This window comes from Rathayibacter oskolensis (assembly GCF_900177245.1).
Classification (GTDB): Bacteria; Actinomycetota; Actinomycetes; order Actinomycetales; family Microbacteriaceae; genus Rathayibacter; species Rathayibacter oskolensis.
In genome coordinates this window covers 280,450-336,519 of the sequence record NZ_FXBM01000003.1, presented here as the reverse complement: position 1 = coordinate 336,519, position 56,070 = coordinate 280,450, and the positions used below count along the sequence as shown (strand labels likewise).

The following is a 56,070-nucleotide window of genomic DNA, read 5'->3' as shown; positions in this document are numbered from 1 at the left end:
ATTCCGTCGTCGAGATCTTCGTGGTGGCGATCGACGTATCCGGCCATTCCGGGGACGGTGAAGGCGATCTGGCCGTGCTCGGGCGCGTACACCAATCCCTTGCTGATGAGCGCCGCGCGGTAGGGCCCGAGGCTGGTGGTCTGGATACCCATGCGCTGCGCGATGAGCGCAGTGGGGGAGGGGCCCTCTCCGTCGGCGGCCATGGCGTGCAGCATCCGTCGCTCTGAGCGCGTCGCGCGTTGCCATCGTGAGCGGAAGAAGCCGGCGTCGAGCTGTTCGGTTCCGTACTGCACCGCTGCCGTGGCGTCAGCCAGGGTGACGAGGCGGTTGGAGAGGTTCCATGCGGCTTGCCCGTATTCCTGGATGAAGTAGGGGTAGCCGCCGGCGGCTTCGAGAAGGATCTCGAGCGCGTCGGGGGCGAATTCGGCGCCGAGCCGTTCGGCGGGCTCGCGGAGTGCGTGCGCGGCGTCGTCGTGGCTGAACTTACCGATCTGTCGATAGTTGAAGAGGCGTTCGGCGTAGGAGCGCGTCTCGGTCAGGACTCGTGGGAGATTCGGGAGGCCGGCGGCGATGATGTAGAACGGCCACTCCCGCTGGTTCGCGGCGTGCTGCGCGGCGATGAGCGCGCCCATCGTTTCCGCATCGAGGTCCTGCATCTCGTCGACGAACACACCGAACGCGCGGCGACGCTCCCCCAGAGCGGTGGAGACGTCTTCGACGAGCTCGAGGAGATCGACCTCAGCGTCGCCCGAGTCGGCGCGCCCTGTGTTGAGCGCGACTCCGAGCTCGATCCCGGTAGCACCGACCTTCGCGTTGAACGAGGAGATCGTTCCGAGCGCGTCACGCATCAGCGCCGTCGGCTTCGTGCGGGTGAGCTTGCGAGCGGAGACGACGAGTTCTCGAGCGAGCGCACGTCGCACGGCTCGCGCGCCCCCTTCGTCCCGGCGCGCCTCGAGGCGCACCGTGAGCCACTCGAACGACTCCGCCATGCGGTGCATCTCGTTCAGCAGCACCGTCTTGCCGACCCCTCGAAGGCCCGTGAGCACGATGCCGCGGTCGCTCATCCCGTACGTGACACGAGCGCGAAGGGTGTCGAACGCTTGGAGCTCGCCGGTCCTACCGACGAGTTCGGGCGGCCGCCGACCGGATCCAGGACTGTAGGGGTTCTGCTCGGGCAACATCTAGCCAATGATAGTCACGTCTAGACAAAAGCTAATTTTTGCCAATCGATGGCAATTTCTGCGCCGACAACTGCTGCGGCCGCTTGCGACGCGGGATGCGCCTCGCTCTACCCTTACCCAGAACCGTCAGCGGCCAGCACCGTCAGAGAGCCCACGGCGGCCTGCAGGGCGGGCCGGTTGATGCTGTAGTAGCGACGCTTCACTTCGGTGTGCGATCGAGGAGGTGAGAAACGCACGTACTGGCATGTCTTCGATTCGTCCCGCAGCTTTGAGAAGCCCTGGTGGAAAACGGAATCGTCGGTGGCGACTTCGACCACTGGATGTCGGTCCAGAGCGGTGGCATCGAAGTTGCTCGATGCAAGTTCGTCCTCGATGCGCGCCCGACTTCGAATCGCCTCCTCGGAACACTGCCGCACGGCCAACTGGACATCCTCGCGGTCGAGGTCGCCGTGTCGGCTCGAGGTCGCGGTGTCGGCCGCGGCGTATTGACCGCGATCAACGAGCTGTACCCGCTGCCTCGCTTGACGGCTCTCAATGATGACGAGCGGTCACGAGGCTTCTGGGATGCTGTGGGATGGGTTCGCCATGAGCCACCCCACCCTCTTCTTCGCTCCGAACGGGTCACCTACTCCCAGATGTAGCGGGTAGAGGCGTCGAAATGGACCAGACATTAGGCCCAGCTCAGCTCGTCGCTGACGTTTCGCGCGGTGTCAGTAGACGGTGTCGCCCCAGCCGGGGGCGGCGACCGGGTCGGCGTTCGGCGCCCAGGCGGTCGCCGACAGCTGGAGGGTGCCGGGGACGTCGGCGTTCAGCGTGTAGGTGAGCTCCGGGGTCGAGCGTGAGGCCTCGAGGACTCCGGTCCAGGTGAACACGTAGCCGACGGATCCGTCCGGGTCGGCGGTGGCCGTCGTGAGACTCCAGCCCGCTCCGGCGAGGGTGACGGGACGGGCGCCGACGTGTGCCGAGGCGGGGTAGTGCACACGGACTGAGAGCGTGGGAACCGGGGCGCTGACGCTCGAGGAGTCGGTCCCGGTCCAGTAGCGGTTCTGGATCTGGATGCGGGTGTCGATCCCGGTCCGGTGGCCCGCCCCGTCCCAGTGCGCGTTGCTCTGCCAGGTGTCGAAGACGAGGGTCGAGGTGGCGCGGCTCGTCGGCGGCGCCGAGGGCTCGGAGGCGGCGGCGGCCGGCGCGGCCAGTGCGATCCCGATCACGGGAGCGCTCCAGACCGCAGCGCGGACGAGCGAGCGACGGTCGGTGGACGTGGTGCTCGAGGGCGCGGCGGAGTGCTTCGGCGTGCGCGAAGGCGCGCCGAAGGCACCCCCAGGGGGGTGGTGGGCATGAGGACTCCAGGGTGAGCGGGTGTTGTCGGGGGGGTGCCGCCGATCCGCGACCGGGAGTTTCGGGTTCTCGGTCGCGGTGCGCGAGAGTTTCGGGTTCTCGACGCGGGGCGGTGGTCTCGGTTCGGAGGGGAGTTTCGGGTTCCCTCCCGGCAGAGGCGAGCACCAGTGGGCGCAGGTCAGCTGTGCGGCTCGGGGGCCGACCTCATGTATGCGCCTACATGGACAGGGCGACCCTAGTGCGCGATCCGTCGTGAAGACGGAAGTGTGCAGAGGAATGAGGTGACTTCGCCCTCATCGAGGGTCATCAGCCCCGAGATCGGTCGCGATCGCGACGAAATCCGCACCAGATCGCGCCACGGTCGTGGTGCGTCTGCGGCGGGCGGTGTCGGCCGCTGACGAGTCACGAGAGACCGGTCAGACACGCTCGGCAGTGGCGTCTGTCGCTTTCCGTCTCCACTTCGGCGCGCCACACTGGCGGTATGACGCCACTCGAGCCGGACGCGGTGGAGGGCCGCCTGCGCAGCGCGGTCGATGCCGGCGACTGGGCTGCGGTCTACGCGCTCCTCGACGAGGCGTGGATCGAGCTGTTCCAGAGCGCTCCGGCGGCTCTGCTCGCAGCGCTGGAGGCGATGCCCGATGCGGTCATCGCCCGCGAGCCCAAGCTCAGGCTCGCTCGGGAGTACATCTCCCGCAATCTCAACGGAGAGGACCACTCGACCGCCTACCGGCACAGTGTCGCCGACATCGTCCCCCTCGACGTGGTCGACAGGATGGCGATCCTCACCGGACAGATCGCGGCGGCCCGGTCGGACGGCCGAGGCGCGGAGTCGGTGCGACTGGTCGCGACCGCGCACGCGCTCCTCGCGGTGCAGGGCATCGAGCGGGGCCCGGAGCTGGCGGGCGCTCTGCCCGAGTTCCACTACCAGTGGGGACTCACCCTCGAGCGGGCGGGCGAGCTGGAGGCGGCGCTGGCCGACTACATGGAGAGCTTCGACTGGGCGATCTCGATCGGACATCGCATGATGCAGGCCACGTCCGCCGGCGCGATCGCCTACCTGCACGCTCTGCACGGCCGCATCGCCATGGCCCGGACCTGGCTCGAGAAGCAGCCTCCGGTCGAGCCTGGCGAGTGGTGGGAGTCGTCGATCGCCGTGCAGGCGCGACTGGCAGGCGCACTGGCCGGCGCCTCCGAGTTCGGACCGTCGTCGCGACCCGACCCGCTGGAGGGGGTCTCGCCGAACGATGCGCGCCAGCACTGGGGGGCGTACTTCTACGTGCGGGCGGTCTCGGTCCCGGATCTGAGAGGAGCGCACCTGCTGGGCTTCGAGCTCGACTCCTTCCTCGTCGGCCTGCCGAAGGGACAGCGGCTCGACTCGGTGGCTGCCGAGTACCTCGACCTCGCACGGCTGATCATCACCGCCCGCGCCCAGAAGCCGCACGCACTCGAGAACAGCGACCGCCCGAACGAGACCGCGTCGGTGCTGCGCCAACTCGCTGCCGCGACCCGAGGGGTCCGCCTGGCGAGGGCCGGGATGAACCGCCAGGCACTGAAGCTCACGGCGCCGCTCCTGCGCGTCGATGGCTCACGCCCGCGGGTCCTCGTCCTCGCTCTGATCGCCACGGCCATCGCGACGCACGACGCGGACCTGCAGCGCTCCACCCTCGCCGCGGCGGCAGCGATCGCACGCACGCACCGCTACTACTCGGCGTTCGCCGTCCTGCCGCCCGCGCTGAGGAGGGAGGCGGCCACCCTCCTCGACGCCGTGGGTGCCGGCGACGCGGCGGTGCGCCTCAGGACGCAGACCGACGAGCCCGCAACGGTCCGCTTCCTCACCCTGACGAAACGCGAGCGCGCGGTCATCGAGCAGACGGTCGCGGGAGCGAGCGTCGCCGAGATCGCGGGCACCTCGTTCGTCTCCGTGAACACGGTCAAGACCCAGCTCCGCAGCGCCTTCCGCAAACTCGAGGTGTCGTCCCGCTCAGAACTGATGGCGGCCTACTTCCCACTACCGCCCAGCTGACGGCACTCCCCCGCGATGTCGAGACCCTCTCGTCCTGCTCCGCGCAGAACCCTCAGACGATGCGGAGGGAGATCTCGCCCACGCCGTCGACTCCCGCCTCGATGCGGTCGCCGCGCTCGATCGGGCCGACGCCCGCCGGGGTGCCCGTGAAGACGAGATCGCCCGGCTGGAGGGCCACGGACCTCGAGAGGGCCGAGACGATCTCGGGGATCGACCAGATCATGTCGCCGAGGTCGCCGGTCTGGCGCCGCTCGCCGTCGACGTCGAGCCAGACAGCGCCGTGCTCGAGCACGTCGTCGCGTCGGAGGATCGCACCGACGGGAGCGGACCGGTCGAAGGACTTGCCCCACTCCCACGGTCGGCCGTGCTTCTTCGCCTCGGCCTGCAGGTCGCGCCGCGTGAGGTCGATGCCCACGGCGTAGCCGAAGACGGTGCCGGCTGCCTCCTCGACCGAGACGTCGACGGCCGCGGTGCCGATGGCGACGACGAGTTCGATCTCGTGGTGCAGATCCGCCGTCAGCGGCGGATAGGGGAGGTCGCCCTCGGCTGCGACGACCGCGTCGGCGGGCTTCATGAAGAAGAACGGAGCCTCGCGCCGAGGGTCCCCGCCCATCTCGCGCGTGTGCTCGGCGTAGTTGCGGCCCACGCAGAACACGCGCCGGACGGGCCACAGGTCACTCGACCCGGCGAGGGCCACGGTCGTCTGAGCGGGCGGGGGAACGGCGTAGTCCATCACGGTCTCCTTCTCTCGGTGGAACGGCCTCGTCGAGGCCTGATCAGGCGACCGGGCGCCACAGGGCCGCCGCGACGGCTCCCGCGGCGGACGACAGCGCGAGCACGGCGGCGGCGATCACGAACCCGGTCGGATCCGCGACCGCTCCTCCCGAGAGCGCTGCCGCGCCCGAGAAGGCGGTGACGATGCCGAACACGACGGCTGTGCTCAGCATCAGCGACCCGTTGTGCAGCACCGAGCGGAAGCCGTTCGCGACGGCCCGCCGATCGGCGGCGACGCCCTGCATCACGCGCCGGGTGATCGACGCCATGACGAATCCCTCGCCGAGCCCGATGACGATCAGCCCCGGGACGATCCACCCCGGGTCCGCGCCGACGGCGAACTCGACCGCGAGCGCCGCGAGCCCCAGGGCGACGAGGACCCCGCCGGTGACGGTGAGCGCGCGAGCGGGCACCCAGCGCCCCACCCAGCCGGCGCTCGGCGCCCCGATCATCATCGCCGCGCCCATCGGCACGGCCATGGCACCGGCCTCGAGCGCACTCGCTCCGCGCAGCGCCTGGAGGTAGAGCGCGACGAGCACGATGACCGAGCCGAAGGCGAACGAGATGCACAGGCTCGCGAGATACACCAGCGCGCGCGAGCCGCCGACGACCGCCGGATCCAGCAGCGGCTCGCGCTCGCCGCGTCGCGCCAGGCGGGACTGCGTGGAGGCGAAGACGACCACCGCGAGGACGGCGCCGCCGAGCAGGAGCCAGCTCGCCGGCGCGGTCGGCTCGGCCGCGAGCCACTCCCCCGCCAGCAGCAGGCCGCCGATCCCCGCGAGCGAGAGGACCGCGCCCACGAGGTCGAACCGGAAGCTGCGGAACGGCGGGGCGTGCACGTGCGCCAGAGCGCGCCAGCCGACTCCGATGGCCAGAGCGGCTAGCGGCAGCGTCGCCACGAAGACCGCCCGCCAGTCGAAGTACTCGAGCAGCAGCCCGCCCAGCAGCGGGCCCGCCAGGGTCGAGAGGCCGCCGATCGTCACGTTGATCCCGAGCACGAGGGGCAGCTGCGCGACCGGGATGACGTCGCTGAGGACGGCGGTGGAGTTGGCCACGGCGCTCGCCGCGGCGAGACCCTGCAGCGCCCGGGCCGCGATCAGCACGCTGTCGGATGTCGCGACGCAGCAGACGATCGACCCGACCAGGAAGGCGATCACTCCGCCGAGGTAGAACCAGCGGCGCCCGAGCAGGTCGGACAGCTTGGCGAAGACGAGGATGGCCGCGGAGTTGCCGAGCAGGAAGGCGAGGATCATCCACGCGGCCGATTCCGCGCCGCCGGTGAGCGTCGCGCTCATCGAGGGGATCGCGACGCTGAGCGCCGAGGCGGAGCCGAACACCATGAAGCCCGAGACCGAGGTCGTGGTCAGGACCGCCGCCCGCACACCGGAGCTCGGAACGACCGGCGCCTCGAGGGTCGCGCTCACGCGGCGGCCTCGCCGTCGCGGCGGCCGTCGCGCGGGACGATCGAGATCGACCCGGTCTGCGGCAGCGCGCTGGTCCGCCACGGCCCGCCTCGCGCCAGCGCGCAGACGAGTGCGAGCAGGGCGCCCGCGGCGAGCACCAGCATCGCCACGGTGAAGCCGGTCTCGACCGCCGGGCTCGCATCGGGCTCGGCGTAGCTGTCGATGCCCGAGGCGCTGATGACGAGGAGGGAGACGCTCGTCCCCAGCGTCGCCGCGCTGTTGTAGAGCATCGAGCGCACGGCGTTGGCCACGGTGCGCCGGGCCGGCTGCACCCCGTACATGATCGCGGCGGTGTTGGGCGTCGTGAAGACGCCGATCCCGACGCCGACGAGGACGAGCCAGATGCTGACGGGGAGCACGTCGGCCCCGCGGGAGAAGAAGGCGAGACCCGCGAGGCCGAGCACCAGGAGCCCCCCGCCGACCGCGGCGAGGGTGCGCACGGTGAGCACGCCGGAGAGGCGCCCGGCCAGCGGAGTCGCCAGGACCATCGCGAGGGCCATGACCATGATCACGATGCCGGCCTCGGCCGCCGAGCGACCGCCGACGATCTGCTGGTGCAGCACGACCAGCAGCGTGACGCCCGCCCGAGCGAAGGAGTTGAAGAACGCGGCGCCGTAGGCCAGCGCCCTCTTGCGATCGCTCACCAGGGCCACGTCGACCAGCGGATGCCGGACGCGCCGCTCCACGACGACGAACAGGGTGATCAGCACCGCACCCAGGCTGAGGCACGCCCACACCCACGGGTCGCCGGGCCCCGACGCCGACACGCGGTTGACGCCGTACAGCACGGCGGCCAGGCCCGCGGCCGAGAGGACGGCGCCGGCGAAGTCGAAGCGCTCACCGCGGGTCCCGGCGCGGGTGGACGGCAGGAACCGGATGCCGAGCACGAGGGCCGCGATGCCGAACGGCACGTTCACGAGGAACACCGACTGCCAGCCGAACGTCGAGACCAGCGCACCGCCGACGGCAGGGCCGAGCGTGTTCGCGACGGCGGCGGCCGTGAGATTGAGGCTGAGGCCGTAGGCCAGGCGCTTCGCCGGGAAGGCGTCGGCCACCAGGGCGGAGGTGTTGGCGACGATGGTCGCCGCCGAGACGCCCTGCAGTGCGCGGACGGCGATGAAGGTGCCGGGGTCGGGCGCGATCACCGCGAGAGCGCTCAGCACCATGAAGGCGGCCATTCCCCACAGGTAGATGCGCTTGCGGCCGATCATGTCCGAGATCCGGCCGAAGACCAGGATCGACGCCGTGTTGGCCAGCAGGAAGGCGAGCAGGAACCAGTCCGCGAGGGCGGCCGGCGCCCCGAAGTCCTCCGAGAGCGCCGGCAGCGCCACGTTCACCGAGGTGGCGTTGATCAGGATGAGCATCAGTCCGAGGCTGGTCACAGCCAGGACCGAGTAGGCGGAGCGCATCGTCGCGCGCTCGTCGGCGGGCTCGACCGCACGTGTAGAGGACGTGGTGGTTCAACTCCTTCTCGTGGGTCTCTCGAGGTGCCGCGGAGGGGACCGGCGCGCGGCCGGTCCCCTCCGCTCACTCGGTCGCCTCGATGTTCCCGAAGTCGATCGCGTTCTCGGAGCGGTAGGCGAAGCCGGACACCGCGGTGCGGAACACCTGCGACGGCTGGATGGAGCAGACGAAGATCTCGGGCGCGGAGTCGATCAGGACCGTCTGCGCCTGGATCCAGAGCTCTCCCGCCTCGTCGCTCAGAGGATCCGGCAGCGCCTGCGCGGCGTCGACGTAGCCCCAGAAGGTCGAGGCCGAGGCGTCCTCCCACCGCGACGGGTTCGAGGTGTCGTTGCCGGGCTTGAAGAAGATCGTGCAGGAGTAGGTCGGCGTCTGCACCTGGCAGCGGTTGCGGTAGATGATCGCCTGGCCCGTCGCCTGCCCGCGGGCCGTGCCGAAGTCGGCGGCCGGCATCTGGTTGATCTCGATGTCGAAGCCGGCGTCCTTGGCGTAGGACTGGATCAGCACGCTCGCGTCGACGAGGTCGGTGGTCGCCGTCGAGACCGAGAGCGTGTACGCGACACCGTCGACGCCCGCCTCCTCGAGCAGCGCGAGCGCCTTCTCGGGGTCGTACTCGTAGGTCGGCAGGGAGTCGACCGAGTAGCCCTTCGTGGACGGGTTGATGTTGCCGATCGTGGCCGTCGCGCGGCCCGAGTAGATCTGCTCCATGATCTCGTCGTAGGGGATCGCGAAGGCCATCGCCTGGCGGACGAGCTCGTTGTCGAACGGGGCCTTGTTGGTGACCAGGGTGAGGTCGACGTACTCGATGGGGTTCTCGGCCGACGGCACGACGACACCCTGGGCGTTCGCCAGCCGGGCCTGATCGGTCGGGCGGCAGCCCTCCGCCATGTCGACGTCGCCGGTGGAGACGAGGGTGGCGCGCGTGCCGGCGTCGCCCACGACCCGGAGGGTCACCTTGGCGATCGAGGGCTCGCCGTAGGCGTAGCCGCTGTTCGCGGTGAGGATCATCTCCTGGTCGGGCGTCTGGGAGGTGACGTGGTACGGGCCGTGGCCCCAGCCGCCGTTGGTCTTCGCCCAGTTCACGGCGTACGGGTCCTCCGCCGTGGTGTTCGCGGTGAGAGCGACGGAGTCGTAGATGTGGCCCTGCAGGTTGGCGAGCAGTCCGAGGAAGGTCAGACCGAAGCCGGCGCTGGTGAGAGTGAAGGCGACGGTCGAGTCGTCGACCTTCGTGATCGCCTCCGGACCCGCGAACCCCGCGAGCCAGACTCCCTTGGAGTAGGTCGCGACGTTCCACTTGCGCTCGAAGGAGTAGAGCACGTCGTCGGCGGTGAGGGGATTGCCCAGCGGCGACACCACGTCGGGGCGCAGGCGGAAGGTGTAGGTGAGGCCGTCGCCCGAGACCTCGTACGACTCGGCGAGGTAGCCCACGTACTCGTTGAAGTCCTGGATGACGGTGCCCTCGGTGTCGCCGTCGATGTAGGGATTGCGCACGAGGCCGGCCTGCAGGTTGGCGTTCATCTCGAACGACTCGAGGGTCAGACCGCCGCCGCCGACCACTCCGTCGAGAGTGGGCGCGAGGGCGGGGACGGCGACGACGAGCTCGGTCTTTGCGGCGCCGGTGGCCTGCGTCGCGGCGGTGGAGGAGCCGGTGCAGGCGGCGAGGGCGAGGGCGGCGAGGCCGGAGACGCCTCCGGCGAGCACGGTGCGCCGGCCGATCGCGGCCGAGAAGAGGTCAGCGCCCCTGGCCGAGAAGACGGCGCCGGAGGCGGGAGCGGGGCGGGAGGTCGAGGTGGGGTTCACGGTGTTTCCTCTGATTCGGGCACAGCAGGAGGAGGGTTCGACGGCGTCGGACCCCGAGTGCGAGGGGAGGGAGGAGCGGTGGTGCGGCGGGGTCAGCGGGCTGCTGCCGGACCCCGGGTGAGCCGGGTCAGGACTCCGGTGACTCCCGCCGCGGAGGCGACGGCGATGCAGAGCGCCAGAGCGGGGAAGAGGGTCGTCCACCAGCCACCGAGCATGACGTCGGAGACCCCGCTGGAGATCATCACGCCCCACTCCGGTGTCGGTGGATTGAGGCCCACTCCGAGGAACCCGAGCGAGGCCGAGACGATGATCGAGACTCCGAAGATGTTCGAGCTGTTCTCGACCGCGGGGCGGGCGGAGTTCGGCAGCACGTGCCGGAGCATGATCCGCCACGGCCGGAGCCCCGCCATGGCGGCCGCGTCGACGTAGGCGTCGCTGCGCACCTTCAGCACCTCCGCCCGGGTGAGCCGCACCTGGTTGGGGAGCAGGATCACCGAGAGCGCGATGCTGAGACTGATGACCGACGGCCCGAACAGGCCGACCACGACGACGCCGACGATCAGCGGCGGCACGGCGTCGGTCAGGTCGATGAAGCGGTTGACGCCGCGACCGGCGATGCCGACCACTCCGGTCGTCGCCTCGTTCATCCCGACGATCAGACCGATGATCAGGCCGATCGCGGTCGCGAAGATCGTGACGAGGAACGCCATCAGGAGGTTGATCTGCGTGGCCGCGATCGTCCTCGAGAAGACGTCCATCCCGGTCGCGTCCGTGCCGAAGAGGTACGTCGCGTCGGGCGCGAGATTGGACGGGCCGGCCACGCGCTCGGGATCGAACGGCACGATGAGCCGCGCGAAGAGCGTGATCAGGACGAGGATCCCGAACGGGACGGTCCCCAGCCAGACGGGTGCGCGCCTGCGGGTGGCTCGGGTGGCGGTGCGCGGCGAGGGCAGCCGCAGGCGGGTGAGCGTGGTCATGGGAGTCATCCGTCCACTCGGGCGCCCGGTCGGCGGCGCGGATCCAGGAGCATGTTGGCGATGTCGACGAGGAAGAACACGATGAGGCAGAGGGCGGCGATCACGACGAGGAAGCCCTGCAGGCCGAGGAAGTCGAGGGTCTCGACCGAGGTGATCGCGAAGGTGCCGACGCCGCCGAATCCGAACAGCTGCTCGATCACCACGACTCCGCCGATGAGCCCGCCGAACATGGCGCCCAGCATCACGACCGAGGAGGCGCTCGCCCGCCGCAGGATGCTGCGGTAGACCGAGAAGCGGGTCGCTCCGGAGGCGATCTTGAACAGCGTCGACGGGGCGGAGACCTGCTCCTCGACGCCGAGACCGAGCTGCTTCCACAGGCTGGGCGTGTGCACCAGGACGATCACGGCGAGCGGCAGGGCGTAGTGGGCCCACAGCGACACGAAGCCGGCGCCGTCACCGCTGATCACGGTGTCGATGAGCGGGAAGCCCGTGATGACGGGCAGCGTGGCGCCGGGGTCGACGCGGCCGATGGGGGCGGGCACGATCCGGAGGAACGTGTAGAAGAGCACCAGACCGAGGATCGCCACCGCGAAGTCCGGCACCGATCCCGCGAGGCGTCCGTAGAAGCGCAGGGCCGCGTGCAGGTGGCGGTTGCTCGTCAGCATCATCACCAGGGCGAGGGTGAGGGCGAGCAGCACGGCGCCCAGCAGCCCGAGGGTGACGAGCTCGATGGTCGACGGGAGCCGGGTCATGATCTCGGTCCACACCGGGCGGCCGGTGATCGGCGACGTGCCGAGGTCGAAGCCCAGAAGCTGCTGCCAGAACCTCACGAGCTGATCCCACAGCGATCCGCCGAGACCCATCGACGCGGCGGCCGAGTCGTAGTCCTCCTGGCTGAAGCCGGCGCTGGTGTCCATCCGGGCGAGGACGGGGTCGCCCGGCACCAGCCGGACGAGGAAGAACGCGACGGTCGCGAAGACAGCGATGTGGAGCGGGAGCACCAGGGCGCGGGTGATCCACCAGCGGTTGCGGGTCAGGAACGCGGTCACGGGCCTTCTCCTCTCAGAGCGGGGGTCGGGATGGTCTCCCACGGCACGGCGTCGGGCCGGGTGCGAGCAGAGCGGGCGGGTGCGGCGAGCCACGACCCGCCTCGGGCGATCGACGCGATGGTCGCGGCGATCCCGAAGGCGGCGAGGAGGAGTCCGGCGGCGACGAACGCCGGGGCGACGGTCGCCGGATCCGTGACGACGGTGTCGTAGCCGTCGATCCCGACCGCGGCGAGGCCCGCCGTGACGAGCACCAGCGCGACGGCCGTCCCCGTCGTCTGCGCGCCGTTGAAGAGGAGGGAGCGCACGCCGTTCGCGATGCCGCGCCGAGAGGCCGGCAGCCCCGACATGATCGCCGCGGTGTTGGGGGCGGTGAAGACGCCGTTCCCCGCGCCGACGAGCAGCAGACCGGCGATCAGCGCGCCGCCGGACGAGGTGCCGAACGAGGCGGCGGTGAGCCCGTAGCCCACGGCCGAGAGAGCGCAGCCGATCGAGGACACGGTCCGCGACGAGAACCGCCGGGCCAGGATCCCGGCCAGCGGCGAGGTGACGACGAGGGCGGCAGCGGTCACGGCGGCCATCAGACCTGCCTGCACGCTCGACACTCCGAGGGCGAGCTGCTGGTGCAGCACCACGAGCACGAGCACGGCGGACTGCGGGAACGCCATCAGGAAGGCGCTGGTGAGGGCGAGGGCCCGCGCCCGCTCGACGAGGATCGAGGTGTCGATGAGCGCCACGGTCGTTCGGCGCTCGACGACGGCGAAGACGACTCCGAGCACGAGGGCGGCCGCGAAGAGGGCGAGCACCCGCGGGTCGCCGAGCCCCCAGACCGACACCCGGTTCACTCCGAGCAGGAGCGCGGCGAGCGCCGCCGCGACGAGGAGTGCCCCGGCGACGTCGAAGCGATCGCCCGCGGACTGCCTCCGGTGGTCCCTCGGCAGGATGACCAGCCCGAGGAGCAGGGCGAGGACGCCGAAGGGCACGTTGACGAGGAACAGCGAGCGCCATCCCAGCGAGTCCAGGAGCAGACCGCCGACGACCGGGCCGACGATCGAGGCCGCGGAGGCCATCATGATGTTGATGCTGAGACCGACGGTCAGCATCGCGGGCGGGAACGCGTCCGAGATGATGGCGTTCGCGTTCGGGATGATCGACGCCGCGGCGACTCCCTGCAGGGCGCGCAGGACGATCAGGGCGATCGGGTCGGCGACGAGGGAGGCGATCAGGCTCGCCGCGATCATCAGGACGAGTCCGGCGAGGTAGAGCCGCCGACGGCCGAACATGTCCGACAGCCGCGAGAAGACGAGAACGGTCATCGAGAGCGCGAGCATGTAGGCGAGCAGGAACCAGTCCGCGGTGGCGGCGGTCACGCCCAGGTCGCCCGAGATGGCGGGCAGTGCGACGTTGATCGACGTCGCATTGACGAACATCAGCATGCTTCCGAGCGTGGTGACGACGAGGACCGCCCACGGGGAGCGCCGGGCGGCCATCAGGCGGTCAGCTCCGGCTGGATGGGCTCGACGGGCACGAGGTGGCGGGGCGCGCGGGTGTAGGCGTCGAGGAGCGAGACCGTGTAGGGGTGCTCGGGGTGCTCGAGCATCTGATCGGTCGGCCCGTGCTCGACGACCTCGCCGTCGCGCATGACGAGGAGCGAGTCCGAGACGAAGGCGGTCGCCGGCAGGCCGTGCGAGACGAAGCCCAGCCCGACCTGGTAGGTCTCGCAGTAGTCGCGGATCATGTTCAGCACCGAGCCCTGGACCGAGACGTCCAGCGCCGAGACGACCTCGTCGCACAGCAGCACCCGAGGCCTCACGACCAGCGAGCGGGCGAGCGAGAACCGCTGGCGCTGCCCGCCGGAGAGCTGGCCGGGGTAGCGGTCGAGCTGCGCCGGGTCGAGTCGGAGCAGGTCGAGCACGTCGCGGATCTCCGACTCCGCCGCAGCGCCGGTGACCCCGCGGAGGACCCGGAGGGGCGTCGCGACGGCGTCGCGGAGGGTGCGTCGCGGGTCGAACGACGAGAACGTGTCCTGCGCCACGTACTGGACGCTCCTGCGGAGCTCGAGGGTCCCGGAGGCGGAGCGCAGCAGGACCTGCAGCGACCGGCCGTTGAGGGTCACGTCGCCCGCGGTCGGCTTCTCGAGGCCGACGAGCAGGCGCGAGAGCGTCGACTTGCCCGATCCGGACTCCCCGACGATGCCGAGAGCGGTGCGCGAGTTGATCTCGAGGTCGACCGGCTTCACCGCGACGTGCCGGTTCGCTCCCCGACCGAAGGTCTTGGTGACTCCCTCGGCGCGGAGGGAGACCAGCTCGCGGACGGAGCTCACGCCGACACCGCTTCGTCGAGGTCGATCCGCCCCTGGTCGGCGAGCGTCGGCAGCCGGTGCATCCGGGCCGTCTTGAGGGTGGGCACGCAGGCGGTCAGAGCCCGGGTGTAGGGGTGGGTCGCGTCCTCCTCGATGCGGTCGGCGCGGCAGATGTCGACGATCCGGCCGTGGTACATCACGATGACGCGGTCCACGTACATCCGGCAGAGCTCGATGTCGTGACTGACGATCAGGAGGCTCGCGCCCGTGCGCTGCGTCATGTCGGCGAGGAGGTCCATCACGTCGCGGCTCACGGAGGCGTCGAGCGCGGAGGTCGGCTCGTCGGCGATCAGCAGCTTCGGCTCGCTGCAGATCGCCAGCGCGATCATCACGCGCTGACGCATGCCGCCCGAGAGCTCGTAGGGGCGCAGCTTGAGGATGCGCTCGGTGTCCGAGAGCCCGACGCGCTGCAGCCACTCGGTGGCGCGCTGCTTCGCTGCGCGACGGCCGAGGGAGCCGACGCCGCGGAGCACGTCGGTGAACTGGCTGCCGATGGTGGCCACGGGGTCGAGAGACGTCATCGCGTCCTGGAACACCATCGACATCCCGGGCGTCCGGTGCGGCACGGTGCGCAGGGCTCCGCGGACCACGTCCTGGCCGTCGAAGCGGAAGGTCCCGAAGCGGCGCTCGACGCTGGGGTCGGTCAGGAGGCCGGCGACGGCGAGGGCCAGCGTCGTCTTGCCCGACCCGGACTCGCCCACGATCGCGACGTGCTCGCCGCGCTCGAGGCTGAACGCCGCATCGTGCACCGCGACGTGCCGGGTGGGGCCGCTGCCGTAACTGACCTCGGCGTCCTGGATCGTGAGAAGGGTGTCGGTGCTCACAGCTGTCCTCGCATCACTTCTTAGAATTCGAGCAGGTTGTCGCGGAAGGTGTCGAACGAGTACTCGGTCCGGGTCAGTCCGCGCCTCTGCAGCGCGGGGACCAGGCCGTCGGCGATCTCGCTGACGTAGCGGCGGTTCAGGTCGAAGTTGGCGATCAGGAAGCCGTCTCCGCCGACCTCCTGCATCACCTCGTCCATCTGAGCCGCGACGGTGGCCGGGCTGCCGACCAGTTCGAGGGAGCCGGTCCCCTTGGTGAGGAACTCCCGTGGCGTCTTGCCGATCGCCTGGGCGAGCATCTGCTGGTGGCCGTTCGTCGTCGCCGTCACCGGGATGGGCTCGTCGATGGGGAACTGAGCGAAGTCGATCCCGGAGTGGCGGGAGAGGTGCAGCAGGCCGAGCTCGGGGTGGGCCTGCGCGAACTCCTTCTGACGCGCCGACTTCTCCCGAGCCTCCGCATCGGTCTCCCCGAGGACCGGCGAGACCATGAAGAGCACCTTGATGTCGTCGGGGTTGCGACCGGCGCTGACGGCCTCGCGGCGGATGTCCTCGCGGAACGCCTTCATCGCCTCCGGGCCACCCTCGACCCCCGAGATGACCGAGTTCGCCGTCCGGGCGGCGAACCGCTTGCCGCGCGGCGATCCGCCGGCCTGCGTGAACACGGGGCGCCCCTGCGGCGACCGCGGGGCGTTGAGCGGCCCGCGGGACCGGTAGAACCGGCCCTCGAAGTCGAGGGTGTGCACCTTCTCGAAGTCGGCCCAGACGCCGTTCTCCTCGTCGACGACGACCGCGTCCTCGTCCCACGACTCCCACAGCTTGCAGGCCAGGTCGAAGAACTCGTCCGCCATGTCGTAGCGGAGGTCGTGCTCCTCGAGCTGGTCCTTGCCGTAGTTCTGGGCGCCGCGGTGGCTGGAGGAGGTGACGACGTTCCAGCCGGTGCGCCCCTCGGACATGTGGTCGAGGGTGTTGATCTTCCGGGCGAGCATGTAGGGGTGGTACTCGGTGATCGAGAGCGTCGGCACCACCCCGATGTGCCGGGTCAGGTGCGACATGATCGGCGCGAGCACCGACGGGTCCATCTTGGGAGTCGCCGTGGCGCTCGAGAGGTACGCCTTCGAGTTGCCGCCGTAGGCGTCGGGCACGTAGTTCGAGTCCTCGATGATGATGTAGTCGAACCGGGCCCGCTCGAGGGCCTGCGCGGTGTCGACCCACAGCTGGGGGCTCGCCCAGTCGACTCCTCCGCGGCCGGACCAGGTCCGGTTCCACGACTTCACGCCGAACCCGCCGGCGCCGAACCAGGCGAGGTGGAAGGGTTTCGCTGACATCTCGTTCACTCCTTGGGATACCGCTGCGCGGAGGGTGGTACTCGTCGGTGCCGCTGATGAGTCAACGGTAGGCAGCGCGTGTTTCATCGCCGGTCGCGAGGGGTGAAGAGGCGATTACGCCATGCTGCCGGATCGGGAATCCCTGGTCAGCAGCACTTTCCTCACCCCAACGCCGCAGTGTTCGCCGGAGCCGGACCGAGCAGAGGTCGGGATCTCGGCGCCCGCGCTGCCGGCGCCGTGCACGACGAAGGCCGCCGCAGCACCCCTCGGGGCACCGCGACGGCCCGGGCGTCGTCAGTAGGCGAGCAGATTGTCCTTGAAGTGCGCGGCGTCGTAGGAGCTGCGGATCAGGCCCCGGCGGCGCAGCTCCGGAGCGAGACCGGAGGCGATCTCGTCGATGTAGCGACGGGTGTGCGTGAGCCCCGTCTCGGCGCGGATGAGGAAGCCGTCGCCGCCGACCTCGTCCATGATCTCCTCCATCCGGTCCGCCACCTGGGCGATCGTCCCGACCATCTGCGGGCCGAGCTGAGCCCGCTCGGGCAGCGCCTCGCGGAGCGTCCTGCCCTCGTTGCGCTTCATGAAGTCCTCGAGGATCGACTGGTGGCCGTTCGTCGTGAGGTCCTGCGGCATCGGCGCGTCCAGGTCGAACTGGAAGAAGTCGATCTCGGTCACCGCAGAGATGATCGCGAGCGTCTGCTCCACCTGCAGCGGATCGCCCATGCCGTAGGTCCGCTCCCACACCATCCGCGCCTCGGCCTCGGTCTCGCCGAGCACCGGGGCGGCGTGGAAGAGGACCTTGACGTCGTCCGGATCGCGCCCCGCCCGCTCGGCCCGCTCGCGGACGTCGGCCCGGTAGGCCTTCATCTTCGCGACGTTGGGGTTGCTGGCGACGATGACGTTCGCATTGCGCGCCGCGAAGTCGCGGCCCTTGGGCGAGCCGCCCGCCTGGCAGAGCACCGGGCGCCCCTGCGGACCGGACGGCATGTTCAGCGGTCCGCGCGAGGAGTGGTACCTGCCCGCGTAGTGGATGGGGTGCACCTTCGTGTGGTCCGCGTAGACGCCGGTCTCGCGGTCCTGGACGATGGCGCCCGGCTCCCACGAGTCCCAGAGCTTCGTCACGATCTCGACGAACTCCTCCGCGCGGTCGTAGCGCTCGTCGTGAGGCGGCAGCGTCGACATCCCGTAGTTCTGAGCGGCGATGTCCTCGGAGGAGGTGACGATGTTCCAGCCGACCCGGCCGCCCGTGAGGTGGTCCATCGTCGCCATCACCCGCGCGAGGATGAACGGCGAGTAGAACGACGTCGATCCGGTCGCGACGAACCCGATGTGCTTCGTCGCGCGCGCGAGCACCGGGAGCAGCGGGAACGGGTCGAGCTTGGGCGAGTGGAGGCTGTGCTTCAGGTCCATCAGGGCCGAGCCGCCGCCCGCCTCCGAGACCATCGTCGAGTCCTCGAACATCATGAAGTCGAAGCCGGCCCGCTCGAGCTGCTTGGCCATCGAGACGTAGTACTCGCCGGTCATCCACTCGGTTCCGGTGTCGCCGCCCCAGTCGGAGCGCCACGCCGGCGCGGTGAACGAGGTGAACCAGGCGAGGTGGAAGGGCGCGGTCATCAGGCGACTCTCTCGTGGGCGAGCTCGGCACGCGGATCGACCGCGTGGGGGTGGACGGCGTCGAGGCCGAAGTGGCTGAGGATCGTGGATCCCTCGTAGGCGGTGCGGAAGAGTCCCCGCTCCTGGAGGATCGGGACGACCAGGTCGACGAAGTCGTCGATCGTCCGGGGCAGGATCGGGGCGACGAGGGAGTAGCCGTCGCAGGCGCCGGCGAGGAACCACTCCTCCATCGTGTCCGCGACCTGCACGGGCGTGCCCGTCGAGACGAACTGCATGTTGGCGAGGCCGCCGACGTAGGAGCGGTAGGCGACCTCGGCGATGGTGAGCCCCTCCTCCCGCGCCATCCGCGTGAAGAGCGTCGCCTGGCTGATGCTCGCGGTCGTGACCGTCGGCAGCAGATCGAACGGCAGCGGCCCGTCGGGGTCGTAGGCGGTGAGGTCGTGCTCGAGGAGGCCGGAGAGATGGGCGATCACGTCGGCGCCCTCGGCGTGGTTGTCGTCCAGCGCCGTCTGCAGCGCCCGCGCCTCCTCCTCCGTCTCGCCGAGGAACGGCGCGATGCCGAGCAGCACCTTCACCGTGTCGGGGTCGCGGCCGTAGGCGGCCGCTCGGCGCTTGATGTCGTCGTAGTACTCCTTGGCCCGCTCGAGCGTCGAGCCGCCCGCGTAGATCGCGTCGGCCCAGCGCGCCGCCAGATCGCGTCCCTCCGACGACGAGCCCGCCTGGACGATGACCGGCCGGCCGGCCGGAGGCTGCGCGATGTCGAGCGCCGCGTCGACGTCGAAGTGCTTGCCGTGGTGCCGCACCCGCTCGGCGGGCAGCTCGGGAGTCGCGGCCGCGGCCCAGAGCTTCGTCACGACCTCGATGAACTCGTTCGATCTCTCGTAGCGCTCGTCGTGCGGCAGCTGCGCCGAGCGGCCGAAGTTGCGGGCGGTCGCGTCTCCCGAGGAGGCGACGTAGTTGATCCCCAGCCGCCCGCCCATGATCGACGCCGTCGACGCGGCACGGCGCGCCACGTCGTAGGGCTCGTTGTAGCTCGTCGAGAGGGTCGCGATGATCGCGATGCGGGAGGTGCAGGCGGCGAGCGCCGAGGCGAGCTCCAGCGGATCGAGGCGGGTGCTGGTCGAGCTCGAGCGCCCCCAGGAGTGCACGGGGGTGTCGGCGATGAACGCCTGATCGAACAGGCCCCGCTCGGCCGTCTGCACCGTGTGGACGTAGACGGCGGTGTTGGGGATCCGGGTGAGGTCGCTCTCCGGATGCCGCCAGGCACCCGAGTGCCTCCCGTACTCGCTCAGGTTCACGCTGAGGTGCATCTTCTTCATCACGCCGCCCGTCCTCCGTAGCTCATCCGTTCCGTGATCCCGAGCGCCTCCGCGAGCGTCGGCCCCTCGTCGCGCGTCGCGCCCAGCTGCGCCGCCAGGTCCGCGATCGCGGCCGCACCCGACACCGAGCCCCGGAGGGCCACTCCGTCGACCCCGAGCTCGTCGACGAGGATCGCGATCGGCTCGGCGGCCCCGACGACGAGACCCTCCCCGCCCTCTTCCGTCGCGATCGCGAGCAGGATCCGGCTCGCCCCTCGCGCCGAGGAGACCAGGCGCTCGGCCTGGGAGCGGTCGCGAGCGACGACGATCGCGACATCGACGACGGGTCGGAGCGCCACGGCCTCGTGCTCGGTCCGGACGCCTCCGAAGAGCACCGGGCGGCGGGCGGGCGACGGCGGCACGTCGAGCGGGCCCGCCACGCGGAACGACGTCGATCGGTAGTCGATGGGGTGGATCCGCGCGTCGTCCTTGAAGTCGCCGGTGACGACGTCGGGCCACTGCGAGCCGTCCTCCCACGAGGCCCAGAGCTCGAGCGCGATCTCGGCGTACTCGGTGGCGCGGTGCAGCTCCTCGGCGGGCCCGAGAGTGGAGCGCCAGTCGTAGGCGGACTCCTCGTCGACTCCCGTCGCGGTCCTGAGCATCCAGCCGGAGCGTCCGGCGGCGAGGTGGTCCAGCGTCGCCAGACGGCGTGCCGCGTGGTACGGGAATCCGTAGAGCGCGGAGTTCGCCGCGACGATCCCGATCGTGGAGGTCGTCATCGCGAGATGTGCGGCGAGCGTCGTCGACTCGAACGGCGTCACCCCGGAGGAGTCGGCCGCGTCGAGGACCGTGACCGCGGCGACACCGGCGCGCTCCAGTGCGGTGACGGCCGCGACGGTCTCGTCGAGGGTGGTTCCGTGGTCGAGTGCGAGCACGGCGGTGACGATCATGTCCTGTCCTTTCGATCGGTCGGGCGCATCAGTAGGCCATGAGGTTGTCGCGGAAGGTGTCGAACTCGTACTGCGTGCGGGTGAGCCCGCGGCGCTGCAGCTCGGGCACCAGCCCGTCGCAGATCTCGAGGGAGTACCGGCGCGAGAAGTAGCTGTTCGCGATCAGGAATCCGTCGCCGCCCACCTCCTGCATCACCTCGTCCATGTAGCCGGCGACGCTGTCGGGGGTGCCGACGTAGCCGAGCGACCCGGCGTTGAGCGGATTGCCGGTGATCACCTCGCGGAGCACCCGGCCCTCCCACTGCGCGACCATCGACTGGTGCCCGTTCGAGACCAGGGTCGAGGGCAGCGGCTCGTCGAGATCGAACTGCGAGAAGTCGATGCCCGACTGCCGCGACAGCGACGCGAGCTGGTACTCGATCTCGTTCGCGTCGAGCACTGCGAGGCGCTGGTAGCGCTCGACCGCGCGATCGGTGGTCTCGTCGACGACCGGCGAGACCAGGAACATGAGCTTGGTGCGGTCGGGGTCGCGTCCGGCCGCCACCGCACCGGCTCGCACCTCGTCGCGGTAGGCCTTCATCTTCTCGGCGGTGCCGGCCGACACGATGATCGTCTCCGCCCACTCCGAGGCGAAGCGGCGGCCGCGCGCGGAGCCGCCCGCCTGGCAGATGACGGGCGAGCCCTGCGGGGATCGCGGGGAGGAGAGCGGACCGCGGGAGCGGAAGTACTTGCCCTCGAAGTCGAGCGGGTGCACCTTCGACCCGTTGGCGAACACCCCGTTCTCGAGATCGAGGACCAGCGCGTCCTCCTCCCAGCCCTCCCAGAGCCCGTGCGCCACCTGCAGGAACTCATCGGCCATGTCGTAGCGCTCGTCGTGGGGGTACTGCTTGTCGCGGCCGTAGTTCTGCGCCCCGCCGTCGTTCGACCCCGTCACCACGTTCCAGCCGATGCGGCCGTCCGACACGTGATCGAAGGTGTTCATCATCCGCGCGAGCATGAAGGGGTGGTACTCGGTCGTCGAGCAGGTGACCACGATGCCGAGGTTCTCGGTCGCCTCGATGAGGAACGGGGCGAGGATCGACGGGTCGAGCTTCGGGGTGTCGACCGAGTGCCGCAGGTAGGCGTCGTGCGAGTTCTGGTAGGTGTACGGCACGTTCGAGGAGTCCTCGATCATGAAGTAGTCGAACCCGGCCCGCTCCATCGCCCGCGCGTGGTCGACGGCGAAGTCGGGCCGGGCGAAGCGCGAGACGGCCGAGCCGGCCCAGGCGTGCTTCCACGCCTTGGGCCCGAATCCCTTCGAGTAGAACCAGCCGAGGTGGAACGGGGAGGCCGTCATGCGGTGCAGCTTTCTCTCGAGTGGGGGGAGGAGGGGAGCGGCCGTCGCATCAGAACGCCATCAGGTTCTCGCGCAGCGTGCTGTGCTCGTAGGCCGATCGGGTGAGGCCGCGCTTCTGCAGCTCGGGCACGAGACCGTCGCAGATCTCGGCGACGTAGCGGCGCGAGAAGTAGCTGTCGTTCAGGAGGAAGCCGTCGCCGCCCACCTCCTGCATCAGCTCGTCCATCTCGGCGGCCACGTCCTTCGCGGTGCCCGAGAGCGGGACGCACTCGAGGCTCCGCTGGTAGCGCAGGACGTCGCGGAGGACCTTGCCCTCCATCGCCGCGGCGCTCGACTGGTGGCCGTTGGAGATCAGGCGCGGGAGCGGCTCGTCCAGAGCGAACTGGGCGAAGTCGATCCCGGTGCCCCGCGACAGCGCGGCGAGCCCGAACTCCGTCTCGCGCTCGGCGAAGTCGTACCGCGCCTGGCGTCGCTCTAGGGCCGCCTCCGTCGTCTCGTCGATGATCGGCGAGATCAGGAAGAGGACCTTGATCGAGTCGGGGTCGCGGCCCGCCAGGGCCGCCTTCGCGCGGACGTCCTCGCGGTAGGCCTTCATCTGGTCGACCCCGCGCGCCGCGCAGATGATCGTCTCCGCCCACTGCGCGGCGAACGTGCGCCCGCGGCCCGAGCCTCCGGCCTGGCAGATGACGGGCGAGCCCTGAGGGGAGTGCGGAGAGGAGAGCGGTCCGCGGGAGCGGAAGTACGTCCCCTCGTGATGGATCGGGTGCACCTTCGAGCCGTCGGCGAAGACCCCGTTCTCGAGGTCGAGCACCAGGGCGTCCTCGTCCCACGAGCGCCAGAGCCCGTGCGCGACGGTGAGGAACTCGTCCGCCATGTCGTAGCGCTCGTCGTGCGGGTACTGCTTCTCGCGCCCGTAGTTCTGCGCCCCGCCGTCGTTCGAGCCGGTGACGACGTTCCAGCCGATCCGGCCCTCCGACACGTGGTCGAGGGCGTTCATCTTGCGAGCCAGCATGAACGGGTGGTACTCGGTCGTCGAGCAGGTCACCACGACCCCGAGGTTCGTCGTGGCGGCCGTGATGAAGGGCGCGAGCACGATCGGGTCGAGCTTGGGAGTGTCGACCGAGTGCCGCAGGTAGGCGTCGTGCGAGCCCTGGTACGTGTACGGGACGTTCGAGGAGTCCTCGAGCATCAGGTAGTCGAAGCCGGCGCGCTCCATCGCGCGGGCCAGATCGACGGCCATGTCGGGCTTCGTGAATCGCGCGACGGCAGAACCTGCCCAGTCGTGCTTCCATGCCTTCGGGCCGAACCCTTTCGAGTAGAACCAGCCGAGATGGAAGGGATGAGCAGACATCGACACCGCCGTGGAAAGGGGGGAACAGGGACGTTCACGAACCTATCGACGGCGTATTTCGGCTTCGGCTTGCGGGAGTGACATCGTCATTACGCCGCGCGGAGGTGCGTCTGCCGCGCCGCCCGCCTCCGCCGGATCACCCGGAATCCCGCGCGACTGGGACCTCGCGGACAGGCGCGCTTCCGCGCCGGTTCGCCGGGCGGGACCGGCGCGCCGGATCGCCGGGGGTCGGTGCGGCGACGGCCGTCGGGGCGGCGAGGGCCCGGCGGACGGTCGGCGGAGGCGGTCGCCGCCGGATCGTCTTCGAGGTGGCGTAACAGCGATGTAATGCCGAGGCGCACGCCGTCGTAATGTGAAAGGCGGATCCTTGTCCTCCAGGATTCCCGCCGCCGTGCATCCCTCTCGATTCGACCCGCGCAGTCAATCTCCTGGAGATCACATGGACCCCTCGGCTCACCAAGGACAGGACCAGAAGGACTCGGCCCGGAAGGACTCGGTCCGCGAGGACTCGCCGGAACGCGAGTTCCGCCGACTCGCCCGCGAGCGGGCGTCGGAGCAGAACCTCGTGCGGATGCGCTCCGTCCTCAGCGTGCACGGAGCGCTGCGCACCGGACTCCGGATGGGCAGCATCGCGCCGTCCGACCGGCTCGAGGAGTCGGTGCTCGTGCGCAAGTACTCCGTCAGCCGCAACGCGGTGCGCGCGGCCCTCCGGCTGCTGGTGGAGGAGGGGGTCGTCTCCCGGGCGCCTCGCGCCGGCACCGTCATCCTCTGCGGCCTGGCCGACGTCCGCATCGACAACGGCGTCGCCTGGGCGAGGGCCGAGGACGCCGACCACGAGCTCGTGACGACCGAGAGCCGCTGGATCCCGTCGACCCCCGTCACGCGGACGATGCTGGGGACCGACAGCGCGCAGGTGCACTGCACCGAGATGGTCGACCTCCTCGACGGCCGGCCGAGCCTTCTCTACACCCGGTTCTGCCTCGCTCCGGGCACCGAGCGCCCCTCCGTCTCCGGCGGACGCGACGGCAGCTTCGAGACGCTGTTCGCCCAGACCTACGGCACCCGGATCGGCTCGATCGACTGCTGGGTCGAGGCGAAGGGAGCCGACGAGCGCGCGGCCGCGCAGCTGGGAGTCGCCCCGGGCACCGCGCTCCTGGTGAAGTCCCGCCAGATCTGGGGCGAGGACGGGGTCCCGCGCGAGTACAGCGTGACGCACTACCTCGCCTCGCGGGTCGCGCTGACGACCGTCCTCGAGGGAGCGTCGACGCACGCGCCGACCGTGGTCCCGCGGGTGCGCTTCGAGCGGGGCGGGCCCGCGGCGCCGACCGGCCCGGCCGAGCAGGGACCTCCGGCGCACCGCCGCTCCGTGCTCGATGTGCACTCCGAACTGCGGGCGGCCATCCGCGGCGGGCTCTTCCGCGTCGACGAGCAGCTCGTCGAGGACGATCTCGCCCGGGAGTTCAGCACCTCGCGCAACACCGTGCGCGCCGCTCTCGCGCAACTCGTCGACGAGGGCCTCATCCGGCGGGATCGTCGCCACGGCACTGTGGTCGTCGTCCCGATCGCCGAGCTCACGATCGACAACGCCATGGGCTGGTCCCCCGAGGACACCGGGCGCCATCGCACCGAGAGCATCTCGGCGGCGACCATCCCGACTCCGCCGATCGTCGGCGAGCGGCTGGGGACGGACTGCCCGACCGTGTCCGTCGGCCACTTCCTCTCGCGCCGCGACGGCCGACCCTTCGTCATCTACATCCGCTACTCCGAACCGGTGGAGCACCCCCGTCCGCTGACGAACGAGACCCGGGTCGACTTCGACGATCTGTTCCGCCACAGCTACGGAGTGTCGCTCGACCGGATCGAGACCAGCGTGCACGCCGTGCGGGCCGGCGACCGAGCCGCCGGTCTGCTCGGCGTCGCGCCGGGGACGCTCCTGCTCCTCAAGGAGAGGCTCCTCGTGGGGGAGGACGGTCGCGCGAGGGAGTTCAGCCACAGCTACTACGTCGCCGCCGGCGTGGTGCTCTCGACGCGGCGGTCCGCCTCGGCTCAGGCGCGGGCGGTCCGGTCGGCCGCTTAGCCACACGCGCGGGTCTGAGGCCGCCGCCCGCCTGGGGGCTGCCCGCGGGCCCGCGGCCTCAGCTCGGGGCGTCGGAGCGGGGAGCGAACGACGCGGCAGCAGCGAGCAGCTCGTCGACACTCGGGTAGGCCCAGCGGAGGTAGGCCACGGGGACGCGGCTGCGCACGGCGACCAGCTCGTGCGTCACCTCGGTCGGGCCGACCTCGGTCACGGTGCGCGCGATCGCGGCGAGCCTCTGCTCCTCCCGCTCGCGGCGGATCCGCTCGCTCGTCTCGTGCGCCCGCTTCGCCCGGGGCCGCACGTCGGCTCGTCGCCGCGACGCCTCGGCGGACTGCTCGCGAGCCCAGGTGCGGGTGGCGGCGATGTCGCGCCCCAGCTGCTGCACGAGCGCCTCCGCGTCGCGGTAGCGGCGCTGCGGGCGCAGCTTCGCGCACAGCTCGACCGTGATCTCGTGCCCGTAGAGAGGGCCGGAGAAGTCGAGCAGGTGCGCCTCGAGCAGGCGCTGCCCGTCCCGTCCGTAGAAGCTGGTGCGGCGGCCGACCGAGACGGCCGCGACGTGCGTCGAGCCGTCGGCCCGGTCGTGCACGGTGCCCGCATACACGCCGTCGGCGAGCCCGCTCTCGGCGAGCGGGATGTTCGCGGTCGGGAACCCGAGGAGGCGACCCCGCTGATCCCCGGGCACCACCACTCCGGTCACGCTGAACAGGGCCTCGGGACGGGTGACGGTCATGGCGGCGAACCTCCTCGGAAGACCCGGTGATCGGGCACCCTCCCAGTAGAGCGCGCGGGCGTTTCAACGGCATGACCCACCGCTTGCGATCGCATTGCGCCACTCGCGACGCACGCTTCCATCGCCGCCGACAGGCTCCGGTGGAACGCGCCGACGGGACGAGACGACCGGCACGACCCGGTGCTGAACACTCGTCATCCGCTCGGAAGGAAAGTCGGGTCCCTGACGGCATGCCGGCCGCACCGCACCTCCTCGACGAGCGCACTCCACAGCCCGGCGCCGCAGGTTCCAGGGCTGGTCAGCAGCGGCGTATTTCAAGCTTTACTCCGCTTTATCCGATCTGGATAAAGCGGAGTAAAGCTTGAAAAGTCGGGGTCGTGGATGCCACGATCCGTCCCCGTTCTCGAGGTTCCTGCTGTCGGTGCTCGGCGAGCGCGCCGATCGTCCCTCTGAGCCGATCGATCGGTCAGAGACGGCCCGTCCGGCCGCTTGCGTTCGGGCCGTCTGTGACGGATCGAGCGTCCGGGTGACCCGTCAGCTCGCCTGCAGCCGGCTGATCTCGTCACGCGCCGCTGCGACCAGCTCATCGTTGGTGTGCGCGTGGCCCCAGAGCCCCCAGCCGCCGACCGGCGACTCCGTCAGGAGCACCCGGGTCCGGTCGGCGAGGCCGGGATCGCCCGCCATCAGCCGCGCGGAGCAGCGGATCGAGCCCTTCGACGAGACGACCGCCGAGGTGCTCGCGCATCTCGAGACGATCCTCCCCGCCTGACCATCCGCGACGGCGCCCGCCGAGGCGTCCCGGCACCGTCGAGGCGTCCCTCCGCAGCTGGACGCTTCGACAGCTGCGGGACGCCTCGGAGACACGGTCAGGCCGGCGCCCCGATGGTGGAGTCCTCGTACTCCTCCGTCAGCCCGTGGGGCGTCTTCTCCCACTTGTGCGGGCTGAAGACGATCTGCCAGGCCGCGCGCCAGGCCGAGATCGAGTGCAGCACCCAGTAGACCGGGTTCAGCACGGCGAACGCGGCGATCCGCCAGTTGTAGCGCTTCCACGCGGCGATGCCCGACACCACGATCATCAGCGCGTTCGAGAACAGCATGTTCGTCGTGCCGGCGACGATCAGCCACTCCGGGATGTCGAGCCCGAGGAACTGCACGCCGACGTAGGTGACGATGGTGAACCCCAGCACCAGCGGGTACAGGAGGAACGCGACCGGCGTCCCCATGATCAGCGCGACCAGGCTCAGCGTGCCCAGGATCCCGTTCACGCGGAACCAGCGGATCGGGTGCCGCGTGTTCACGCCCGCGGTCATCATGTAGCCCTTGATCCACCGGGTGCGCTGCTTGATCCACGCGGGGACCTCGGCGCACGCCTCCTCCCAGGTGTTCGAGTCGACCACGCCGACGCGATAGCCGTGCGCGGCCACGCGGAGCCCGAGGTCGGCGTCCTCGGTCACGTTGTACGGGTCCCAGGCGCCGAGCTCGCGCAGCACGCGGGTCTCGAAGTGGTTGGAGGTGCCGCCGAGCGGGATCGGCAGGTGCGACTGGTCGAGGCCGGGCAGCATCGCGCCGAACCAGTGCGCGTACTCGACCGCGAACATCCGGGTGAGCACGTTGTAGTCGGCGTTGAAGTAGCTCAGCGCGCCCTGGAGGCAGACGAGCTGCTTCTGCTCGGGGTTCACGTGCCGGCGCTCGAACTCGTCCTCGCGGAACAGCCGCACGCACTTGCGCAGCTGGTCGGGGTCGGGCCGGTCCTCGGCGTCGTAGATCACGACGAACTCGCCGCGGGCGAAGCTGAGGCCGTAGTTGCAGGCGCGGGGCTTGGTCTGCGGGCCTCCCGGCGGCACGATCACCATGCGCACGTACTCGGGCGGGTTCATCCGCCGCACCGCGCCGATCGTCTCGTCGTCGTCGGCCTCGAGCAGCACGAGCACCTCGAGCTTGGCCTTGGGGTAGTCGAGCGCGCCGAGGTTCACCAGCAGCTTGCTGATGATGTTGGCCTCCTTGTAGGCCGGGACGAGGATCGTGTAGATCGGCAGCTCGTCGTCGGTCATGCGCGGAGGCGACACCGCGAGACCGCGACGGCCGCGCTCGAGCGCCACCTCCTCCTCCCACGCCGTCACCGAGCTCTTGTTGAGCGGGGCGCGAAGCCCGGCCAGCGCCTTGAACGCGATGTTCATCAGGAACAGCAGGTTCGCCGCCGCGAGCACGATCACGAAGGTGATGCTCGGTGCGAGCACGACGCCCACGACGACGACGACGACCAGCACGAGCGGGGTGACCACCTGCCAGCGGCGCAGCCCCGACTTCGCCGACTCGTCGCCGCTCTCGACGGCGAGTGCGTCGGCGGCGCCGAACAGCAGTGCGGCGCGGCAGGCGCTCTCGACGGCCTGGAAGATGTCCCAGTCGGTGGTCGTCCGCACCGAGATGCGGTCGACCCCGAGCATCTCGCGCGCCTCGTCGTACATCGCGGCCGTCGGAGGCACCGACGTCGCGATCACGCCGGTGCCGTCCTCGAGCACTCGCCACGGCACCCAGCCGGCGCCGACCAGGCTCGAGGCGCCGATGCGGGCCAGCAGGGCCGCGCCCGGGGGCTCCTCGACGAGGTCGACCATCGGGGCGTCCCACTGCTCGGCGAGCGCCGCGTACATCTCGCGGCGGGTGACAGCGCCGTCGATGATGAGGTGCCGGCCGAGCAGGCCGCCCTCGCGGGCCTGGCGGCGCAGTGCCTCGTCGAGCTGCTCCTGGGTGATCAGCTCGCGCTCGAGCAGGATCTCGCCCACACGGGCCGTGCGCGTCTGGACCATGGTCAGCCTCCGAGCCGCTCGTAGACGACGTAGATGCCCTGCTCGAACACGGGGCGGTAGCGGGTGTCGAACGAGGAGTCGCTGGTGATCGCGTCGTAGACCAGGTCGGCGACTCCGGTCTCGCTCAGCTCGGGGGCGTCGGCGGTCGTCACGAACACCCACTTCGCGTGCGTGTAGGGAGCGGCGAGCGCCTCGTCGAAGAGCTCGCCGGCCGAGCGGTTGTAGTACTCGCTGAGCGGTATGCCGATCTCGGGCAGCAGCGCGTTGCCGGCGGCGCTCTCGTCCATCAGCACTCCCCCGCCGTCGTAGTTCTCGCCGAGGAACGCGGCGGCGGCGGTCGCCCCCGACGCCTCCTTGAGGCCGACGTACCCGGTGGCCTCGGCGATCACGGCGTTGCGGTCGAGATCCTGCGCCCACCACGCGGTCTGCACGCCGAGCAGCACCAGCACGGCGCCGAGCGCGCCCACCCCGATCCGCGGGAGGCGCCGCACGGCGTCGACGAGCACCGCCGCGAGCACCGCGAGGAACGGCAGCACCGAGAGCGCGTAGCGGTTGTTCCACCAGTTCGTCGGCAGCGTCTGGTCGTTGTTCATGTGGGTCTGGCCGAGGTAGAGGCTGAGCAGCGAGAACGCGTACGAGACGATCATCAGCCAGATCACGAGAGCGTCGTCCGAGATCCCCCGGCGCCACGCGAGGACCAGGGCGCCGGCGATGCCGAGGGCGACCGTCAGCAGCCCCGAGGTCTCGAGCACCGCCCAGTTGTACGACCACAGCGTCAGCCCCGCGTTGCCCTGGTAGGCGAGGAGCCCCGCATCGGCGACCGCCTTCTGCAGGTTCGAGGCCGAGTACTCGCCGTTCATGAACTCGAGCGGGTTGGAGTAGACGGTGAAGTTGTAGACGAGCCACCAGATGATCGAGATCAGCGGCAGGATCCCGAAGGCGCAGGCCATCTTGACGGCGTAGAAGAGCGACCTCTTGCGCCGCCAGGCGACGATCAGCACGACGAGCGTGCCGCCGAACACGAGCACCCAGCCCTCGTAGCGCGAGAGCGTGGCCGCCGCGGCGGGCAGCCCGCAGAAGACCATCATCTCGCCGGCCATCAGGTTGCGGCGGCTGGTGACCCAGTGCGAGAGGCCGGCGAAGCAGCCGACCATCGTGACGATCAGCACCGGCTCCGTCATCGCGGTCGAGTAGGCGTAGAGCACGCCGGGGTTCGCCAGGACGAGCAGCACGGCGGTGAGGCGGCCGGCCCGGAGGTGACCCACCCGCGCCGAGATCCGGTACACCCCGCAGGCGGTCCCGGCGAGGCAGACCATGCCGAGCAGGCCTGCGGCCCAGCCGGTGTGCCAGAGCCAGAGCGACTGCACGAAGGGGATGAGGATGAGGCTCGGGATCGGGAGCCAGACGGTGCCGAGCTGCGTGAATCCGGGCGCCTTCGAGTCGAAGATGCGCCGCGAGATCGAGAGGTGGCTCTGCGTGTCGGCGTAGGCGAGGTTGATGCCCGAGGAGGTGGTCACCAGGCAGGCGGCGAAGCCGACCAGGAGCGACACGACGAGCACGACGACGGTGCCCGGCACCTGCCGCCCGGTGACGGGCGCACCGAGCCTGTCCCAGGCGCGCAGCCACCACGGGCGGCGCGCGGGCGCGGCGGCCCGCGCTGCCGGCGCGGTGATCGTGCTGGTCATGGCCCGGGATCCGGTCAGTCGGAGGAGGGCGTGCCGGGGCGCGCCGGCGGCGTCGGATCGGCCGCGTGGGCGCCGTGGGACGCCTCCGGAGCCTGCGGACCCGCTGCCGCCTCCGGAGTCGTGGTCTGCAAGCCTGCTGCCGCCTCCGCCTCGGCGCGCTCCTGCGCGTCGACGTAGGCGGCGACCGCCCGGGCGCGGCGGCGGCGGGCGAGCCAGCCGAGCAGGATCAGCAGGCCGATGACGACGATCGCGACCACGAACCAGATCGCGTACGACGAGTAGTCGTCCTTGACCTCCGCCTGCGGAGTGATCTCGTTGCTGTCGATCTGCACCGGCTCGGTCGTCGCCGATCCGGTCACCGCGAGGTTGCCCGAGAGCGAGGTCCAGCCCTCCTCGGCCGCGTAGGCGCCGATCGAGGACTGCAGCGCCGAGGAGGCGGTGGCGTCGCCGTCGGGGCTCCACCCGCCGAGCAGCACGAGGTCGCGCCCCTCGGTGGTGAAGGCCTCGAGTGCGGCGTAGGGGGCGTCGGTGCCGACTCCGTAGTCGAGGCTCGAGGAGTCGATCGCGGTGAACTCGGCGAGGCGCAGCGGCGTGCGCAGCGACTCCGCCTCCTCGGCGCCCGCCCCGACGATGAGGCCGGAGCGGTCGGAGTCGGCGAAGTCGTCGAGGCCGACGACCGAGACGGCGAGCGGGGAGGAGTCGACCCGCTGCAGCGCGGTCACGAGGTCGCCCGCGCTGCGCAGCGCGTCGGCGCCGGTGGCCGACTCGCCGAAGGCGACGGCGAGCTCGCCGCCGAAGGCCTGCGGGAACCGGCCGAAGCCGGGAGCCGCCGACTCGCCGCGGACGCCGGTGACGGTCGAGGACGCCCCGTCGACGAAGAACTCGATCGGCACCGAGTCGGCGGAGCCGATGCAGAGGCCGTCGCTCTCGCGGACGGCCGAGAGCCGCACCGAGAGTCCGTTGGAGGAGCCGAGCTGGCCGGTGGGGACCGACAGCTCCATGTCGACCGCGGTCTCGGTGCCGAGGACGCTCGAGCCGATCAGGAAGTCGTTCCAGTAGACGTTCGCCGTCGCCGTGACGCCCTCGGGGATCGCGGAGTGCGTGCCGACCAGCTCGAGCTCGACCGAGGAGACCGGGCCGCCGAACGCCGACTGGGTGATGGTGGTGTAGCTCGCCGCCGCACCGGTGCTGCCGAGCGCGATCCGATCGGCGCCGAAGTCGGCGAGGGTGTGCTCGAGCGAGCTCGACGGGGTCATCTTCTGCGAGAGCCCGGTCGTGGTGGCGCTCGAGGCGAGGCCCGCGTAGTCGCTGCCGAGCGCTGCTCCGGCCGTGGCGAGGTCGCCCTCGGCACCCGAGAGCGTCAGGGCCGGCACGCCGGAGTCGTCGCCGATCGACGTGACGACGTCGCCGTCGCCCGCCTCGAAGCGCACGACGCGGCCCTGCGCGGCGTCGAGGTCGGGGCGGCCGTCGACCGCGCTCTCCTCCGACACCGTGATGGCGACTCCGGAGGGGTAGCGGGAGGCGAGCGAGGCGGCGGCCGACAGTCCCGCGGCGCGCAGGGCGTCGTCGGCACCGTCGGGCACGACGATCGAGACGGCGGTGATCGCGTCGGGGAAGAAGTCGCCGACCGTGGTGGGCGCCGCGGGGAGGCCGTCGCCGACGACTCCGATGCCCGAGACCGTGAGCGAGCGGCCCTCGACCTCGCAGAGCGCGCCGGAGGAGCCGGTCGCCCCGTTCAGCTGGAATCCGATCGCGAGCACGCCGTCGACGACGTCTCCGGGCTGGATCGGGAGGTCGAGGGTCGTCGCGGTCGACGCGTCGAGGGTCTGTACGGTGCGGCCCGACACGATGACGGCCAGCGACCCGGTCAGCGGCTCGAACGCCTCCAGCGTCGCGATCACGCGCGTCGGAGTGACGCCGTCGGCGACGGGGAGGGTGAGGTACTCGAGCGCCGCACCGGCGGTGACGGTGATCGTCGCTCCGCTCGCCGCGGCCTCGACGACCGCTCCGGTCGCCGGGTCGACGAAGTCGGCGGCGGAGGCGCTGGAGGCGGCTCCCAGGGTGAGGGCGACGCAGATCGCCGGGACGACGGCGGCTGCGAGAGCGCGCCGGCGCAGGGGGGAGAAGAGCATGTGGGCGTCGATCCGATCGGCATACGGGAGCTCGGACCGGCCGGCGCTCGAGGATGGAGAATCGAACGGTCGTGCTCGGGCCTCGGCGGAAGCCGTGGAATCGGCTGCGGCGCCCCGTTCTGGCGTCAGTCTAGGGAGTGCGCCGCGACCGATCCGGTGGTCAGCAATCGGTGTTCCGCCCCCGTCCGAGTGTCAGGACGACCGAAGACGTACCCCTGCACGTCGGTCACCCCGAGCTCGCGGAGGAGGGCGATCGTCTCGGCGTCCTCCGCTCCCTCCACGATCACGCGGACCCCGACGGCGACGGAGTACGACTGCATCGCGCGCACGATCTCGCGCTTGCGGAGCTCGGTCGCGAGGTCGGTGATCAGGGCCCGGTCGAGCTTCACGATGTCGAGCGGGAAGGTCGCGATCGAGACCGCCGACGATCCCTGCGCCCCGTAGTCGTCGAGAGCGATCAGCACGCCGACGTCGCGCAGGCGCTGGGCGTGCGCCCGCAGCTCGTCGGTCGCGTCGTCGAGCGAGCGCTCGTTCAGCTCGACGCAGAGGCGGATCCCGGGGAAGCGCGCGGGCACCCCGGCGAGACGATCGCCGAGCCGATCGGGAGCGAGCTGCTCGAGGTCGACATTGACGGTCATGCAGTCGACGCCCACGCCGGTGTCGCGGAAGCTCTCGGCCGCCGCCATCGCCTTCTCGACCACCTGGACGGTGAGCTCGTCGAGGAGGTCGAGCTCGCGGACCTTCGGGATCAGCACGGCCGGGGGGATGCTGCCCACGATCGGGTCGTCGAGTCTGAGCAGCGCCTCGAACGCCCAGATGCGGTTGGTCGCCAGCTCGACGATCGGCTGGAACGCCAGGTCGAGGGTGCCCTCGCGGACCGCGCGCGCCGCCGCCTCCCTGAGTGGATCGACGAGCACCGAGGTGACGTCGATCGCGCTCGAGCGCTCGCGGCCGGCGCGGCTCCTGCTGCGCTTGAGCGCGAGCATGCTGCGGTCGGCCTCGATCACGATCGTCGACGGATCCCGCTCCTCGTGCGCCGAGAAGGCGACTCCGACGCTCACCACCGGCGCGAGGGTGTCGCCGTCGACCGTCTCGGAGGCGCTCACCGTCTCGATGAGCGCCTCTGCTCGCCTCCGCGCGTCGTCGGCCGAGTGCAGACCCCGCAGGATCAGCACGAACTCGTCGCCGCCGATGCGCGCGGCGAACCCGCCCTCCGCGGTGATACCGCCCAGGCGCTGGCCGACGAGCCGGAGCATCTTGTCGCCCACGTGGTGCCCGCGCCCGTCGTTGAGGTCCTTGAAGTCGTCGAGGTCGAGGAACAGCACCGCGATGCCCTCGAACGGCCGGCGGTCGCGGTTGTAGGCGGCCAGCGCCTTCTGGAACGCCCGCTGGTTCGGCAGCCCCGTGAGCGGATCGCGGTCGACGTAGCGGCGGAGCGACTCCACGTCGTCGCGGGCGCCGAGGGTGTCGGTGCCCATGTGCGCCAGCGCGTCGAGGATCTGCTCGTCCTCGGTGTCGAAGGGCACCGCGCTGACCCGCTTCGACGCGACCACGTAGCGGGTGCGGCCGTCCGGCAGCAGCATGACCGAGCCGATCTCGCTGCCCGACGCGGGCTCGTCGCGCACCTCGATGCGATCGGCCTCGATCGAGGTGCGCGCGTGCGCGATGATCGCGCCCTCGGCCTGCGACGCGCCTCCCCACGGCAGCTCGAGGGCCGCGTCGAGCACCCCGGCGAGTCGCCTCCGCACCCGCCTGACCTCGATCCGCTTGGCGACGCTGAAGACCAGCGCTCCGATGCCCAGGAGGAGCATCGGACTCTGCTCGATCCCCGGGTCGTCCGCCATGGCCGGGACGACGACGCTGTCGAGGAACCAGATCGTGGTCGCGAGCGCCCACAGCAGCAGGACGAGCAGCAGCAGGCGGCTCGGGACGAGCGCGCTGAAGCCGAACGTCGAGTCGAGGCTCCAGCGCCCGCGCTGCCGCACGAAGTCGACGGCCAGCACGATCATGAGGAAGACGAGGGTCGCCGCGAGCAGGGCGACCGGAGCCGTCACGACTGCGCGGAGGGCGTCGAAGACCACGAGGTAGGCGATGGCCGCGAGGGCTCCCAGCCCGGTGACGTAGGCGGCGACCGCTGGGCTCCTGGTCTGCACGAGCTGCGCGACGAGGGTCGCCGCCGTCCAGACGCCCACGAGCCGGAGCGGATCGACTCCGGGCTGGAGCACCACGAGGAGCGTCACCGTCAGCCCGGCCGTCGGCATGCCCGAGCGGCGGCCGAGCTCGATCCGCAGCGACGCGGTGAGGGCGACGGCCACGCCGAACGCGATGACGAACGCCCAGCTGCCGGGAGGGGCGGAGAGCAGGAGCACCGTCGAGTTCACGATCAGGCCGAGCGCCAGAAGGCCGAAGAGACCGGCGATCACGACGTCGAGGGGCCCGAGCCCGTGGGTGCGCTGCATGGGGGCATGCTAGACGCCGGGGTCCTCATGCGGGGTGCTCCCACCTGTCGGGCCGTCCGGCGGGGCCGCCGCGATCCTCCGGCGGCACCGGAGCCGCCGATCCCGACGATCCCTGCAGCCGCATCGCCCCCGTCCGGAGGTGTGCGTCGCACGAGTGCGGACTCGAAGGTGAGCGCATGCCCCTCATCACCGCAGTCACCGCCGAGCTCACCCGCCGCGGACTCTTCGCCACCCCCCTCGGCGCGACCCTGGCCACCTCCTCCCCCTCCGACCCCGTGCTGCACTCCGAGATCGCCGTGCCCGGCGGGGTCGCGGGGCTCGACGCCTCCGGCCTCGTCCCGGTGGCCCAGCTCCCGGAGGCGGTGCTCACCGACTCCGGCGAGCGCCCGGTCGGCAAGGGCGAGCTGGTCTACAACGTGCAGGACTACGGAGCGACCGGCGACGGCAGCACCGACGACCTGCCGGCCATCGACGCGGCGATCGACGCTGCCGTCGCCACCTACGGAGGGGTCGTCTACTTCCCGCGCGGCATCTACCGGATCGCCGGGTCGATCGGGCGGGCCGGCGGGCTCGCGAGCATCGCGTTCCGCGGAGCGGGAGAGCTGTCGACGCGCATCCTCTCGCTGACCGACGCGCCGGTGGTGACCGGGGCCTTCTCGGCCTGCCGCTTCGAGAACCTGATCCTCGACGCGAACGGGCTCGGCTCGCCGTGCGTCTCGGCCCACCTCGACAAGACGGTGCTCGACTCGCTGCAGCTCTACGGCTGGACCGACTACGGCATGCGCCTGAACGACGGCACCTTCGGCGACCTCGGGCTGCTCAACCGCATCCAGCGCTGCAGCATCGACCAGTGCACGGGCACCGGGATCTGGGCGAGCTACCGGATGATCGACTCCTGGATCGTCGAGAACAACATCGGCGCCTCCTACGCCGACATCTCGGTCGAGGGCGGCCCGATCCGCATCCTCGGCAACCACCTCGACGGCTCGCCGCAGATCAACATCGAGCTCCGCGGGAACCGCCGCATCACGATCGCGAACAACATCATGGAGGGGGCGCGCCGGCAGTCGCTCGTCTACACGATGCCGCCGTGGCTCACCGAGGACCTCGCCCAGATCCAGATCGTCGGCAACGCCATCAGCAACGGAGGCAAGGCCGGGGCGAACACCTACCCCGCGATCTCGATCACCGGAGTCTCGCCGACCGCTCGCACCGTCGGCTTCAGCATCACCGGCAACATCTTCGCCTGCGAGGACGCGGGGGCGGGCTGGACCCACTGCGTCGAGGCCGTGAACGCGCGCGCGGTGTCGGTGCTCGGCAACCAGTGGGCGACCGGGCACCTGAACTCGAAGCCGGTGCGGGCGGTCGGCAGCACGGCCTACGAGGTGATCGGCAACCACGGGGACAACGCGGTGAAGACGACCTGACGGCTCTGCCGGAGGGACGGTCCGCATCCTGCTGCGCGACGGACGAGAATCGACGGGCCCCGCAGCTGCGCGGGGTCTGCTCGGAGGGACGGACGTGGTCACTTCCTCCGCCCGTCGCGTCGTGGCGGCGCTCGAGCGGCACCAGATCGCCTGGTACCTCGGGGCGATCGCCGTCGGGCTCGCCGCCGGGCTGCTCGTGCCCGCCGCATCGCGGCTCGGCGTCGCTATCACCCCGGTCCTCGGGCTGCTGCTGTTCGCCACCTTCCTCGGGGTGCCGTTCGGCTCGGTGCTGCGGGCGTTCCGCGACGGGCGCTTCCTCGCCGCCGTCGTGGCGCTGAACTTCGTCGTGGTGCCGGTGGTGGCCTTCGTGCTGTCGCGCGTCGTCGCCGACGACCCGGCGCTGGCGTTCGGGGTGCTGCTCGTGCTGCTCGCGCCGTGCGTCGACTACGTGATCGTCTTCTCCGGGCTGGCCGGCGGCGCCTCGGCGCGCCTGCTCGCGGCGACGGTGCCGCTGATGCTCGCGCAGATCCTGCTGCTGCCGGTCCTCCTGCGGCTGCTGCTGGGCGCGGAGGCGGTCTCGGCCGTCGAGGTCGGGCCTTTCGCGGAGGCGTTCCTGCTGCTGATCGTGCTGCCGCTCGCCGCCGCCGCCGCGACCCAGGCGCTGGCCGCGCGCTCGGTCGCGGGGCGCCGGGTCGAGAGCGCGATGCAGGGCCTGATGGTGCCGCTGATGGTGGCGACGCTCGTCACCGTGGTGGCGTCGCAGGCCGGCGCCGTCGGCGGCGCGCTGCCGCGGCTCGGCGTGCTGGTGCTGCTCTACTCCGGCTTCGTCGTGGTGATGACGGTGATCGGAGGCGTCGCCGGCCGCGTTGCGCGCCTCGACGTCCCGGGTCGGCGAGCGCTGCTGTTCAGCGGGGTCACGCGCAACTCGCTCGTCGTGCTGCCGCTCGCGCTCGCGCTGCCGCCCGCGCTCGCCCTCGTGCCGGTCGTCGTGGTCACCCAGACCCTCGTCGAGCTCGTGGCGATGGTGGTGCTGGTGCGGGTGGTGCCGCGGCTGGTGCGGTAGCGGCTCAGCGCGGCCGGCGCGCGGCCACCGCCGCCGCGACGAGCAGCAGCACGCCCGCCGCGCCGGTGAACCCCGCGACCACCGTCTCGCTCCACGGGGTCGTGTCGTACGACTGGTAGCCGGTGATCATCGGCGCGATCGAGAAGGTCGAGAACAGGTAGCCGGGGAGAGTGGCGCCGAGCAGGAGCAGCGCCGCGATCGCCGCCGCCCACGAGCGCCTCGCCCAGGTCAGCGCGAGCGCGACGAGGGCGAGCGCCGAGAGCAGGCCCACGACGAGCTGGAAGCCGACGTTCTGCAGCGGCGACGGCGCCCCGAGCAGCCCCGAGACGAGGGCGTGCAGCCCGAGGAGCCCGAACGACCCGGCCACCACGGCGACGAGGACCGGCGCGCCCCCCACCCGCGGCGGGAACGCCCGCCCGGTCGCCACGACACCGAGCGCGAGGAGGAGGCCGCCGACTCCGTAGAGCTGCGCCGACACCCCGACGTTCTCCCACGGGTCGGCGGGGAAGAAGTAGTCGAAGAGCGAGTCCTCGATGGTCCGGTCGGTGCGGGTCCAGGCGTCGGCGGCGACCACCCAGCGCTCGAGCGACGCGAGCAGCTGCAGCGCAGCCGAGGCGAGGACGAGACCGGCCGCGGCCAGCGACCATCGCGCGGGGGCCGTGGTGGCGGTCGAAGCAGCGACGGTCGTCATGCCTCCGAGCGTAGGCTCGGCGCCGCCGTGGCCGGGCGAACAGCAGGCGAACCCTCGCGCGGCCGGGCGCCGTGTGCCACCGTGTCCGCATGACGCGACTCGACGCCTCCGCCACCGCTCACGTCGACCGGATGCAGCACCCGCGCCGCGAGCAGATCGAGCGGGTGAGGGAGGCGGTGCTGTCGGCCGACGCGCGGCTGATCGAGTCGGTGAAGTGGAACGCCCCCAGCTACGCGATCGGGGAGCACCTCGTGACGCTGCGACTGCGCCCCGGCGACCGCGTCGAGGTGATCCTGCACCGCGGAGTCGCCGCCCGCCCCGACGCCGTCGCCCCCGAGCTCGACGACCCCGACGGCCGCCTCGACTGGCGGGCGCCCGATCGCGCCGTCCGCACCCTCGACTCCGGTGAGGATCCGGCCGTGCTCGTGCCGCTCGTGCGGCAGTGGCTCGCCGCGGTCGCCCCGGAGTGACCGCGCGAGACGAGCAGCATCCGACTCCGATGCCGGCTTGTTACCGTCATCGCATGAGATCCGGAGACGCCGCGGACGCCGCACTGTCCCTCGCCCGGTCGCCGGCGAGCACGACGTTCGCGGCCGCTCCGACCGACGAGCCAGTCGACCACGAGCGGAGGCGGCAGGTCCTGCGACCGCTCGTCGGCCGCGCCGTCGCGGGCCCGTCTGCGGCGGCAGACTCGGCCGGCACCGAGCGGTGAGCGCTCCCGACCGGGAGTCGTCCGACCGTCCGGCGTCCGACCGGCCCACGTCCGATCGACGCATCCTCGACCGGCGGATCCTGGGGCTGGCCGTCCCCGCACTCGGCGCCCTCGTCGCCGAGCCGCTGTTCCTCCTGACCGACTCCGCCCTCGTCGGCCACCTCGGCGCCGTGCCGCTGGCCGGACTCGCTCTGGGCGGGGCCGTGCTGCAGACGATCGTGGGGCTGATGGTCTTCCTCGCCTACAGCACGACCCCGCGCGTCGGACGGGCCCTCGGCGAGGGCGACGAGCGCCGGGCGGTGGCCGCCGGTGTCGACGGGGGCTGGCTCGCCCTCGCGCTCGGCGCGGTGATCGCGGTCGCCGGGGCGATCCTCGCTCCGGCCCTCATCGGGCTCTTCGGCGCAGAGGCGGACGTCGCCGACGCGGGCGTCCGCTACCTGTCCGTGAGCATGGCCGGGATCCCGGCGATGCTCGGTGTCTTCGCCCTCACGGGGCTCCTCCGCGGGTTCCAGGACACGCGCACCCCGCTGGTGATCGCGGCGGGCGGATTCGCGCTGAACGCCGCCCTCAACGCGGTGCTGATCTACCCGGTCGGCCTGGGGATAACCGGGTCGGCTCTGGGGACGGTGGTGGCGCAGTGGGCGATGTTCGCCGCCTACGCCGCGGTCGCCGTGCGGCTGGCCCGACGGGTCGGCGCGCCGCTCCGACCGCACCTCGCAGGCCTGCGCTCCTCCGCGGGGTCGGGCGGGTGGATGCTGCTGCGCACGGCGAGCCTGCGCGCGGCGATCCTGCTCGCGATCACGGTCGCGACGTCGTTCGGCGCGGAGGAGCTCGCCGCGTTCCAGGTGGCGATGACGCTCTTCTCGACAGTGGCGTTCGCCCTCGACGCGGTGGCGATCGCCGCGCAGGCGCTGCTCGGCCGCCTCCTCGGAGCGGGCGCCCTCGCCGAGGCCCGCGCCGTCACGAAACGCTGCGTGACCTGGGGGATCGCGGCCGGCGTCGTGCTCGGCCTGGTCGTGATCGCCTCGAGTGGCCTGCTGCCTCACGTCTTCTCGAGTGACCGGGAGGTGCTGCGCCTCCTGCCCGCGACCCTCGCCGTGGTGGGCGTCACGGCACCGCTCGGCGGCTACGTGTTCGTCCTTGACGGGGTCCTGATCGGGGCGGGCGACGGCCGCTACCTCGCTCTGAGCGGGCTGGCGAACCTCGCGATCTTCACTCCGCTGGCCCTCCTGGCGCCGCTCGCCCCCGCCGACTGGCGCCTCCTGGCGCTCTGGACGGCCTTCGGACTGGGCTTCCTCGGCGCCCGCGCACTGACCCTCGGCCTCCGCGTCCGGAGCGACGTCTGGCTCCGCTGAGCCCTCGAACAGAGTTTCGAACAGGCTGTGGAGAGACCTGTGGACAACTCCGCGTCACGTGACCCCCGGAGTGGCGTCGTCCTCCCTCCCGCACAGGTGCGATTCGCAGGTGCTCGCTCCCGGAATCGCCGATCCGCCGCGGACCCGCGCCGGAAGGCGGCCCGAAAACCTGCAGACAGCACAGACCCTTGCAGACCGCGGAGCGTCAGCGCGGCGGCGCGCTCGTGTTCCCGCGGTGGAACACCGCGTGGAAGCACACCGCCTCCACCTCGTCCCCCTCGAGCAGCGCGACCGCGGCCCGGCCGGCCGCGCGCCCCTTGTCGACGGCCGGCTGCACCACCGTGGTCAGGTCGTAGTCGGCGGCCAGCCCCGGCACCTGCACCCCGTCGAAGCCGACGACCGACAGGTCCGACGGCACCCGCAACCCGAGCTGCTCGGCCGCGAGCACGACTCCGGCGGCGAGGAGGTCGCTCTGGGCGATGACCGCGGTCGGCGGCGTCGCGACGTCGAGCAGCGCCCGTCCGGCAGCGACGCCCTCCTCCACCGTGCTGGCCGCGGCCGTCACCACGTCGATGTCGGCGAACACGTCCATCGCGCCCAGCAGTCGGTCGACCGCCGTGATGCTCGAGCTCGTCCTCCAGTCGGAGGGGAGGGGGCCGCGGCGCCGGTCCTTCGCGAACGGCAGGGCGACGGAGGCGACGCGCTCGTGACCCAGCTCGCGCAGGTGCTCGGCGAGCGTGCGGCTCGCCTCCCGGTTGTCGAGCGAGACCACCGCGGCCCCGAGCTCCGAGAAGCCCTCGACGACGACGACCGGCACACCGCGGCGGCGCAGGATCGCCAGGGAGTCGTCGACGGACGGGCTGCAGCCGACGAGGATCATCGCGTCGACCGGAGCCGTGGCGAGCAGACCCGCGCCGTCCTCCGTCTCGGTCAGCAGCAGGATGCCCGCGCCGACACCGCCGAGGACGTCGGCGATGCCGTCGAGCATCGCGATCTTGATCGGATCGCGGAAGGCGTGCAGCAGCCGCTCGTCGACGACGACGCCGACGATGCCCGAGCGCCCCCTCCGGAGCGACCTCGCGCGCGGGTCCGGTCCGCCGTAGTCGAGCTCGGCGGCGGCGCGCAGCACGCGCTCCTTGGTCGCGGCCGACACCGGGCCGGCGCCGCTGAAGACGAGGGACGCGGTCGAGGGCGAGACCCCGGCGTGCGTCGCGACGCGGGCGAGCGTCGGGCGTGCCGGGCGCTCCCGGGACTTCTGCGACTCCACGGTCCTCCTCGTCGGCCCTCCGGCGGCAGGTCTCGTCTTGACCGGCCCCGGGGTTCTGGATAGCTTAGACCGCCCCGGCTCGAATCGATTCGACAACGGGTCCCCCCGTCTCGATGGGCCCGGAGTCGCGTCAGCCGCGATCCGGCCCGGCCCGCCTCCAGGAATCCCGGTCATGACCAGCACCCCCGCCCTCACCCGCCCGCAGCTCGTCGCCTGGCGCAACGCCGTCTTCACGATCTTCGTCCTGAGCGGCGTCACGATCGCGACCTGGGTCTCGCGGACCCCCTCCATCCGCGACGAGCTCCAGCTGTCCACCTCCGGGGTCGGCCTGCTGATCCTCGCGATGTCGATCGGCGCGATCGTGGGCCTCGTGCTTTCGACGGCGATCATGTCGGCGCTCGGGGCGCGACGCGGGATGCTCGTCGGCCTCGTGATCTGCTCCTCCGGGCTGGCGATCCTCGGCGTCGCGGCCGACACGCTCGGCGCCCTGCCGATCGCGTTCGCCGGCATGGCCCTGCTCGGGTTCGGCAACGGCGCGGTCGACGTCATGATGAACGTCGAGGGAGCCGCGAACGAGCAGGCGTTCGGCAAGACGCTCCTCCCGCTCTTCCACGCGTTCTTCAGCCTCGGCACCGTCGTGGGCGCGCTCCTGGGCGCCGCCGCCTCCGCCCTCGCGATCCCGGTCGTGGTGCACCTCGCCACCATCGCCGCGGTGGTGGTGGTCACGGCGGCCGTCGCAATCCGCTTCGTCCCCGTCCGCGACGAGCTCGACACCTCCGGAGTCGCGACGGTGGTCGCGAAGGCGCCCGTCCGCGAGCGGATCGCCGCCTCTCTCGGCGTCTGGCGCGACCTCCGGCTCGTCTTCATCGGGCTGATCATGCTGGGCATGGCCTTCGCGGAGGGGTCGGCGAACGACTGGATGACCCTCGCGATGGTCGACGGGCACGGCACCGATGCGACCACTGCAGCGATCGTCTTCGGCGTCTTCGTCGCCGCGATGACGGTCGGCCGCGTGATCGGCGGCCCGGTGCTCGACCGCTTCGGCCGGGTCCCCGTGCTCCGCGGCTCGGCACTGCTCGCCGTGGTCGGCATCCTGCTGTTCATCCTCGCGCCGGTCGACGCCCTCGTGATCGCCGGAGCCGTCGCCTGGGGACTCGGCTGCTCGCTCGGCTTCCCCGTCGGCATGTCGGCGGCGGCGGAGGGTGCCCACTCGGCCGCCCGCGTCAGCGCCGTCGCGACGCTCGGCTACGTCGCCTTCCTCGTCGGGCCCCCGGCGATCGGATTCCTCGGCGAGCACCTGGGGATCCTCAACGCGCTCTTCCTCGTGCTCGCGCTGGTCGCGGTCGCCGGCATCGCCTCCCCCGCCGCGCGCACCCCGCGCGCCGACCTCGTCGACGAGCGCGCGTGACCGGCCCGGGCTCGGAGGCGTGCAGGGTCGCCCTGGTCACCGGCGCCAATCACGGCATCGGCGCGGCGATCGCCGAGCGCCTCGCGGCCGACGGGCTCGCCGTGCTGGTCGCCTTCCTCGCCGAGGAGATCCCCGACCACGAGCCGGAGCGCCAGCGGGCCGCCCACCGGACCGACGGCGAGCGCGTCGCCGAGCGGATCCGCGCCGCGGGCGGGCGTGCCCGCGCCGTGTCCGCGGACCTTCGCGACGCCGCCTCCGCCCCGCTGCTCTTCGACGCCGCCGAGGAGTCGCTCGGGCCCGTCGACGTCCTCGTGAACAACGCCACCGGCTCGCTCATCGACACCTTCCGCGCCCGCGACGCCGACTGGATGGGCCGGCCGCAGCGCCGGGTCACGGCCGAGACCATCGACCGCCAGTTCTCGGTCGATGCGCGCGCGGGAGCCCTCCTCATCGCCGAGTTCGTCGAGCGCTTCGAGCGGCGCGGCGCCCACGGCGGGCGCATCGTGTCGCTGACCTCGGGAGGTGAGCGCGGCTTCCCGGGAGAGGTCTCGTACGGAGCCGCGAAGGCCGCCCTCGTCGACTACACGATGTCGGCGTCGCTCGAGCTGAGCGTGCTCGGGATCACCGCGAACGCCCTGCACCCTCCCGTCACCGACACCGGGTGGGTGACCGATGAGGTCCGCGAGTCGGTCGCGCAGAACGACCACTTCTTCGACGTCGCCCGGCCCGAGGAGGTCGGCGACCTCGCCTCCTTCCTCGTCTCGCCGGCCGGACGCCGCGTCACCGGCAACGTCATCCGCATGGCCTGACGGCGGGCCGACCTCCGGCAGCACCACCCGACCTCCTCCGGGTCACCTCCCGGCTCGCCGAACCACGTCCGGCTCGCAGAACCCGGCGATTCCCGCGAGCCGAACGCGATCCCACGCGCCCGAGGCGCACCCCCGCCCCTACAGCGCATCCCCGCACCCGCAATAGGCTCCTCACCACGGCGGAGGGGGACGCGGTGCGATTCGAGGCTCGTGACGGTGCGGTCATCCACGTCGACGAGCTCGGCGCGGTCGACGGACCGCCGCTCGTCGTCGTCCCCGGCGGGCCGGGCCGCCACCCCGCCTATCTCGGCTCCTTCGACCCCGTCGCCGCCACCCGCCGCATCCTGGTGCTCCACCCCCGCGGAGTCGGCGGGTCGACGGCGGCGCCCGTCCGGTCGTTCACCGGGCTCGCCGACGACCTCGAAGACCTGCGCCTTCACCTCGGAGTCGACGCCCTCGACCTCCTCGCGCACGCGACCGGCTGCCGCCCCGTCCTCGTCTACGCGGCCCGTGCCCCCGAGCGACTGGCGCACCTGCTCCTGGTCGCGCCGGCGACGGCCTGGCTCGGCATCGGAGGCGACGACCGCGCGTCGATCGCCCGTCGCAGACAGCACGAGCCGTGGTTCACCAGCGCGATCGAGGCGGCGAGGGCGCTCTCGGAGGAGCAGGACCCGCAGCGCCGCCTCGCGCTCTATCCGCGCGCCGCTCCCCTCGGCTGGTCGACCTGGGACGAGCGCGCGCTCGCCCACGAGCGGGCGGCCCTGTGGTACCCCGACGCCTTCACCGCGTTCTTCACCGAGGTCGACGCCGACGAGCTGCGCGCCGCCCTCTCCCGCGTCGCCTGCCCCGTCGTGGTCGTCGGCGGAGAGGACGACGCGCTCGTCGGCCTCGCGCCGCTCGGCGCGCTCGCCGCGCTCTTCCCCCGGGGCAGCCTCGCGGTGATCGAGGGGTGCGGCCACTACCCCTGGGTGGAGGCGCCGGCCGAGTTCGCGATCGCCCTCCGCGCCTTCCTCACCACACCCTCGCCGGTGCCGCCGATCGGACGCCGCCGGAGGGCCGACCCCGGCTGACGCCGCCCGGAGCCGTCTAGTCTCGACGGGTGCGTCTCGTCATCGCGCGCTGCTCCGTCGACTACACCGGCCGTCTCAGCGCCCATCTCCCGCTCGCCACCCGCCTCCTGCTGGTCAAGGCCGACGGGAGCGTCCTCGTGCACTCCGACGGCGGATCCTACAAGCCGCTGAACTGGATGAGTCCGCCGTGCACGCTGGTCACCGGCGAGCCCGACGAGGCGGCGAAGGAGGCGGGAGTCGTCCAGCAGTGGACGGTCGCGCACAAGAAGACGGGCGATGCGCTGGTCGTCTCGATCCACGAGGTCCTGCACGACTCCGCTCACGAACTCGGAGTCGATCCCGGACTCGTGAAGGACGGCGTCGAAGCGCATCTGCAGCGCCTGCTGGCCGAGCAGATCGATCTCTTGGGCGAGGGTCACACTCTGGTCCGGCGCGAGTACATGACCGCTATCGGACCGGTCGACATCCTGGCCCGGGATTCCCGCGGGGCCGCCGTGGCCGTCGAGATCAAGCGCCGCGGAGAGATCGACGGGGTCGAGCAGTTGACCCGCTATCTCGAGTTGATGAATCGGGATCCGCATCTCTCGCCCGTCACCGGAGTCTTCGCGGCTCAGGAGATCAAGCCGCAGGCCAGGACTCTCGCCCAGGACCGGGGCATCCGCTGCGTCGTGCTCGACTACGAGGCCATGCGCGGAGTGGACGACTCGCACACCCGGCTGTTCTGACGACCCGCCGACCGACGGAAGCCCCCTGCGATCTCGTCGCCGGGGGCCTCGTCTCTCGGTGCCGACCGGCTAGTGGGCGGCCTGGTAGGCGGCCTGGACCTCGGCCGGGATGCGGCCGCGGTCGGAGACCTGGTGGCCGTTGGCGTTCGCCCACTCGCGGATCGCCTTGAGCTGCTTGGGGTCGCTCTTCGACGCGTTCGCGACGGTGGAGGCGGCCGCAGGGCGCGAACCGACGCGGCGCGCGCTCGAGACGAACTTCTCGAGGGCGGAGTGGAGCTCGGCGATGTTGTCGGGGCCGAGGTCGATCTCGTAATTGGCGCCGTCGACGCTGAAACGGACGGTTCCGCCTTCTCCCGAGTCGATAGGGGTGCCATCGATATCGTCGACGAGCGTGATCTTCTGTGCCACTTCTTCCTCCAGTGCTGATCGGCCCGAGGTGAATCGGACCGGTATGAATCGGGCGGTATGAATCGAGCGGAATCAATCGACCCGGTATCGAGCGGGCCGTTCTGCATCGGCTCGAGGTCAATCGAGCCGAGATGAATCGAACCGAAGAAGACGTTACCCCCTCGAAGCAGTATCGGCGCGCTTATGCGCGTTGATGACGCTTCTCGAAGTGATAAGTGGAGCAGATACTCAGAGAAAGGCGCGCCTCGTCCGCGCATTCGCCGTTCTCGCCGACATCCGTCGATCTCCTCATTCCACCGGATTCGGGACGGAGAGCGATCCCGGATAACGTCGACACATGGCTCGGAGAGAACGTCCCCCCGTCGCGCCGGCGAGACCGGGCCCCTATCGGAACACTCCGGCCCGCGAGGCGCTCGAATCCCTCGTCGCCGCTCCGACGGTGGCGGCGGTCGAGCAGCTGCTCGCGGCCTGTCTCGAGGGCTCGCTCGTCGTCGACGTGACCGGGTCGGAGCCGGGCGGCGTCCCGCACGTGCGCACGGTCGCCACGACCACCGGCGAGCTGGTCCTCCCGCTGTTCACCTCGACCGACGAGGTGCGGGTCGCTGTTCCCCGGCGGCAGCATCCGACGGTGCAGATGCTGGTCCTCCCCGGGCGGGAGGCCTTCGCGCTCATCGGCACCGCCGACTTCGTCGCCGTGCAGCTCGACCCCGGCTCGATCGCCCAGGTGATCGCCCGCTCCTTCATCGAGAGCGCCCTCGCGACCGGAGGCGACGCCGCGGCGGCACCGGACGGAGCGGCACCGGACGGGTCGGCACCGTAGAGTATGGGCCCGGCGGGGCAGCGTCGGCATCCCCGCGTCCCTCGAGGTCAGGAGCCCGCCATGTCCGACACGACACTCGCCCGCGCCGGCACGCACCGCAGAGCCGGCACCTGGTCGTGCATCCTGTTCGACCTCGACGGCACCATCACCGATTCGGCGCCCGGCATCACCGGCACCCTCGTCGACACCTTCGTCGAGCTCGGCCGCCCCGTGCCCCTGCCCGCCGAGCTCCTCGCCTACGTCGGCCCGCCGCTGCTCGACGCCTTCCGTGAACTGGGCGGGATGAGCGTCGACCAGGCGCAGGACGCCCTCGCCGTCTACCGTCGCCGCTACAACGCGGGCGGGCTCTTCGACTCCAGCCTCTATCCCGGCGTGCCCGAGGTGCTCGCGCGCATCGCCGAGGCCGGCATCCCCCTCTCGCTCGCGACGTCGAAGCCCGAGTCGGCCGCGACCCGCATCCTCGAGCACTACGGGCTCGCGCAGTACTTCACGGTGATCTGCGGTGCCTCCGAGGACGAGGTGCGCAGCGCCAAGGCCGACGTGGTCGAGGAGGCGCTGCGCCGCCTCCGCGAGCTCGGCGTCGACCTCTCGGCCCCCGTGATGGTCGGCGACCGGGAGCACGACGTGCACGGTGCCGCGGCGCACGGGATCCCGACGATCATGGTCGAGTGGGGCTACGGCTCCCCGGTCGAGGCCGTCGGCTCCATCGCGCTGGTGTCCGAGGCGGGCGAGCTCGAGAACCTCCTCCTCCCCTGAGCCCGTACGATGAGGGCATGACTGGTCTGGGCGTCGTCCTCTCGTTCGTGCTGTTCCTCGGCGGGATCCTCGCGCTCGGCAACGCGTTCCTGTGGCCCGATCTCGGCGGCTTCATCTTCTTCGCCGGCATCCTCATGATCTCCGGCTCGCTCGCGCTCGGCTTCCACATCCTGCCCAAGTCGCAGTAGGTGCGCGTCAGCCCAGCGTGTCCGCGTCGAGGTTGATGACCGATCGGATGTAGACCGCGGTGCCCGCTCCGGCGATCTGCGGATTCATCCGCAGGAGCTGCTGCACGGGGATGCCGAAGCGCTGCGCGATGTCGAAGAACGTGTCGCCCTCGACCACCTCGTAGCTGACGATGTCTCCCGCGCCGTCGCGCGTGGGCTCGCCGTTCGCACCGGGTACCGCGCCGTTGTCGACCGCGTAGGCGGTCTCGGGGATCTCGGGGACGGCGTTCGGGGTGATCGTGACGGTCACCTCGGGGACGGGCACGAAGACCGTCGCGGTCGACTGCGGCAGCGCGGCGGTGACGGTCGGGTCGGGAGTCGGAGTCGCGGTGGCGAAGACCGTCACGGTGACGGTCGGAGTCGGAGCGGGCACCGCGCACCCGGACAGGGCCGTCGCGACGACCAGGGCGGCGGCCGCGCCTCCGAGTGCTCTCGCGCGCATGACCCCGCCCCTCGTCGCGCCGACCCCCGGCACATCCGCGTCCACCCTAGGAGATGCGCGGAGCCCGCCGCGCATCGACGGCGCTATCGTCGGAGCCATGACGCCGCAGGAGCTCGAGAACCTCGCGCACCTCCGCCGCGTGCGCGATCTGATCGACCGCGAGTACGCCCGGCCGCTCGACGTGCCGACGATGGCGGCGCGAGCGCTGATGTCTCCGGCGCACTTCTCGCGGCGGTTCCGCGCGGCCTACGGCGAGACCCCCTACAGCTACCTGATGACCCGGCGCATCGAGCGGGCGATGGCCCTGCTGCGAGCGGGGGCGAGCGTGACGGAGGCGTGCCTGGCGGTCGGCTGCACGTCGCTCGGCTCGTTCAGCTCGCGCTTCGCGGAGATCGTGGGACGCACCCCCTCCGCCTACCGCGACGACGCGCACGACGCCGTCGACGCGATGCCCGACTGCATCGCGCGGCTGCGCACGCGCCCCGTGAGGCCCCCGCGCCCGCCCGCCGCCCTGCTGGTCGAGTAGCCCCGCAGGGGCGTGTCGAGACCCGCCCCGCATCGAGCAGGATCGGAGAAGCGGCGCGCCGGACGTGCGGCATAGAGTCGCCGCCATGAGCATCGAACTGCAGTACGTGAACATCACCGTCTCCGACGTCGACGAGTCGATCGCCTTCTACGGCGACGCCCTCGGCCTCGAGGTCGTCATGGACGTGGCGAACGGAGGATTCCGCTGGGTCACGCTCGGGAGCGAGGCGCAGCCGGGCCTGGGCCTGGTGCTCTCGGTCCCGCACGCCGGACGCTCGCAGGCCGACGGCGACGCGCTCCAGGAGCTGCTGACGAAGGGCGTGCTGCCCATGCTCGTCTTCCGCGCGAGCGACCTCGACGCGACCTTCGAGTCGGTGCGCGCCTCAGGGGCCGAGGTGCTGCAGGTGCCGATCGAGCAGGCGTGGGGCCCGCGCGACTGCGCGTTCCGCGACCCGTCCGGCAACATGGTCCGGGTGTCGCAGGCCTGAGTCGGCCGGCGTCAGGAGTGCGGCTCGGAGAGGAGCCGCAGTCCGCCGCCGCCGTTCGCGGCGTCCATCAGGATCTCGATCCACGACGGGTTGATCGTGGGCTGCCTGCTCCCGGCGAAGTGGAACTGCAGCGCGATGTTGGGGTTCATCCAGAACGAGTGCCGCCCTCGTGCGCCCTCGGGCATCGAGTCGAGGGTGAGGCTGAAGCGCTCGTCGCGCCGGAACTTCGCGTACACGACGATCTGGAGGTGGGCGAGGGTCCGGTCCTCGATCTCGATCACGGCCGGCGGGGTGCCGTAGAGGAATTGACCCATGAGGCCAGCCTATCTCTAGTCCGGCTCTTTACTAGCTTGTCTAGCTAACTCTCGGGCTCGTCGTCGAGCTCGATCTCGGCGTCGATGTCGTCGACGGCCGCGCTCATCCTCCGCAGGAAGTTGACGACCGCCTCCGCCTCGCTCGCGTCGAGATCCTCGGCGATCTCGAGCATCCGGCGGTGCATCAGCTTCAGCCTGCCGCGCACCTCCTGATCGCTGTCGGCCGTCGCCTCGACGACGATGCCGCGGCGGTCGGTCGGGTGGGGCTTCCGCATCAGGTGGCCGCTGAGGACGAGGCGATCGATGAGGACGGTGGTGGAGGCGGACGAGATCGAGAGGTGCGCGGCGAGATCCTTCGCGCCGACGATGACGCCCTCGCGCTGCCGGCGCAGGAGGAACTGGATCGCGATCAGGTCGGTCTCGCCCATCGCCATCTTCTCGCGCGTGCGCCGCCGCATCGAGATCTCGGACACCCGGTAGCTGCGCATCGCGCTGAGCACCTCGACAGCGCGCCGCGTGGAGGACTCGTCGGGGTACCAGTACCCCGCGCCGCTCCGGACCGTGGTCTCGCTCATCCGGCCATCCTAGACGCGCGTGCAATCCGGCCGTCGAGCCGTCCTTGCCCGGGACGTCGGAGGCGCGGGGCGTGCGCGGCCGAGCGCCCGCCCCCGACCGCCCGCCCGCCTACTCTGGAGCGGTGACCGCCACCCTCGTCGCGAAAGGCCTCTCCGGAGGCTATGCGCACCGCACCCTGTTCGACGGACTCGACCTCACCGTCGCCCCGGGAGACGTGGTCGGCGTCGTCGGGGCGAACGGCGCGGGCAAGTCGACGCTCCTGCGCATCCTCGCCGGAGAGACCCCTCCGCTCGAGGGCGGCGTCGTCCTCTCGCCCGGCGACGCCTTCGTCGGCTGGCTGCCGCAGGAGCACGAGCGTCGCGAGGGCGAGACCGTCTCGGGCTACATCGCCCGCCGCACCGGGTGCGCCGACGCGTCCGCCGAGCTCGACACCGCCGCCGCGGCCCTCGCCGACCCGGACCTCGACGGGAGCATCGCCGACCGCTACGCCCTCGCGCTCGACCGCTGGCTGGCCAGCGGTGCCGCCGACCTGGACGAGCGGACCCCCGTCGTCCTCGCGGACCTCGGCCTCGCCCTCGGGCGGAGCGGATCGGACGGGCGGAGCGACTCCGGCGGTGGGAGCGCGGTGACCGCCGACTCCCTGATGACCTCGCTCTCGGGCGGCCAGGCGGCCCGGGTCGGACTCGCGGCGCTCCTGCTCTCGCGCTTCGACATCGTGCTGCTCGACGAGCCGACGAACGACCTCGACCTCGACGGCCTCGAGCGGCTCGAGGCGTTCGTGCGGGGTCTGCGCGGCGGAGTCGTGCTGGTCAGTCACGACCGCGAGTTCCTCGCCCGCAGCGTGACCCGCGTGCTCGAGCTCGACCTCGCGCAGGGCACCAACACGGTCTACGGAGGCGGCTACGAGGCGTTCCTCGAGGAGCGCGAGACCGCGAAGCGCCAGCGCCGCGAGAAGTACGAGGACTTCGCCGATCAGAAGGCCGACCTGGTCTCGCGCGCCCGCACGCAGCGGGAGTGGTCGAGCCAGGGCGTCCGCAACGCGATGAAGAAGGCGCCCGACAACGACAAGATCCGCCGCAGGGCGTCGGTCGAGTCGAGCGAGAAGCAGGCTCAGAAGGTGCGCCAGATGGAGAGCCGGATCGCGCGCCTCGAGGAGGTGGACGAGCCGCGCAAGGAGTGGCAGCTCGCCTTCACGATCGGCACCGCACCGCGCTCGAGCTCGGTGGTGTCCACCCTGAACGCCGCGACCGCGCGCCGCGGCTCCTTCACTCTCGGCCCCGTCTCGCTGCAGGTCGACGCCGGCGACCGCATCGGCATCACGGGGCCCAACGGTGCCGGCAAGTCGACGCTGCTCTCGCTGCTGCTGGGGAGGGCTGCTCCGGAGGAGGGCGGCGCGTCCCTCGGCGCGAGTGTCGCGATCGGCGAGATCGACCAGGCTCGCGCGATGCTCGCCTCCGACGTGCCGCTCGCCGACGCCTTCGAGGCGCTCGTCCCCGAGTGGCCGACCGCCGAGGTGCGGACCCTGCTCGCGAAGTTCGGCCTCAAGGCCGACCACGTCTCGCGGCCCGTCGGCGAGCTGTCGCCGGGCGAGCGGACCCGCGCGGCGCTGGCGCTGCTGCAGGCGCGCGGCACGAACCTCCTCGTGCTCGACGAGCCGACCAACCACCTCGACCTGCCCGCGATCGAGCAGCTGGAGCAGGCGCTCGAGGCCTACGAGGGCACGCTGCTGCTGGTGACCCACGACCGGCGCATGCTCGAGACCGTGCACCTCACCCGCCAGTGGCGCGTCGCGGACGGCGTAGTGACGGAGTCGTAGCGCGCGCGGTCTGCAGGCGGTGGTGCGATCCGCAGGTGATGGTGCGATCTGCAGGCGGTGGTGCGATCTGCAGGCGGTGGTGCGATCTGCAGGCGGTGGTGCGATCCGCAGGTGATGGTGCGATCTGCAGGTGATCAGCTCGCGGAACGCGATCTCGCCGCATGCCGGGCGCGCGCCGAGCCTCGAACTCAGAGCGACGCCGCGCGCGACTCCAGCAGCGCGCGGGTGCGGTCGTTGCCCGCGAGGGAGGCGGCCGTCGCGAACTCGGAGCGCGCCTCCTCCCGCCGCTCGAGCCGCAGCAGCAGCTCGCCGCGGACGGCCGGCAGCAGGTGCGAGCCCCGCAGCGCCCCCTCCGACGACAGCCGGTCGACGATCAGCAGGGCGGAGGCGGGACCCGTCGCCATCGAGACCGCCACGGCTCGGTTCAGCTCGACGACCGGGCTCGGCGCCACCCGCCCGAGGACTTCGTACAGCAGCACGATCCGCTCCCAGTCGGTGTCGGCCACGCTCGGTGCGACCGCGTGGCACAGGGCGATCGCCGCCTGGAGTCCGTAGGCGCCACGACCCCTCCCCACACGATCGGCCCGGAGCAGCAGAGCGCGGCCGCGCCCGATCTGCGCGCGGTCCCAGCGGGTGCGGTCCTGATCCTCGAGGAGCACGGGCGAGCCGTCCGGGGCCGTCCGCGCCGCGAAGCGCGACGCCTGCAGCTCCATCAGCGCCACCAGCCCCAGCACCTCGGGTTCGCGCGGGAGGAGGGCCGCCAGCACGCGCCCGAGCCGCAGCGCCTCGTGGGCGACCTCGGTGCGCAGCCAGCGGTCGCCGGAGGTCGCCGCGTAGCCCTCGGTGAAGATCAGGTAGACCACGCCGAGCACGGCGTCGAGGCGCTGCTTCCACTCCGACGGCTCGGGCACCTCGAAGGGCACGCCCGCGGCGGCGAGCGTCTTCTTGGCGCGGACGATGCGCTGCTGCACCGTCGCCGTCGGGACGAGGAACATCCGCGCGATGACGTCGGTGCCGAGGCCGCCGACGAGGCGCAGGGTGAGGGCGATGCTCGCCTCCCGCGACAGCACGGGGTGGCACGCCGTGAAGACCAGACGCACGACGTCGTCGTCGATCGGCTGCCACTCGTCGTCGACGCCCTCCTCGAGATCATGGGCGAGGAGCCGGTAGCGGTCGTCGAGCGCGGCCCGGCGCCGCCAGCCGTCGATGGCCCGGCGCTTCGCGACCGCGGTGAGCCACGCGCCCGGGTTCCGCGGGACGCCCGACTCCGGCCACTGCTGGAGGGCCTCGACGAGCGCCTCCTGAGCGAGGTCCTCAGCGAGGCCGACATCGCGCGTCACGCGGGCGAGCGTCGCCACGATGCGCGCACTCTCGATGCGCCAGACCGCGTCGACGCTCGCCCGGATGTCGTCCATCTCAGTCGCGGGCGGCCTGCTCCTCGCGCCAGCCCGCCTCCTTCTGGACGTACTCGTTGTCGGCGAAGTCGGCGAAGTCGCTCTCGTCGGTCACGCGGCGCACCTCGAGCTTGTTGCCGGGGACGAGCGGGCAGCGCAGCGCCCACTCCTTCGCCTCCTCCTTCGAGGACACCTCGAGGATCCAGAAGCCGTTGAACAGCTCGTGGGTCTCGCCGTAGGGGCCGTCGGTGATCGCGGGCGGCTCGGAGTCGAAGTCGACGACGAACCCGGTGGTCGCCACGTCGTCGGCGAGGCCGTCGCCCGCGAGCAGCACGCCCGCCTTCATCATCGCCTCGTTGTACTGGCCCATCCTGGTGATGATCTCGTCGAACGGCATGTCGGCGTACGCCTCCTTGGCGGCGTCGGTGGCGCGCATGATCAGCATGTACTTCACGGTGGTCTCCCTGTCGTCGCGGGCGCTGTCTGCGCCCTCCTACTCTGGCGTCGAACGGCGGAGGCGGATATCGACATCGGCGCGAACATCCGGCTCGCGGAGTGCGGGCCGGCTCGCCGGTCTCTCGGCAGGAGTCGCCTCGCTCGCCTGCTGATCGAGCAGGTCGCGCAGCGGGCGCATCGAGATCCACCAGCGCCGGAACGTCAGCACTGCAGACCCGCCTGCTGACGGCTCCGAACTCGGCCCTACTTCTTGCCGCGGGCCGACCGGGCTTCGCGGTTGCGGACGATGGCCGCGCGGACGAGCTCGGCGAGCGCCTCCTCGGGCACCGCGTCGCCCTCGGCGAACTCGACCGAGCGGCGCTGGTTGCCGCCGAGCTCGCCGTTGAAGATCCCGTGCGGATCCGGCAGCGAGGCGCCGTACATGAAGCCGAGCTTCACCTTCGTCTTGAAGATGTTGCCGACCACGAGGATCCCGTCGAGCTCCCAGACGGGCGCGCCCATCCACTTCCACTCCTCGACGATGCCGGGGTCGACGTCGAGGATGATCCGGCGGGCGTCGGCGAGCAGCGCTCCCCGCCAGTCGGGGTGCTTCGCGATCAGGGCGTCGATCTCGTCGGCGGGGTTCGTCGCGGCAGGGGTCCCGGATGTCTCGGCAGGTGGCGTCATGGCGACGTGTCTACCGCATCCGCCCGGTCTCCGGCCGCCCCGAACGATGAGCGCCGCACCTTCCCCGCGTCGCTGCGCACCGGTTCGCGCACCAGACGCAGAGCCCGGAGGCGGCGCTCGCGCCCCAGCCGCGCGTTCGCCCACGCGAGCAGCGCGTCGCCGTCGGCCTCCTCCTCTCCGACGTCGACCACCGCCTCGATCGCCTGCCCGAGGTCGTCGTCGGGCACCCCGAAGGCGACGGCCCCGCGCACCGCGGGGTGCGCCTCGAGCACCCGCTCGACCTCGATCGGGTAGACGTTCACCCCGCCCCGCAGGATCAGGTCGTCGGCGCGGTCGAGCACCCAGAGGTAGCCGTCGGCGTCGACGCGCCCGACGTCGCCGAGCGTGTCCCACCCGTCGGAGGTGCGCTTCGACCCGCCGCCCAGGTAGCGGTAGGCGGCGTCGGAGCCGCGGTGCATCCAGATCCTCCCGGTCTCGCCGATCGGCGCCGCGGAGCCGTCATCGCGGAGGATGCGCAGCGACGTGCCGCCGATCGGCCGCCCGACGCTGCCGGGACGCTCCAGCCACTCGTCGCCGCGGATCATGGTCAGGCCGTTCGACTCGCTCCCCGCGTAGACCTCGAGCACGCGCGAGGGCCCGAGCCAGTCAATCAGCGCGCGCTTGTCGTCGGGCGGGCACGGGGCACCGAGGTGCAGCACCAGCTCGAGCGACGACACATCGGCCTCCGAGCGATCGGAACGGAGGAGGCGGCGGATCGTCGTCGGCACGAGCAGCGTCCACGTCACGCGGTGCTCCGCTATCGCGGCGAGCACCCGCCGCTCGTCGAAGCGCGGCAGGATCACGAGCGTCTGCCCCGTCATCAACCCGCGGAACGCGTAGGTGAAGGTCGCCGAGTGCATCAGCGGGCCGGCGACGAGCTGCACCCCGGTGAGCGGCAGGAACGCGGCGACCGGCGCCTCCGGGTCGAGCAGCGCCGGACCGCTCGCGAGCACGACCTTCGGCCGCCCGGTGCTGCCGGAGGAGGCGGGCGCCTTCCACGACGACGCCCAGCGGTCCTCGAGCGGCTCGTCCGAGGCGTCCGGCCGCCAGTCGCCCGGGCGCCACGGCCTCGACCCGGAGGCGGCGCCCACCACGAGCGCGGGCGCGGCCACCTGCTCCACCGCGGCGCGCTCCTCCGGCGACAGCTGCGTCGGCACGGGCTGCGGGGTCGCGCCCGCCTTCCAGATCGCGGCGCAGACGACGATCGCATCGAGCGAGTTCTCGAGTGACACGGTCACGAGGTCGTCGGTGTCGACGCCGAGATCGCGGTAGGCGCGGGCGAGGCGGTTGCTCGCGCGATCGAGCTCGCCGGCGGTGAGCGAGCCCTCGTCGGCGATCGCGACGACGCGGTCGGGGTCGGCGTCGGCGAGGCCGCTCAGGATGCGCGAGATCGAGCGGCGGGTCACCGGAACGCCCGCCCGGCGTCGACACTGTAGGAAGGATTCACGGAGAACGACCGTTCCATGCGGATCCGCGGCCGTCCCGCGACGTCCGTCCTGAATCGTCGACGCCGGCACCGAGCAGCTCCTCGTAGAACCGCACGTGCGCCGCCGCCACGTCGTCCCACGAGTGCGAGAACGCCAGCTCCCGCCCCGCGGCACGACCGCCCCCA

At 71.6% G+C, this 56,070-nt stretch carries 52 protein-coding genes (2 of these 52 cut by a window edge); 18 read left to right on the top strand and 34 right to left on the bottom strand.

What is annotated here, in order from left to right; genetic code table 11:
- Positions 1-1,181, bottom strand: partial view of an ATP-binding protein gene (locus B9Y99_RS16605; RefSeq protein ID WP_085477727.1) — the 5' portion only. The gene continues 13 nt to the left of window position 1, outside the view; 1,181 of the gene's 1,194 nt are visible here — the first part of the coding sequence; the start codon lies at positions 1,179-1,181; its stop codon lies off the left edge, out of view.
- 281 nt (positions 1,182-1,462) lie between these two features.
- On the opposite strand from B9Y99_RS16605, the gene B9Y99_RS18615 reads away from it, so the two are divergent.
- Positions 1,463-1,822: a hypothetical protein gene (locus tag B9Y99_RS18615; RefSeq protein WP_129588099.1), complete on the top strand. Its 360-nt coding sequence runs from the start codon at positions 1,463-1,465 to the stop codon at positions 1,820-1,822.
- A gap of 69 nt (positions 1,823-1,891) precedes the next feature.
- Here the strand turns inward: B9Y99_RS18615 and B9Y99_RS16600 are convergent, their stop codons facing one another.
- The gene (locus B9Y99_RS16600; RefSeq protein WP_085477726.1) at positions 1,892-2,392 is read right to left on the bottom strand and encodes a hypothetical protein; all 501 of its coding nucleotides are present in this window, start codon (positions 2,390-2,392) and stop codon (positions 1,892-1,894) included.
- Between the two features lie 608 nt (positions 2,393-3,000).
- Here B9Y99_RS16600 and B9Y99_RS16595 point away from each other — a divergent pair.
- A complete protein-coding gene (locus B9Y99_RS16595) occupies positions 3,001-4,542 on the top strand; it encodes a helix-turn-helix transcriptional regulator (protein ID WP_129588098.1) in 1,542 nt (513 codons plus the stop codon).
- A 52-nt stretch (positions 4,543-4,594) separates the two neighbouring features.
- On the opposite strand, the gene B9Y99_RS16590 is transcribed toward B9Y99_RS16595, so the two are convergent.
- The 15 genes from B9Y99_RS16590 to B9Y99_RS16520 all read right to left on the bottom strand — a co-directional run bounded on the left by B9Y99_RS16590 (position 4,595) and on the right by B9Y99_RS16520 (position 23,117).
- Positions 4,595-5,275 (bottom strand): fumarylacetoacetate hydrolase family protein, encoded by a 681-nt coding sequence (locus B9Y99_RS16590; RefSeq protein WP_085477724.1) that lies wholly within the window; start codon positions 5,273-5,275, stop codon positions 4,595-4,597.
- A 43-nt stretch (positions 5,276-5,318) separates the two neighbouring features.
- The gene (locus B9Y99_RS16585) at positions 5,319-6,740 is read right to left on the bottom strand and encodes an MFS transporter (RefSeq protein WP_129588097.1); all 1,422 of its coding nucleotides are present in this window, start codon (positions 6,738-6,740) and stop codon (positions 5,319-5,321) included.
- Positions 6,737-8,161: an MFS transporter gene (locus tag B9Y99_RS16580; RefSeq protein ID WP_165759659.1), complete on the bottom strand. Its 1,425-nt coding sequence runs from the start codon at positions 8,159-8,161 to the stop codon at positions 6,737-6,739. Before B9Y99_RS16580 ends, B9Y99_RS16585 begins: the two co-directional genes overlap by 4 nt.
- Before the next feature lie 145 nt (positions 8,162-8,306).
- A complete protein-coding gene (locus B9Y99_RS16575) occupies positions 8,307-10,040 on the bottom strand; it encodes an ABC transporter substrate-binding protein (RefSeq protein WP_085477721.1) in 1,734 nt (577 codons plus the stop codon).
- 92 nt (positions 10,041-10,132) lie between these two features.
- Positions 10,133-11,017, bottom strand: a complete 885-nt coding sequence (locus tag B9Y99_RS16570) for an ABC transporter permease (protein ID WP_085477720.1) — start codon at positions 11,015-11,017, stop codon at positions 10,133-10,135.
- A gap of 5 nt (positions 11,018-11,022) precedes the next feature.
- On the bottom strand, positions 11,023-12,066 hold the full coding sequence (locus B9Y99_RS16565) for an ABC transporter permease (protein ID WP_085477719.1): 1,044 nt from the start codon (positions 12,064-12,066) through the stop codon (positions 11,023-11,025).
- The gene (locus B9Y99_RS16560) at positions 12,063-13,553 is read right to left on the bottom strand and encodes an MFS transporter (protein WP_085477718.1); all 1,491 of its coding nucleotides are present in this window, start codon (positions 13,551-13,553) and stop codon (positions 12,063-12,065) included. Before B9Y99_RS16560 ends, B9Y99_RS16565 begins: the two co-directional genes overlap by 4 nt.
- Positions 13,553-14,386 carry an ABC transporter ATP-binding protein gene (locus tag B9Y99_RS16555; protein WP_085477717.1) on the bottom strand — a complete coding sequence of 278 codons (834 nt, stop codon included), beginning with the start codon at positions 14,384-14,386 and terminating at the stop codon, positions 13,553-13,555. Before B9Y99_RS16555 ends, B9Y99_RS16560 begins: the two co-directional genes overlap by 1 nt.
- Complete coding sequence (locus B9Y99_RS16550; protein ID WP_208857001.1) at positions 14,383-15,249, bottom strand: ABC transporter ATP-binding protein; 867 nt, start codon at positions 15,247-15,249, stop codon at positions 14,383-14,385. Before B9Y99_RS16550 ends, B9Y99_RS16555 begins: the two co-directional genes overlap by 4 nt.
- A 20-nt stretch (positions 15,250-15,269) precedes the next feature.
- Positions 15,270-16,571, bottom strand: a complete 1,302-nt coding sequence (locus tag B9Y99_RS16545; RefSeq protein ID WP_085477716.1) for an NtaA/DmoA family FMN-dependent monooxygenase — start codon at positions 16,569-16,571, stop codon at positions 15,270-15,272.
- Between the two features lie 294 nt (positions 16,572-16,865).
- Positions 16,866-18,182: an NtaA/DmoA family FMN-dependent monooxygenase gene (locus B9Y99_RS16540; protein WP_085477715.1), complete on the bottom strand. Its 1,317-nt coding sequence runs from the start codon at positions 18,180-18,182 to the stop codon at positions 16,866-16,868.
- A complete protein-coding gene (locus B9Y99_RS16535) occupies positions 18,182-19,501 on the bottom strand; it encodes an NtaA/DmoA family FMN-dependent monooxygenase (RefSeq protein ID WP_085477714.1) in 1,320 nt (439 codons plus the stop codon). The genes B9Y99_RS16540 and B9Y99_RS16535 overlap by 1 nt, the downstream gene beginning before the upstream one ends.
- Entirely contained in the window at positions 19,501-20,430 is a 930-nt protein-coding gene (locus B9Y99_RS16530; RefSeq protein ID WP_085477713.1) for an LLM class flavin-dependent oxidoreductase, read from the bottom strand. Before B9Y99_RS16530 ends, B9Y99_RS16535 begins: the two co-directional genes overlap by 1 nt.
- 28 nt (positions 20,431-20,458) lie before the next feature.
- A complete protein-coding gene (locus tag B9Y99_RS16525; protein ID WP_085477712.1) occupies positions 20,459-21,766 on the bottom strand; it encodes an NtaA/DmoA family FMN-dependent monooxygenase in 1,308 nt (435 codons plus the stop codon).
- A 49-nt stretch (positions 21,767-21,815) separates the two neighbouring features.
- Positions 21,816-23,117 carry an NtaA/DmoA family FMN-dependent monooxygenase gene (locus tag B9Y99_RS16520; RefSeq protein ID WP_085477880.1) on the bottom strand — a complete coding sequence of 434 codons (1,302 nt, stop codon included), beginning with the start codon at positions 23,115-23,117 and terminating at the stop codon, positions 21,816-21,818.
- A gap of 439 nt (positions 23,118-23,556) precedes the next feature.
- Here B9Y99_RS16520 and B9Y99_RS16515 point away from each other — a divergent pair, with 439 nt between their 5' ends.
- A complete protein-coding gene (locus tag B9Y99_RS16515) occupies positions 23,557-25,194 on the top strand; it encodes a GntR family transcriptional regulator (protein ID WP_085477711.1) in 1,638 nt (545 codons plus the stop codon).
- Between the two features lie 58 nt (positions 25,195-25,252).
- On the opposite strand, the gene B9Y99_RS19105 is transcribed toward B9Y99_RS16515, so the two are convergent.
- The 6 genes from B9Y99_RS19105 to B9Y99_RS16490 all read right to left on the bottom strand — a co-directional run bounded on the left by B9Y99_RS19105 (position 25,253) and on the right by B9Y99_RS16490 (position 35,004).
- On the bottom strand, positions 25,253-25,924 hold the full coding sequence (locus B9Y99_RS19105; RefSeq protein ID WP_085477710.1) for a riboflavin kinase: 672 nt from the start codon (positions 25,922-25,924) through the stop codon (positions 25,253-25,255).
- 534 nt (positions 25,925-26,458) lie between these two features.
- On the bottom strand, positions 26,459-26,608 hold the full coding sequence (locus B9Y99_RS18905; protein WP_165759658.1) for a hypothetical protein: 150 nt from the start codon (positions 26,606-26,608) through the stop codon (positions 26,459-26,461).
- Between the two features lie 182 nt (positions 26,609-26,790).
- A complete protein-coding gene (locus B9Y99_RS16505) occupies positions 26,791-28,728 on the bottom strand; it encodes a glycosyltransferase (protein ID WP_129588095.1) in 1,938 nt (645 codons plus the stop codon).
- Positions 28,729-28,730: 2 nt separating this feature from the next.
- A complete protein-coding gene (locus B9Y99_RS16500) occupies positions 28,731-30,413 on the bottom strand; it encodes an ArnT family glycosyltransferase (RefSeq protein ID WP_085477709.1) in 1,683 nt (560 codons plus the stop codon).
- Positions 30,414-30,427: 14 nt separating this feature from the next.
- Positions 30,428-32,545 (bottom strand): hypothetical protein, encoded by a 2,118-nt coding sequence (locus tag B9Y99_RS16495; protein WP_085477708.1) that lies wholly within the window; start codon positions 32,543-32,545, stop codon positions 30,428-30,430.
- 125 nt (positions 32,546-32,670) lie between these two features.
- Positions 32,671-35,004: a putative bifunctional diguanylate cyclase/phosphodiesterase gene (locus B9Y99_RS16490; RefSeq protein WP_085477707.1), complete on the bottom strand. Its 2,334-nt coding sequence runs from the start codon at positions 35,002-35,004 to the stop codon at positions 32,671-32,673.
- A gap of 176 nt (positions 35,005-35,180) precedes the next feature.
- Here B9Y99_RS16490 and B9Y99_RS16485 point away from each other — a divergent pair, with 176 nt between their 5' ends.
- A complete protein-coding gene (locus B9Y99_RS16485) occupies positions 35,181-36,431 on the top strand; it encodes a glycosyl hydrolase family 28-related protein (RefSeq protein WP_085477706.1) in 1,251 nt (416 codons plus the stop codon).
- 94 nt (positions 36,432-36,525) lie between these two features.
- Entirely contained in the window at positions 36,526-37,494 is a 969-nt protein-coding gene (locus B9Y99_RS16480; RefSeq protein ID WP_085477705.1) for an arsenic resistance protein, read from the top strand.
- A 4-nt stretch (positions 37,495-37,498) separates the two neighbouring features.
- On the opposite strand, the gene B9Y99_RS16475 is transcribed toward B9Y99_RS16480, so the two are convergent.
- The gene (locus tag B9Y99_RS16475) at positions 37,499-38,185 is read right to left on the bottom strand and encodes a hypothetical protein (RefSeq protein WP_085477704.1); all 687 of its coding nucleotides are present in this window, start codon (positions 38,183-38,185) and stop codon (positions 37,499-37,501) included.
- An 89-nt stretch (positions 38,186-38,274) separates the two neighbouring features.
- Between B9Y99_RS16475 and B9Y99_RS16470 the strand changes: the two genes are divergently transcribed.
- Genes B9Y99_RS16470 through B9Y99_RS16460 form a run of 3 tightly spaced genes read left to right on the top strand, consistent with a single transcriptional unit; the run spans position 38,275 to position 40,252 of the window.
- On the top strand, positions 38,275-38,655 hold the full coding sequence (locus B9Y99_RS16470) for a DUF1801 domain-containing protein (RefSeq protein ID WP_085477703.1): 381 nt from the start codon (positions 38,275-38,277) through the stop codon (positions 38,653-38,655).
- A gap of 53 nt (positions 38,656-38,708) precedes the next feature.
- On the top strand, positions 38,709-38,897 hold the full coding sequence (locus B9Y99_RS16465) for a hypothetical protein (protein WP_085477702.1): 189 nt from the start codon (positions 38,709-38,711) through the stop codon (positions 38,895-38,897).
- Positions 38,894-40,252, top strand: coding sequence for an MATE family efflux transporter (locus tag B9Y99_RS16460; protein WP_244275016.1), 1,359 nt, complete (start codon positions 38,894-38,896; stop codon positions 40,250-40,252). The genes B9Y99_RS16465 and B9Y99_RS16460 overlap by 4 nt, the downstream gene beginning before the upstream one ends.
- A 205-nt stretch (positions 40,253-40,457) precedes the next feature.
- On the opposite strand, the gene B9Y99_RS16455 is transcribed toward B9Y99_RS16460, so the two are convergent.
- Positions 40,458-41,519, bottom strand: a complete 1,062-nt coding sequence (locus B9Y99_RS16455) for a LacI family DNA-binding transcriptional regulator (protein WP_244275014.1) — start codon at positions 41,517-41,519, stop codon at positions 40,458-40,460.
- Positions 41,520-41,691: 172 nt separating this feature from the next.
- Between B9Y99_RS16455 and B9Y99_RS16450 the strand changes: the two genes are divergently transcribed.
- The 4 genes from B9Y99_RS16450 to nucS all read left to right on the top strand — a co-directional run bounded on the left by B9Y99_RS16450 (position 41,692) and on the right by nucS (position 45,531).
- Positions 41,692-42,927, top strand: coding sequence for an MFS transporter (locus tag B9Y99_RS16450; RefSeq protein ID WP_085477700.1), 1,236 nt, complete (start codon positions 41,692-41,694; stop codon positions 42,925-42,927).
- Complete coding sequence (locus tag B9Y99_RS16445; protein ID WP_085477699.1) at positions 42,924-43,736, top strand: SDR family NAD(P)-dependent oxidoreductase; 813 nt, start codon at positions 42,924-42,926, stop codon at positions 43,734-43,736. Before B9Y99_RS16450 ends, B9Y99_RS16445 begins: the two co-directional genes overlap by 4 nt.
- A gap of 194 nt (positions 43,737-43,930) precedes the next feature.
- Complete coding sequence (locus B9Y99_RS16440) at positions 43,931-44,806, top strand: alpha/beta fold hydrolase (protein WP_165759657.1); 876 nt, start codon at positions 43,931-43,933, stop codon at positions 44,804-44,806.
- Positions 44,807-44,835: 29 nt separating this feature from the next.
- Positions 44,836-45,531, top strand: coding sequence for an endonuclease NucS (gene nucS / locus B9Y99_RS16435; protein ID WP_085477697.1), 696 nt, complete (start codon positions 44,836-44,838; stop codon positions 45,529-45,531).
- A gap of 69 nt (positions 45,532-45,600) precedes the next feature.
- Here the strand turns inward: nucS and B9Y99_RS16430 are convergent, their stop codons facing one another.
- On the bottom strand, positions 45,601-45,939 hold the full coding sequence (locus B9Y99_RS16430; RefSeq protein WP_085477696.1) for a histone-like nucleoid-structuring protein Lsr2: 339 nt from the start codon (positions 45,937-45,939) through the stop codon (positions 45,601-45,603).
- Between the two features lie 337 nt (positions 45,940-46,276).
- Here B9Y99_RS16430 and B9Y99_RS16425 point away from each other — a divergent pair, with 337 nt between their 5' ends.
- The 3 genes from B9Y99_RS16425 to B9Y99_RS18900 are packed head-to-tail and all read left to right on the top strand — an operon-like array spanning position 46,277 to position 47,703.
- Complete coding sequence (locus tag B9Y99_RS16425; RefSeq protein WP_085477695.1) at positions 46,277-46,759, top strand: SseB family protein; 483 nt, start codon at positions 46,277-46,279, stop codon at positions 46,757-46,759.
- Between the two features lie 60 nt (positions 46,760-46,819).
- The gene (locus B9Y99_RS16420; protein WP_085477694.1) at positions 46,820-47,515 is read left to right on the top strand and encodes an HAD hydrolase-like protein; all 696 of its coding nucleotides are present in this window, start codon (positions 46,820-46,822) and stop codon (positions 47,513-47,515) included.
- A 17-nt stretch (positions 47,516-47,532) separates the two neighbouring features.
- Positions 47,533-47,703, top strand: coding sequence for a hypothetical protein (locus B9Y99_RS18900; protein WP_165759656.1), 171 nt, complete (start codon positions 47,533-47,535; stop codon positions 47,701-47,703).
- Positions 47,704-47,710: 7 nt separating this feature from the next.
- On the opposite strand, the gene B9Y99_RS16415 is transcribed toward B9Y99_RS18900, so the two are convergent.
- Positions 47,711-48,184: a LysM peptidoglycan-binding domain-containing protein gene (locus tag B9Y99_RS16415; RefSeq protein WP_085477693.1), complete on the bottom strand. Its 474-nt coding sequence runs from the start codon at positions 48,182-48,184 to the stop codon at positions 47,711-47,713.
- Positions 48,185-48,281: 97 nt separating this feature from the next.
- On the opposite strand from B9Y99_RS16415, the gene B9Y99_RS16410 reads away from it, so the two are divergent.
- Positions 48,282-48,710: a helix-turn-helix transcriptional regulator gene (locus B9Y99_RS16410; RefSeq protein WP_085477692.1), complete on the top strand. Its 429-nt coding sequence runs from the start codon at positions 48,282-48,284 to the stop codon at positions 48,708-48,710.
- An 85-nt stretch (positions 48,711-48,795) separates the two neighbouring features.
- Positions 48,796-49,197 (top strand): VOC family protein, encoded by a 402-nt coding sequence (locus B9Y99_RS16405; RefSeq protein WP_085477691.1) that lies wholly within the window; start codon positions 48,796-48,798, stop codon positions 49,195-49,197.
- A gap of 11 nt (positions 49,198-49,208) precedes the next feature.
- Here B9Y99_RS16405 and B9Y99_RS16400 read toward each other — a convergent pair whose 3' ends face one another.
- Entirely contained in the window at positions 49,209-49,511 is a 303-nt protein-coding gene (locus B9Y99_RS16400) for a DUF7882 family protein (RefSeq protein ID WP_085477690.1), read from the bottom strand.
- 44 nt (positions 49,512-49,555) lie between these two features.
- Positions 49,556-50,086, bottom strand: coding sequence for a MarR family winged helix-turn-helix transcriptional regulator (locus B9Y99_RS16395; RefSeq protein ID WP_085477689.1), 531 nt, complete (start codon positions 50,084-50,086; stop codon positions 49,556-49,558).
- A 122-nt stretch (positions 50,087-50,208) separates the two neighbouring features.
- Between B9Y99_RS16395 and B9Y99_RS16390 the strand changes: the two genes are divergently transcribed.
- The gene (locus B9Y99_RS16390) at positions 50,209-51,903 is read left to right on the top strand and encodes an ABC-F family ATP-binding cassette domain-containing protein (RefSeq protein WP_085477688.1); all 1,695 of its coding nucleotides are present in this window, start codon (positions 50,209-50,211) and stop codon (positions 51,901-51,903) included.
- Positions 51,904-52,091: 188 nt separating this feature from the next.
- On the opposite strand, the gene B9Y99_RS16385 is transcribed toward B9Y99_RS16390, so the two are convergent.
- From B9Y99_RS16385 to B9Y99_RS16365, 5 genes are all read right to left on the bottom strand, one after another.
- Positions 52,092-53,318: an RNA polymerase sigma factor gene (locus B9Y99_RS16385; RefSeq protein WP_085477687.1), complete on the bottom strand. Its 1,227-nt coding sequence runs from the start codon at positions 53,316-53,318 to the stop codon at positions 52,092-52,094.
- 1 nt (position 53,319) lies between these two features.
- Positions 53,320-53,751, bottom strand: coding sequence for a YciI family protein (locus tag B9Y99_RS16380; RefSeq protein WP_085477686.1), 432 nt, complete (start codon positions 53,749-53,751; stop codon positions 53,320-53,322).
- A 245-nt stretch (positions 53,752-53,996) separates the two neighbouring features.
- Positions 53,997-54,419, bottom strand: a complete 423-nt coding sequence (locus B9Y99_RS16375; RefSeq protein ID WP_085477685.1) for a DUF1801 domain-containing protein — start codon at positions 54,417-54,419, stop codon at positions 53,997-53,999.
- Complete coding sequence (locus B9Y99_RS16370) at positions 54,416-55,864, bottom strand: AMP-binding protein (protein WP_165759655.1); 1,449 nt, start codon at positions 55,862-55,864, stop codon at positions 54,416-54,418. The genes B9Y99_RS16375 and B9Y99_RS16370 overlap by 4 nt, the downstream gene beginning before the upstream one ends.
- Before the next feature lie 37 nt (positions 55,865-55,901).
- Positions 55,902-56,070 carry the end of an MSMEG_0565 family glycosyltransferase gene (locus B9Y99_RS16365; protein ID WP_085477683.1) on the bottom strand. Its footprint extends 983 nt past the window's final position, so 169 of the gene's 1,152 nt are visible here — the last part of the coding sequence; its start codon lies off the right edge, out of view; its stop codon occupies positions 55,902-55,904.

Bases quoted from the DNA above. Each gene is read 5' to 3' on its own strand.
- B9Y99_RS16425 (WP_085477695.1), top strand. From the start codon at position 46,277: ATGGCTCGGAGAGAACGTCCCCCCGTCGCGCCGGCGAGACCGGGCCCC.
- B9Y99_RS16515 (WP_085477711.1), top strand. From the start codon at position 23,557: ATGGACCCCTCGGCTCACCAAGGACAGGACCAGAAGGACTCGGCCCGG.
- B9Y99_RS16465 (WP_085477702.1), top strand. From the start codon at position 38,709: ATGAGATCCGGAGACGCCGCGGACGCCGCACTGTCCCTCGCCCGGTCG.
- B9Y99_RS16485 (WP_085477706.1), top strand. From the start codon at position 35,181: ATGCCCCTCATCACCGCAGTCACCGCCGAGCTCACCCGCCGCGGACTC.
- B9Y99_RS16545 (WP_085477716.1), bottom strand. From the start codon at position 16,571: ATGTCAGCGAAACCCTTCCACCTCGCCTGGTTCGGCGCCGGCGGGTTC.
- B9Y99_RS16415 (WP_085477693.1), bottom strand. From the start codon at position 48,184: ATGCGCGCGAGAGCACTCGGAGGCGCGGCCGCCGCCCTGGTCGTCGCG.
- B9Y99_RS16535 (WP_085477714.1), bottom strand. From the start codon at position 19,501: ATGAAGAAGATGCACCTCAGCGTGAACCTGAGCGAGTACGGGAGGCAC.
- B9Y99_RS16560 (WP_085477718.1), bottom strand. From the start codon at position 13,553: ATGGCCGCCCGGCGCTCCCCGTGGGCGGTCCTCGTCGTCACCACGCTC.
- B9Y99_RS18900 (WP_165759656.1), top strand. From the start codon at position 47,533: ATGACTGGTCTGGGCGTCGTCCTCTCGTTCGTGCTGTTCCTCGGCGGG.
- B9Y99_RS16410 (WP_085477692.1), top strand. From the start codon at position 48,282: ATGACGCCGCAGGAGCTCGAGAACCTCGCGCACCTCCGCCGCGTGCGC.
- B9Y99_RS16400 (WP_085477690.1), bottom strand. From the start codon at position 49,511: ATGGGTCAATTCCTCTACGGCACCCCGCCGGCCGTGATCGAGATCGAG.
- B9Y99_RS16530 (WP_085477713.1), bottom strand. From the start codon at position 20,430: ATGATCGTCACCGCCGTGCTCGCACTCGACCACGGAACCACCCTCGAC.
- B9Y99_RS16470 (WP_085477703.1), top strand. From the start codon at position 38,275: ATGACGCGACTCGACGCCTCCGCCACCGCTCACGTCGACCGGATGCAG.
- B9Y99_RS16385 (WP_085477687.1), bottom strand. From the start codon at position 53,318: ATGGACGACATCCGGGCGAGCGTCGACGCGGTCTGGCGCATCGAGAGT.
- B9Y99_RS16420 (WP_085477694.1), top strand. From the start codon at position 46,820: ATGTCCGACACGACACTCGCCCGCGCCGGCACGCACCGCAGAGCCGGC.
- B9Y99_RS16505 (WP_129588095.1), bottom strand. From the start codon at position 28,728: ATGGTCCAGACGCGCACGGCCCGTGTGGGCGAGATCCTGCTCGAGCGC.
- B9Y99_RS16595 (WP_129588098.1), top strand. From the start codon at position 3,001: ATGACGCCACTCGAGCCGGACGCGGTGGAGGGCCGCCTGCGCAGCGCG.
- B9Y99_RS16490 (WP_085477707.1), bottom strand. From the start codon at position 35,004: ATGCAGCGCACCCACGGGCTCGGGCCCCTCGACGTCGTGATCGCCGGT.
- B9Y99_RS16525 (WP_085477712.1), bottom strand. From the start codon at position 21,766: ATGACGGCCTCCCCGTTCCACCTCGGCTGGTTCTACTCGAAGGGATTC.
- B9Y99_RS16520 (WP_085477880.1), bottom strand. From the start codon at position 23,117: ATGTCTGCTCATCCCTTCCATCTCGGCTGGTTCTACTCGAAAGGGTTC.
- B9Y99_RS16500 (WP_085477709.1), bottom strand. From the start codon at position 30,413: ATGACCAGCACGATCACCGCGCCGGCAGCGCGGGCCGCCGCGCCCGCG.
- B9Y99_RS16495 (WP_085477708.1), bottom strand. From the start codon at position 32,545: ATGCTCTTCTCCCCCCTGCGCCGGCGCGCTCTCGCAGCCGCCGTCGTC.
- B9Y99_RS16540 (WP_085477715.1), bottom strand. From the start codon at position 18,182: ATGACCGCGCCCTTCCACCTCGCCTGGTTCACCTCGTTCACCGCGCCG.
- B9Y99_RS16590 (WP_085477724.1), bottom strand. From the start codon at position 5,275: ATGGACTACGCCGTTCCCCCGCCCGCTCAGACGACCGTGGCCCTCGCC.
- B9Y99_RS16570 (WP_085477720.1), bottom strand. From the start codon at position 11,017: ATGACCACGCTCACCCGCCTGCGGCTGCCCTCGCCGCGCACCGCCACC.
- B9Y99_RS16395 (WP_085477689.1), bottom strand. From the start codon at position 50,086: ATGAGCGAGACCACGGTCCGGAGCGGCGCGGGGTACTGGTACCCCGAC.
- B9Y99_RS16375 (WP_085477685.1), bottom strand. From the start codon at position 54,419: ATGACGCCACCTGCCGAGACATCCGGGACCCCTGCCGCGACGAACCCC.
- B9Y99_RS16405 (WP_085477691.1), top strand. From the start codon at position 48,796: ATGAGCATCGAACTGCAGTACGTGAACATCACCGTCTCCGACGTCGAC.
- B9Y99_RS16475 (WP_085477704.1), bottom strand. From the start codon at position 38,185: ATGACGACCGTCGCTGCTTCGACCGCCACCACGGCCCCCGCGCGATGG.
- B9Y99_RS19105 (WP_085477710.1), bottom strand. From the start codon at position 25,924: ATGACCGTCACCCGTCCCGAGGCCCTGTTCAGCGTGACCGGAGTGGTG.
- B9Y99_RS16450 (WP_085477700.1), top strand. From the start codon at position 41,692: ATGACCAGCACCCCCGCCCTCACCCGCCCGCAGCTCGTCGCCTGGCGC.
- B9Y99_RS18905 (WP_165759658.1), bottom strand. From the start codon at position 26,608: ATGGCGGGCGATCCCGGCCTCGCCGACCGGACCCGGGTGCTCCTGACG.